This window comes from Streptomyces sp. NPDC006368 (assembly GCF_040612535.1).
Classification (GTDB): Bacteria; Actinomycetota; Actinomycetes; order Streptomycetales; family Streptomycetaceae; genus Streptomyces.
This window is the reverse complement of the sequence record NZ_JBEXQK010000011.1, coordinates 1-56,118: the sequence shown is the minus strand read 5'-3', so window position 1 is coordinate 56,118 and position 56,118 is coordinate 1. Positions and strand designations below refer to the sequence as shown.

Genomic DNA, 56,118 nt, shown 5'->3' with positions numbered 1-56,118 from the left:
GGGGCGCCGGCATGGCCTCCCCCTCCGCGGGCGCGGGGCGACTCGTACCCGGCACCCACGCTCCACCGTTCCAGTACCGGATGTATCCGGGGATGGAGGGATCGGGGTAGTACCCAGCCCGGGGTACGTTCCCGCCGTCACCAGGAGGTGTCACCACTGCCCCCAACTCCGTTCGTTCACGTCACCGCTTGTCCAGGGAGGACATTAACGAAGAACGTCGGAACCGTAAGAAGGAGACGGGCAAAGTCCGTGTTCGACCCACCCGTGGTGTGGTAACGGGCAAGTGGGACAAGGGTTGTTACGCAAAGTAATGAGAAATGCGCGGCGGAAGTCGCGTAATGACGGAAGGGGAAGCGCCTCTCCACCTGCGCGGGGCCGCTCCAGGACCCCGTACGGGAGAAACCGGCGAGAAACCGGACAAGGAGAAGGAGCAGTCCCATGGAGCACACCGCCGTCGAGCGCGAGCTGGAACTCAGTTTGGTGCTGTCGCCCGAGCGCAGCATCCCGGTCCCTGCCCGGCTGACGTACCGCACGGACGACCCGTACGCCGTGCACATCACCTTCCACGTCGGCTCGGCGTACCCCGTGAGCTGGACCTTCGCCCGCGAGCTGCTGGTCGAGGGGGTCTTCCGGCCGTGCGGGCACGGTGACGTACGGGTGTGGCCCAGTACGTACGAGGGGCGGAGCGTCGTCCTGATGGCGCTCACCTCCCCCGACGGGGACGCGCTCCTGGAGGCCCCGGCCGTGGCGGTGTCCGCGTGGCTGGAGCGGACGCTGCGGGCGGTGCCTCCGGGCGAGGAGTCCGAGCAGCTCGGCCTCGACGACGAACTGGCCGAGCTGCTGGCGTGAGGCGCTAGACCTCCATCACGTACGTGTGGGTGAGGAATTCGATCGAGTGGCCGTCCGGGTCGTCGACGTACACGCCGCGGCCCCCGTGGTTGTGGTTGATCCGCTGGGGCTCGTGGTGGTACGGGTCGGCCCAGTACCGGAGGTCGCGCTCCTCGATCCGGGCGAGGATGTCGTCGAACTCGTCCTCCGGGACGAGGAGGGCGAGGTGCTGGGGGACGATACGGCCGGAGTCGTCGTCGAGGTAGTCGAGGGTGACGCCGCCGTCGAGCGGGACACTGGCGAACGGCCCGAACGGCTTGGGGTCCGGCGCGGCGAGCAGTTCGGTGAGGAAGCGGGCGCCGGCGAAACGGTCACGGCTGCGGACTATGGTGTGGTCGAGGCGTGCGGGCACGGCTCCTCCTGATCCATCCTTCTTCGTTTGTCTCTCCTTTGACCTGCCCTTTCACGGTATGCGGGCGGCGCTGTCCGGTGCCATCGGCCATCGGGCCTACGCCCCGGGTCTCAGAAGAGCTTGCCCGGGTTGAGGATGCCCAGCGGGTCGAAGGTGTGCTTGATGCCGCGCTGCAACTCGACCCCCACCGGGCCGAGTTCGCGGGCGAGCCACTCCTTCTTCAGTACGCCGACGCCGTGTTCGCCCGTGATGGTGCCGCCGAGCTCCAGGCCGAGCGCCATGATGGCGTCGAACGACGCGCGGGCGCGCCGCGCTTCGTCGGGGTCGGTGTGGTCGAAGCAGACGACGGGGTGGGTGTTGCCGTCGCCGGCGTGGACGCAGACACCGATGGTGAGGTCGTACGTGGCGGCGATGGCGGCCGTGCCGTCGAGCATCTCGGCGAGCCGGGTGCGGGGCACGCACACGTCGTCGATCATCGTCGCGGACGAGACGGTCTCCAGGGCGGTGAGCGACAGGCGACGGGCCTGGAGGAGCAGGTCGGATTCGGCGGCGTCCTCGGCCGGGACCACCTGGACCGCGCCGGCCGCCGTGCACAGCTCCCCCACCGCCGCCAGGTCGGCGGCCGGGTCCGGGGTGTCGAAGGCGGCCAGCAGCAGCGCCTCGGTGGAGTCCGGCAGCCCCATCCTCGCCAGCTTGTTGACCGCCTGGACGGTCGTGCGGTCCATCAGTTCGAGCAGCGAGGGCGTGTGGCCGCGCTCCATGATGGCGCAGACCGCCGCGCACGCGGCGGCGGCGGAAGGGAACTCGGCGGCCAGCGCGAGCTGTTGGGGCGGCTGCGGCCTGAGCGCGAGCACGGCCCGTACGACGATGCCGAGGGTGCCCTCGGAGCCGACGAAGAGCCGCGTGAGGTCGTAGCCGGCGACGCCCTTGGCGGTGCGACGGCCGGTGGTCAGCAGGCGGCCGTCGGCGAGGACGACGTCCAGGCCGAGGACGTACTCGGCCGTCACCCCGTACTTGACGCAGCACAGCCCGCCGGACGCGGTGCCGATGTTCCCGCCGATGGTGCACGTCTCCCAGCTGGACGGGTCGGGCGGGTAGTACAGGCCGTGTTCGGCCACCTCGCGGGAGAGGGTGGCGTTGATGACGCCCGGCTCGACGACGGCGATGCGGTCGACCGGGTTGATCTCCAGGATCCGGTCCATCCTGATGAGCGAGAGCACGACGCAGCCGTCGGAGGCGTTGGCCGCGCCCGACAGGCCCGTGCGGGCGCCCTGCGGGACGACGGGGACACGGAGCTCGGTGGCGGTGCGCATGACGTGCCGCACGTGCTCGACGGTGCTCGGCAGGGCGACCACGGCCGGCGTGCCCGCCTCGCAGAAGCCGGCCATGTCGTGGGCGTACGAGGCGGTGACGTCCGGGTCGGTGATCAGGGCGTCGGCGGGGAGGCCCGCGCGGAGGCGTGTCAGCAGCTCGTCCATGATCCCAGCCTGACACCGGGGGCCATCGGTGTGAACCCGTCGCCGGTGCGGTTGGCGTACACCGGGCGGCACGTCCGGGTGACGCACAGTGAGCCGCATGAAGAGCCGCATGAAGAGCCGTATGAAGACGGAGCGGGTCACCCTGGCGGTCCTGCTCACGGGCGCCGGCGCGGTGCTCGCCGGCGCGGTGCTGCTGTACGTCCCCGGTGTGCCCGGCGTCCCGGGCGCCCTGCGCGGCGAGGTGGCCGCCCCGCCCGCCCCCGGCCCCCTCGCGCGGGCGCGGGCGGCGGTGAGCGCGGGCGCGCAGGCCACCGTCCCCGAGCTGACCGCGCTCATCGGCGACCGCGAGAAGTGGCTGCGCGCCCACCCGCGCGACGACGCGGCGTGGGCGGTGCTGGGCGCGGCGTACGTCGAACGCGCCGCCCGGAACGGCGACACCGCCTCCTACGTACGCGCCGAGAAGGCGCTGAAGCGGTCGCTGACCGTGCTGCCGGCCGCCCGGGGGAACGTCGACGCGCAGCTCGGCCTGGCCGCGCTGGCCAACGCGCGCGGTGACTTCGCCGCGGCGAAGCGGTGGGGGGAGGCGGTACGGAAGCAGGAGCCGCGGCGCTGGCAGGCGCACGCGGCGCTGGTCGACGCGTACAGCGGGCTCGGCGACCACGCGGCGGCCGACAAGGCGGTCGAGCGGCTGCGGAAGGTCCACTCGGGGGTGCCCGCGCTGTCCCGCGCGTCCCAGGTGTACCGCGACAAGGGGTGGCGGGAGGACGCCGCGGCGCTCGCCGCCGACGCGGTCGCGCTCGCGGTGACACCGGCGGAACGGGCCGCGTGCCTCCAGCGGCTCGGCGACCTGGCGTGGGAGCGCGGCGAGCCCGAGGAGGCCATCGCGTCCTACGAGCCGGCCCTGCGGCTGCTGCCCGGCCACGCGCCGTCGCTGGCCGGGCGCGCGCGGGCGCTGGCGGCGCTGGGCCGGATCGACGAGGCGCTGCGCGACTACGGGGCGGCGATGGACGCGGCCCCGCTGCCGGAGTACGCCTTGGAGGCCGGCGAGCTGTACGAGGCGCACGGGCTGGACGGCGATGCCCGCGCCCAATACCGGCTGTCGCACGAGTGGGCCTCCGAGTCGCTCACCCACGGCGTCAACGCGACGCCGGTCCTGGCGCGGTACGAGGCGGACCACGGCGACCCGGCGACGGCGGTGAGGTGGCTGACCGCCGAGTGGGCGCGCGGTCACCGGTCCGTGCAGGTGGCCGACGCGCTGGGGTGGGCGCTGTACCGGGCGGGCAAGCCGGAGGAGGCGCTGCGGTACGCGAAGCGGGCCACGGAACAGGGGCTGCGCAGCGCCCTGTTCACATACCACCGGGGGCAGATCGAGCGCGCGCTGGGGCAGTACGGACCCGCGCGCCGCAGCCTCACGCAGGCGCTGCGCACCCACCCGGCGTTCTCGCCGCTGCTGGCGCCGAAGGCGCGGCAGGCGCTGGCGGCGCTGGGCGAGCCGCCGACGGGCGGGCCGGCGGACGTGCACGGCTCGAAGCCGGCCCCGAAGCCCGCGCGGTCGCCCGCGGGCGCGTCGCCCTCCGCCACACCGGGCCCGTCCCGATGAGCGGTGGCCGCGCCGCCCTTCGCTACACCGGGCCCGTCCCGATGAGCCCGTTGCGGGACACGAGGGCGGCGAGGGCCGGTTCGTCCAGGTGCTCCGTGCCCTCGGGGCGGCGGGGCAGCACCATGTACCGCGTCTCGGACGTCGAGTCCCACACCGTGATGGTGGTGGTGTCGGGCAACCGCAGGCCGAACTCGGCCAGTACGGCGCGGGGTTCGCGGACCACGCGGGAGCGGTAGGCCTCGCTGCGGTACCAGCTCGGGGACGGGCCGAGGAGGCGCAGGGGGTAGCAGGAGCAGAGCGTGCAGACGATGACGTTGTGGACGTCCGCGGTGTTCTCCACCACGCGCAGCCGCTGCTTCTGTACGCCGCCGGCGGCGTACCCGAGCTCGCCGACGGCAGCCGCGCCGTCGGCGAGGAGCCGGGCGCGGTAGTCGGGATCGGTCCAGGCGCGGGCGACGACGCGGGCGCCGTTGGCGGGGTTCGAGCCGGCCAGATGGGCGTCGATGACCTCGTCGACCGCCTCACCGCCGACGATGCCGCGCTCCTGGAGGAGGTCCTCCAGCCGGCGTACCCGGCGGGAGATCAACGCGTCGGAGTGGGTCACCGTTCCTCCAGGTAACTCTCGAACAGGTCGAGCACGACATGGTGGTCGCCCTCGCCCCACAGCTCGCGGGCGGCGAAGCGTACGGCGTAGACCTGCTCCCGGGGGGCGTCGTCCACGCCCTGCGCCCGCAGGTCCGCGAGCGGCGCGGGCCCCTCCGGCTCGACGACGGTGCCGGTCTTGCCGCGCGCGTACCGGGGCAGCCGGGTGTGGTGCGGCGGATCGTGGTGCACGGTCCGGACGGTCGCCCCGGGCCGGAATCGGTCCTCAGTCATCGAGCTCGCCCTCCTCGATGACACCCTTGCGTACGAGGAGCGTGCGGATGGCGTGGAACCAGCGCTCGTAGTACGAGGCGGCGAGGTACGCGGCGGGCGGCATCGTCTCGATGGCGTCGCGGAACTCGTCCAGGTTGTACACTCCGGCGCCGAGGAGCGCCCGGTTGAGCGCGAAGACCCGCGCCTCCCAGTCGGCGTGGAAGGGCTCCGTGTCGTCGGTGGTGTCGATGGGCCCGAATCCCTGCATCCCGCCCACGTCGTTGATCCTCGCCATGCCGGGCACCCTACCCACTCCCGCGGGGCGCGGGGCAGGGGTTCCGGGTTCGGTTTCCCCGGGGGTGCGCTGGGGGGCGGTACGGCGCCGGGTCCCCGGGGTGCGACCGGGTACGGCGCCGTTCCACGCCCCTGCACGGACCGCCCGACCGGGCCCGCGACGGCCGAGGGGGCCTTGGGGGCGACGCCCCCGAGGCCCCCTTCGGACTCAGAGGTTGCCGCGCTTCGCCTGCTCGCGTTCGATCGCCTCGAACAGGGCCTTGAAGTTGCCCTTGCCGAAGCCCATCGAGCCATGGCGTTCGATCAGTTCGAAGAAGACCGTCGGGCGATCCTGGACCGGCTTGGTGAAGATCTGCAGCAGGTAGCCGTCCTCGTCGCGGTCCGCGAGGATCTTCAGCTCGCGCAGCGTCTCGACCGGGACGCGCGTGTCGCCGACCCACTCGCCGAGCGTGTCGTAGTACGAGTCGGGCGTGTCCAGGAACTGGACGCCCGCCGCGCGCATGGTGCGTACCGTGGCGACGATGTCGTTCGTGGCGAGCGCGATGTGCTGGACACCGGCGCCGCCGTAGAACTCCAGGTACTCGTCGATCTGCGACTTCTTCTTGGCGATGGCCGGTTCGTTGATCGGGAACTTGACCTTGAGGGTGCCGTCGGCGACGACCTTGGACATGAGCGCGGAGTACTCGGTGGCGATGTCGTCGCCCACGAACTCCTTCATGTTGGTGAAGCCCATGACCTTGTTGTAGAAGCCCACCCACTCGTTCATGCGGCCGAGCTCGACGTTGCCGACGCAGTGGTCGATGGCCTGGAAGGTGCGCTTGGCCGGGGGCTCGACGAACGGCGCGGCGGCGGTGAAGCCGGGGAGGTACGGGCCGTCGTAGCCGGAGCGGTCGACGAGGGTGTGGCGGGTCTTGCCGTAGGTGGCGATGGCGGCGAGGACGACGGTGCCGTGCTCGTCCTTCACCTCGTACGGCTCGGTGAGGCCGGTCGCGCCCTGCTCGACGGCGTACGCGTACGCCTTGCGGGCGTCCGGCACCTCGATGGCCAGGTCGATCACGCCGTCGCCGTGCTCGGCGACGTGCTCGGCGAGGAAGCGGCCCCAGTCGGTGGACGCCTTGATGACGGAGGTGAACACGAACCGCGCGGCGCCGTTCGTCAGGACGTAACTGGCGGTCTCGCGGCTGCCGTTCTCCGGTCCGGAGTAGGCGACGAGCTTCATGCCGAAGGCCGTGGAGTAGTAGTGCGCGGCCTGCTTGGCGTTGCCGACGGCGAAGACGACCGCGTCCATCCCCTTCACCGGGAAGGGGTCGGCCTGCCGGGCGGTGTCGGGCGTGTGGGAGATGGTCTCTGTCATGGCGGCAGGCTCTCTCCGTTTGGCAAGGTGCGCAATAGTTCGCGCGAGGGGTGGTCACTCTGCACAGCGGATGGGCAGTATGGGCGGGCGTTCTGTACAGGATGACCACCGGGAGGCCGTCATGGCGATCGATCATCTGGACGGCAGGCTGATCGCCCTGCTGGCGCGCGAGCCGCGCATCGGGGTTCTGGAGGCCTCGCGCCGGCTGGGCGTGGCGCGGGGGACGGTCCAGGCGCGGTTGGACCGGCTCCAGTCGCAGGGGGTCCTCAGGGGCTTCGGCCCGGATGTCGATCCGGCGGCCCTGGGGTATCCGGTGACCGCCTTCGCGACGCTGGAGATCAAGCAGGGTCAGGGTGCGGACGTGCGCGAGCACCTGGCGGGCGTACCGGAGGTGCTGGAGCTGCACACCACGACCGGGCACGGGGACATGCTGTGCCGGCTGGTGGCCCGCTCGAACGCCGACCTCCAGCGGGTGATCGACCGGGTGGTCGGCTTCGACGGCATCGTGCGGGCCTCCACGGCGATCGTCATGGAGAACCCCGTACCCCTGCGGATCATCCCCCTGGTGGAGCAGGCCGCGAAGGAGTAGGGGGGGAGTCGGGCGGGGAGGAACAGGCCGCGGATGAGGGGGCGCGGAGGGCAGGGCGGCCGGGCAGGGCGGCCGGGCAGGGCGGCCGGGGCAAGTCGCAAAGAAGTGGTTGCAAAGAAGTGCTTGCAAGCGGTTCTTTGCACGCCTACGCTGGCGTCATGCCCGAGTCCGAGAAGAACGACGCCGAGGGTCCCCGTATCCCCCTACGGCAGCTCGATCCGCGCTCGCTGCGCGGCCTCGCCCATCCCCTGCGGATCCGGCTGCTCGCCGCCCTGCGCCACCACGGCCCGGCCACCGCCTCCCAACTGGCCGAACGGCTGGGCGAGTCGAGCGGCGCCACCAGCTACCACCTGCGCCAGCTCGCCGCACACGGCTTCGTCGAGGAGGACCCGGCACGCGGCAAGGGACGGGAGCGCTGGTGGCAGGCGGTCCACCAAGGGACCTCCTGGGACCCCTCGCTCGTCGATGACGCGGACCCCGAGACGCGCGGCGCGGTCTATGTCCTCCTGCACGAGATCGCGACGATGCACGGACAGGAACTGTCCACCTGGATCGGCACGATGCGCGACTGGCCCGCCGAGTGGGTCAAGCACGCGGACCTGAGCGACTTCACCCTGCGCCTCGGCCCCAGGCAGCTGCGCGAGCTCGACGAGAAGGTGCACGCGCTCATCAACAGCTACCGCGACGTCGAGCCGGACGAGGACGCCGCCAAGGTACGCCTCCACCTGCACGCCTTCCCGCAGCAGAACGACTGAAGGGACCCCTGACGGTCATGCACCCCGACATCCACCTCCGGCTGCACGTGCTGCGTGCCGCCGAATTACGGCAGGAAGCCGCCCGGCCCGCCGTCCGCCCCGTCCATCGCGCCGACCCGGTCCGCCGCCCTGTTCGGGTACGGGTCGGCTGGGCCCTCGTGGAGGTGGGCCTCCGCCTCGTCTCCTCCCCCGCCGGCACCGCCCGGTGGGCATGACCGGCCCCGGCGGGCGACGTCCGCTCGCCGCCGTGCTGGCGGCCAACGCGATATCGGTCAGCGGCAACGCGCTGACCCTCATCGGCGTCCCGTGGTTCGCGCTCCAGACCACGGGAAGCCCCGGCAAGGCGGGCCTGGTGGCGTTCTGCGCGACCCTGCCCGTCGTCGTCTCCGCGATCGTCGGCGGCCCCGTCATCGACCGGATCGGCCGCCGCCGCGTCAGCGTCGTCTCCGACCTGGTGTGCGCGCTGGCGCTCGCCGCGATCCCCCTGCTGCACCACGCGGGCCGGCTGCCCTTCTGGGCGCTGTGCGCGCTCATGGGCGTCACCGGACTGTTCCACGCGCCCGGCGAGACCGCCCGCCACGTCCTCGTCCCCGACCTCGCCGAGCGCGCCGGGACGACGCTGGCCCGGGCCGCCAGTCTCTTCGACGCGGTGTCGCGCGGGGCCCGCATGGCCGGGGCGGCCCTCGCCGGCGTACTCATCGCCGTCACGGGCGCCGAAACGGTCCTGCTGGTGGACGCGGCGACCTTCGGGGCGTCCGCCCTGCTCGTCGTCGCCGGGGTGCGGGGGATCGCCACCGCCGACCCGCAGCCGAAGACCGCGCCCGTCTCCCTGGCCGGTTACCGCGCACAGCTGCGGGAGGGGTACGCCTTCGTGCTGCGCTCGCGCCTGATGGTGGCGATCGTGCTGATGGTGATGTTCACCAACGGCCTGAGCCAGGGCTGGAGCGCGGTCCTGCTGCCCGTGCACGCGCAGCGGCACCTGGGCGGCGCGAGCGCCATCGGGCTGGTCACCGCCGTCTTCGGCGGCTGCGCGCTGCTCGGGGCGCTGCTGTACGGGGCGGTGGGGCACCGCTTGCGGCGGCGGACGGTGTTCACCGTCGCCTTCCTGATCGGCGGGGCGCCGCTGTACGTGGTGGCGGCGCTGACCGACAGCGTGCTCCCCCTGGTCGTGACGGCGGCGGTCGGCGGCCTGGGCGTCGGGACGCTGAACCCGATCCTCACCACCGTCATGTACGAGCGCGTCCCCGACGAGCTGCGCAGCCGGGTGGCCTCGGCGACGACGGCCGGGGTGCTCCTGGCCGCGCCGCTCGGCGGCCTGGGGGCCGGCCACCTCGTCGAGCGCGCCGGACTGGGGACGGCGCTGCTGACGATCGGCGCCCTGTACTTCGCGGCGACACTGACGCCTGCGCTCTTCCCGTCGTGGCGGGAGATGGACGCGCCGGCCGTCAGCAGGACGGCGCCTTCGCCCCCCGCTCCAGCGCGCGAAGCGACGACACCGCGTCGTTGAGCGTCGTCACGGGGATCAGCCGCATGCCGTCGGGCAGCTCGGACGTCGCCTGGGAGCACTCGTCCTTCGGTACGAGGAAGACGGTGGCGCCGTCGCGTCCGGCCGCCTGCGTCTTGAGGGACACCCCGCCGACGGCGCCCACCTTGCCGTCCGCGGTGATCGTTCCCGTACCGGCGATGGTGCGGCCCCCCGTGAGGTCGCCGCCCGCGCCGTCGCCGTCCAGTTTGTCGACGATGCCGAGCGCGAAGAGCAGCCCGGCGCTGGGCCCTCCGATGTCGGCGAGGCGCAGGGTCACCTTGACGTCCTCGGGACTCTTGCCGAGGTGGTCGAGGGCGGCGGCGACGGCGCTGTTCTGGGACTCCCGCATCTGGGCGAGGTTGCGCTTCTCGATCTCCGCGTCGGTCTTGCCGGGCGGGTAGACGGAGTCGTGCGGCAGGACGGCGCGGTCCGCGCGGAACCAGCCGTCGACGACGTCACCGAGATCGACGTCGACGCGGGGCCCCGTCGCGACGATCGTCGTCATACGCAGCTGCCCCTCCGTCTTGCGCACGGGCGCGCCGGAGATGGTGATCACCTCCTGCCCCTTGTGCTTCCCGAGCACATCCGACGTCGACCCGGGCCGCGCGAGCGTGAACGGCAAGGGGGCGAAGGCGGCCACACCGAGCAACGCGAGCACGGGCAGCCCGGAGAGAAGAAGGGCGCGGGTACGGGTGAGACGGGAGAGCAGCACGGTGCCAATCTATCGACCCCGGACGGGGGTCACCCGTCCCGCTCCCCACCGCACGGTGTGCGGTGACCGGGAGTGTGCGGTGACCGGGGGCGCTCCGGCAGGGGGAAGCCCGGCAGGGGGAACCCGGCAGGGGGAACCCGGCACGGCGGGCGGGGCGGTCTCAGCGTACGGCGGGGCGGTCTCAGCGGAGGGCGTCGGCGACCTCCCGGGCCGCGTCGACCACGCGGGGGCCCACGCGTTCCGGTACGGCGTCCGCGAGCATCACCACGCCCACGCTGCCCTCGATGCCCGTGATGCCCACCAGCGGGGCCGCCGCGCCGCTCGCGCCCGCCTCCAATTCGCCGTGCGTGAGCGTGTAGCCGGGCTCGCCCAGGGCGCCCTGGCGGGCGGCGAGGATCGCCCGGCCGGCCGCGCCCCGGTCCAGCGGGTGGCGGAAACCGGCCCGGTACGCCACGTGGTAGTCCGTCCAGGTCGGCTCGACGACCGCGACGGCGAGCGCCTCCGCACCGTCGACCAGCGTGAGGTGCGCGGTGGCGCCGATGTCCTCGGCCAGCGACCGGAGCGCGGGCAGCGCGGCCTCACGGACCAGGGGGTGGACCTGCCGGCCCAGCCTCAGTACGCCGAGGCCGACGCGGGCCCGGCCGCCGAGGTCGCGGCGTACGAGCGCGTGCTGTTCGAGCGTGGCGAGCAGGCGGTAGACGACGGTGCGGTTGACACCGAGTTTGTTGGACAACTCGGTGACGGTCAGCCCGTGGTCGGTGTCGGCGAGCAGTTTGAGGACGCGCAGTCCCCGGTCGAGCGTCTGGGAGGTTTCCGCGGTCACGACGCCCTCTCCTTCGGAGTGAGTGACGGCGGACACTCTCATCGGCGACTGCGGCACCCGTCCCATCGGCGCCGCGCGGAGAGGCCGCCGGGAGGCCATGGCACACCGGCTGCGTTCCGGGGCGGCTCTGCCACGGAACGTTGCATTGCGATTGCCGGGACAGTAGCGATGGACTCCGCTGAGCGGAAGACCTCGTCCAGAATCCGGGCGCAAGCGCTTGCCGCGCGGGGGCTTCGTCCCCGTAGGTGACGGTTGAGCACCGCGTTCCGGACACCGGACACCGCGCGCGTTGCCCGGTGGGGCGCCGGGAGGGCCTCTGGCGCCGGACGACGCAGGGCGGCGGGGGGCGGCGCGGGAGGCGCGCCGGACGTTCGGCGGGGCGGAGGTTCCGGCACCGGACTGCGGAACGCGAACGGCGGGCGCGGGGCGTGCACGGCGGGGGCGGGCGCCGGACAACGGGGAGCCGGATGTGCCGGCGCCGGACAGCGGGGCTCCGGGAAGGCCCCCGGCACCGGACTGCGGGCGACGGACCGCAGGGCGCCGGAGGGTCCCGGCGCCGGACAGCGACCGGGCCCGGCGGACGGTCGGGGCCACCGACGGAACCACGCCGCGGACACGCCGCGCGCTTCAGCAGGTCAGCCCGTCAGCACATCAGCAGGTCAACGGGTCAGCCCGTCAACGCATCCGCGTGGCCCACTCCTGCACTTTCTTGATCCGCTCCCGGATCTGCCCCGCCGTCGCCTCCGCGCTCGGCGGCCCGCCGCACACCCTGCGCAGCTCGGTGTGGATCACCCCGTGCGGCTTGCCGCTCTGGTGGACGTACGCGCTCACCATCGTGTTCAGCTGCTTGCGCAGCTCCAGCAGCTCCTTGTGCGAGACGACCGGCCGCCGCTCGGCCGGCAGCTCCAGCAGGTCGGCCTCCTCGGCCGGCTTCTGCCTGCTGTGCGCGATCTGCCGCGCCTGCCGCTTGCGCAGCAGCAGCTGCACCTGGTCCGGCTCCAGCAGCCCGGGGATGCCGAGGTAGTCCTGCTCCTCCTCGCTGCCGGGGCGGGCCTGCATGCCGAACTCGGCACCGTCGTACAGCACCCGGTCGAAGACCGCGTCGGACTCCAGCGCCTCGAAGGGCAGCACGTCCTGTTCGCCGGTGTCCTCGTCCTCCTGCTTGTTCGCCTCCTCCATCTCCTTCTCGGACTCGGCGTACGGGTCCTCGTCCCCGTCCTTCTTCGGCTTGTCGAGGGCGTGGTCGCGCTCGACCTCCATCTCGTTCGCGAAGGTGAGGAGGGTCGGGATGGTCGGCAGGAAGACGGACGCGGTCTCGCCGCGCCTGCGGGACCGCACGAAACGGCCCACCGCCTGGGCGAAGAACAGCGGTGTCGAGATCGTCGTCGCGTACACACCCACCGCGAGGCGCGGTACGTCGACGCCTTCCGACACCATGCGGACGGCGACCATCCAACGGTCGTCGCTCTCACTGAACTCATCGATCCGCTTCGACGCGCCCGCGTCGTCGGAGAGGACGACGGTGGCCTTCGTGCCGGTGATCTCCCGGATCAGCTTCGCGTACGCGCGCGCCGAGTCCTGGTCGGACGCGATGACGAGGCCGCCCGCGTCCGGGATGCCCTTGCGGACCTCGGTGAGCCGCTGGTCGGCGGCGCGCAGCACGTTCGGCATCCAGTCGCCACGCGGGTCGAGCGCCGTACGCCACGCCTGCGAGATGGCGTCCTTGGTCATCGGCTCGCCCAGCTTCGCCGCGACCTCGTCGCCCGCCTTGGTGCGCCAGCGCATGTTGCCGCTGTAACTGAGGAAGATCACGGGGCGGACGACGCCGTCGCCGAGGGCGTTGCCGTACCCGTACGTGTAGTCCGCGGACGAGCGGCGAATGCCGTCGTTGCCCTCTTCGTACGTGACGAAGGGGATCGGGTTGGTGTCGGACCGGAAGGGCGTACCGGTGAGCGCGAGCCGCCTCGTGGCCGGCTCGAACGCCTCCAGGCACGCCTCACCCCACGACTTGGAGTCACCGGCGTGGTGGATCTCGTCGAGGATGACGAGCGTCTTGCGCTGCTCGCTGCGGTTGCGGTGCAGCATGGGGCGCACGCCGACACCGGCGTAGGTGACCGCCACCCCGTGGTACTCCTTGCTGAGCGGCCCGGCGCTGTAGTCGGGGTCCAGCTTGATCCCTACCCGCGCCGCCGCGGCCGCCCACTGCTTCTTCAGGTGCTCGGTCGGCGCGACGACGGTGACCTGCTGCACGACATGGTGGTGCAGCAGCCAGGACGCGAGCGTGAGCGCGAAGGTGGTCTTACCGGCGCCCGGGGTCGCGACCGCGAGGAAGTCGCGGGGCTGCTCCTGGATGTACTTCTCCATCGCGGCCTGCTGCCAGGCGCGCAGCTTGTTGGCGGTACCCCAGGGCGCGCGACCGGGAAAGGCGGGTGAGAGGTGATGGGAGGCGGTAGTAGTCACGGTCTCCGATTCGGGCCTCGGTTACGGCGGTACGTACGACAACCGGGCCACCCTACCGGTGGCCCACCGCCGCTCTCGTCCGTACGACACCGTGAGCACGCGGACTGCGACGTGGTTCACACCGGCCGCACGGGCGGAGCCGGGGCCGGCCGCGCGTCCCACTCCGATTCCGCCCACTCCGACTCCGCCCCACAGCAGCTCCGCCCCACCGCGGCTCGGCGGCGGACCCGTCACTCCGTCGTCCGCACCCGGGTCGCCACCCAGGCGCCCGCCAGGGCGACCGCCGCCATCGGCAGGAACACCGCGGCGAAGGCGGCCGGGTGGGAGCCGGCGCCCGTCGCCGCCGCGTGGCCGGCCTCCGTCACCGCGCCACCCATCGCGCCGCCGCCGAGGGCGGCGAAGGCCGCGCCGCCCGCCGCGAGGAGCAGGACGTTCGACAGGCCGTCCGAGATCTGGAGGGCGGCCGAGTTCGCGCCCGCCTCCCCGGGCGCCGACAGCTTCAGCAGCATGACGCTCGTCGAGGCGATCACCATGCCCATGCCGAGGCAGCCGAACGCCCAGGCGACGCCCACGGTCCACACGGGCACGGAGGGGATCAGTACGCTCGGCGCCGTCGCGATGGCCGCCGCGACCAGCACCATGCCGAGCACCATCAGCCGCTCGCGGTACGGTTCCACGCGCGGCCGTGACTGGACGTACGAGCCGAAAGCCCAGGTCGCGCCGCCCACGGCCAGCGACAGGCCGGCCATCGTCGGGCTCAGGCCCCGCTCGGTGACGAGCATCAGCGGCACGAACGACTCCGCCGAGATGAACACCCCGGCCGCCACGCCGCGCAGCAGCACCACCGACGGCAGCCCACGTGCCGCCCGGTAGGTGCCGCGCGGCAGCAGGCCCAGCGCGGCGGGTACGAGGAAGGCGGCACCGGCCACGGCCGGGACGACCGACAGCCAGCGCAGGTCCTGGCCCGCGTACTGGAGCAGCCCCGCGCCCAGCGAGATCCCGAGCGCCAGCCGGATGCGCCGCCGGTCGAACGGCACCGGCGGGGCGTCCGGCTCGGTGGGCCCGGACGCCGTGCGCCGTATCGCGGGCAGCGCGAGCGCCAGTGGCACCACGACGAGGACGGGGATGCCGACGAAGACCCAGCGCCAGCCGAGCCGCTCGGTGACCGTGCCCGCCACCAGCGGCCCGACCACCGAGGGCACCACCCAGCTCGCCGCGAACGCGGCCATGATCGCGGGCCGCAGGTGCTCCGCGTAGGCGCGGCTGACGACGACGTACAGGGCGACGATGACCAGCCCGCCGCCCAGCCCCTGGACCGCGCGGCCGACGATGAACAGCCACATGGTCCCGGCCGTACCGGACACCAGCAGCCCGGCCGCGAAGGCGGCGATGCCGGCGGTGAGCGGGGCGAGCGGCCCGGCCCGGTCGGACCACTGGCCGGACAGGACCATGGCGAAGAGGCTGGTGGTGAAGTACGCGGAGAAGGCGAAGGCGTAGTGCGGGATGCCGTGGAGCTCGCGCGCGGCGACCGGCATGGCCGTGCCGACGGCGGTCGCCTCGAAGGCGATCAGCAGGACGACGGACACGATGCCGATGCTGAGCGCGCGATGGCTCCGGTCGAGGACTCCGCCACCGCTGTCCTTCCGCTGGTCGCCGACGGATATCCCGGTACTGCTCTCCAAGGCGGTCATGCCCTTCAGAGTAAGGGGCAACCGACTACTTGACCCCTGTCCGGAGGCGGGGACGGAGTGGTCCGCTGGTCGTAGGCCCCCAGCCCCGCCACGAACAGTTTGTGTACGGCCATGAACGCGGTATGGCAGTCGTGTTGCGACCCGCCCGCCGCCCTTCCGCGCCCCGTTCCGGGCGGCATACGGTCGTCTCGCAGCAACCGCACGACCGTGTGCCCGAGTGGCTCAGGGGCCGGATTGCAAACCCGGTTACGCGGGTTCGATTCCCGCCACGGTCTCCAGGGACGGGGCGCGATCCAGGCAGGCCGGACCGCGCCCCTTTCGGCGCCCCTGCGCGCCCCGGCGTCCCCGTCCCCCACCCCGCGCCTGCCCGCGCCCCGCCTCGCCGCGCGGCGACCGCGGGCACGGCGGGTGAGGGTGACGACGTATGGCGTCCGGACATGGAAGAGCCGGGACGCACGCGGCGCCTTGGCGACGGAGGACAACGCGGCGGTGCGCCGGGCGTCGCCAGGCGACGGGGTTCGAAGCCACGGCCTGCTCCTTCGGGGCCGGCTTCGGCTCCACGGGAAGGCCCGCAACCCCCCGACTCCACCTCAGGCGTTCGCCGTAGTCGGTCCGCAACCGCCGAACCGCGTCGTCGAACAACCCCGCCCCGCCGCCGAGAACTTCTCGGTGCCCACCAGCCGCTGCACCACGGTCACCGCCGCGCCCATCCCCTCGTCACCCCGTCTCCGGGTCGGCCTTTACCGGGCGGGCAGCCGACTCGGCAGCGTGACCGCGTCCGTGCAGTGCAGCACGTGCCGCATGGTGCCTGCCAAAGACAACACGAGCCGCTCCGGCAGCTTCGGGTCACCACCGGACAGGCCCACCTGGCTGACCTCCACCTCCAGGGGCACGTCCTCCCGCTGGTTCGCCGGTGCTTTCGGGACCTGACACGTCACGAGGAGGGAGACCCGGTCACCGCCGTCAGCGCTGTGGACATGCACGCCCTTGGCGACTTGCCGCCACTCGCGCGCGAGGGCGCCCCGGGAGAGTGATCGCAGGGTCAGGACGGACCACTTCACCTGACCCGACACACGCTGGGCGGTATCACCACGGGAGGCCGCGATACGACACGGTTCGTATGAGGCACGGGACAGGTCCTCGGTGTTCGCCGCCCGGGTCGACGCCTCCTCGGCCATCGCCTCGGCCAACGCGTCCAGCTTCTGCGGCGCCTCCGGCCTCGGCTCGGCGTCTCCCATGGCCTTGCGTACGGCCTCGACGTCGGCCGCCCCGAAGAACTCCTCGCAAATCCCCCACGCTGCGGACGACTCATCCGCCGACCGCTCGCCACCGGAGCAACCCGTCGAGGCGAGCAGCCCGGCGACAACCAGGGCGCTCGCCCTGCGCCACGATGCGGTAACCATCATCACTCACTTGACCTTCACGGCTTCGGCGGCATCCTGATCAACGGACCGGATCGGGTGGCACGCCGCGCGGCTCACACGGCCTGAATACCGCCCGCCTCAGGGCACCCATGTCCCGTGCCAGCGTCCGCGACAGGTTCTGGAGCACCGTGATGTTCCCCTCCCGGGGGTCCTCGTCCGGCGACCGTGGTCCGTAGACCAGGCGTGCGGAGACGACGGGCTTCCCGATGCCCGGCACCGCGCAGGCGAAGTACAGCTGGGCGCCGCCTTCGTCGGCGGACGCGCCCAGGCCGACGGGCCGGGTCAGGGCACCGACCGACTCGTCCTCCATCGGCGGCACCCTCTCGGTCTCCCCGAACAGCACGGTCATCTTCGACACGCTTTCGTCGGCGTCCTTCACCTGTGGCTCGATCACACAGGCCTCCTGCTCGTCACCGCCCCGGCGGGAGGGGTCGTTGAGGAGCTCCTTCAGCACCTTGGTCGTCCACGCGGCCGAGCGGTATGTGAACTCCTTCGTCTCCGCGATCTTTTCGAGGGCTCGTGCGGCCTTCGGCGACAGCCCGCGCACACCTCGGCCGCCGCAACCGTCTTCCCCTCCGACGCCTCCACGCCACCCCCGTCCCCGCTCCCGCCGCACGTGGCGAGCGTCAGGGCGAGGACGGTTCCGGTCGGGCCGAGCGAGCCCCGCGTCCACCGCGTCTGTCCCATGCTCAGCCTTCAGGTCCGGGGTACCCCCGTGACGGCGTCGGTGCCGTCGTTGTACGCGCCCTCCACCCTCCACGGAAGTGACCTGGCGCGCCCACACTCTCCGTGGCGCTTCAGCGGCGCCTTTCACGGACTCAGGGCAGGCACGCCGGTCACCAGCTTGGTGTCGTTCTGGCACGCCAGATCGGCAGCGACCTTGCGGGCGGCAGCGTTGACCACCGTGACCTGGAGCGACCTGAACTTCTGCCGCGGGGCCTTGGGGACGTCCGGGCCTTCGAACCACGCCTGGAGGGTGATCTCATGAGCGGGCGGCTTCATACGGCACTTGAAGAACACGGACGTAAGGCCGTCGGACGACGAGGCCCTTTCTCCCGTGGAGAAGTAGGTCACCTTGCCGGCGAGCCGGGCATCCCGCCCCGGGACGCCCAGGGACTCCCGGAACTGGATACGGATGGCGTCGTCACCGCCCTTCGCCGGGAACAGCCAGCAGAAGTCCTTGCCCTGCATACGCGGCTTGCCCATCTTCGCGCTTTGCTCTATCTCTGCGACCTGGCGAAGGGTTTGCAGCACCTCGTCCGGATCGGACAAGTCATCCCGGAAACGTTCTCCGCCGATCGCCTTGAGTGCGGCGGACGGCTGCGGGTCCTTGGCGAAGGCCCCGCAAACCTCACCGGCAGGCTTGCCGAGATCTTCCTCCGCACCGCCGCTGTCGGACGAACAGCCCGCCGTCACCGCCATGACGACGACGGCGGGCAACATCACCCTGCTCACCGTGGTCCGCATTCCGTGGTCCCCCTCTTGCCCTGTTCCATCCAGCTGCGGGCCGACTCAGGCCGCGGGCCGCGGCGTACCGGTGACGAGCTTGGTGTCGTTCTGACACCCCAGATCGGCGGCGACCTTGCGAGCGGCGGCGTTGACCACCGTTACCTGATCCGACCGGATGTCCCTCTGCGGGACCTGGTTTTCCTCGGCTCGCTCAAGCTCCGCAGCGATGAGGATGTCATGCGCAGGTGACTTCATGCGGCACGTGAAGTAGACCGACGCGCGCAGGTCGGACGCTGAAGCCAGCTCGCCGGAGGCAAAGAAGGTGGCAACCTTTTCGGACGCGGCGTCCCGCCCGGGAAGTGCCAGAGCCTCACGGAAGGTGAGCAGAAAGACATCCTTCCCGTCCCGTGCCGACTTCGGTGAGCAGAACGGAATGGCCTCCATCAGCGTCTTTCCGCTCTGCGGCTTGAGGGCAGCCGCACGCAGGTCTTTGAGGACCCTGTCCGGTTCGGATCGATCCTCGTCGACATTTTCTGTGCCGGCGATCGACTTGAACGCGGTGGAGGCAGGCGGGCTCTTCGCGAAAGCGCCGCAGGTTTCCTCAACCCGCCTACCCTTCGCGGCATCGTCGCCTTCGCCGGAGGAGCACCCCGACACGGCCAGGACGACAGCAACCGAGGCCATGAAATATCTCAGTACGGTTCGCATGTCACTTCTTCGGCTTGTACGGATCCGGCAGTGAATCGTCCCTGACATGCTGACGGCTGTCCTTGACATATTTGGTCAGCTCTTCCTCCAGGTAATTGGCGTCCGCCTGACTCCAGCCAGGGGCTCGCGCGTAGGCCTGGGCCGGAAGCCGGGTATTGTCCACGCCGGTTTGCAGAGCGTCCTTCTTCAGCTCATCGGAGTTCTTCTGGAGGAGCTCGTCCTTCTCGTACTTCTCGGCGATGTCGGCGGCCTCCATGCCGAGGTACGTCGTCACCGCGCCGCCCACGGTCTCGGCGGCCAAGGGCACGAGCGCAGCACCGGCGCCGCCCGTCAGCGCGGCCACACCGCCGGTGATCACCACACCTGTCCCGAACTTGACCCACTCCGTCGTCCTGCCGACGGCCTTCTTGTGCTCCTCGGAGTCCTTCTCGTACTGCGCGTCGATCTGGGCCATGCGGGACTGGTCCAGAATGGACTGCGTCTCGGCACCGATCCTGAGGTTCGTCTTGGCGTCGGTGAGATCCAGCTCTCGAGCCGGACCGGGGCCGGGCTTCGGGCCGACTTCGTCCATGACACTCGTGGTGTAGAGCATCTGGGCCTGCGACATCTGAGCGTGTCCGGTTTCACTCTGGGCCACGATCCCCATGAAGTTGACCGCGTCACCCCGGTTGAACATGAGCTCGGTGTCGAACTTGTCACCGAACTTGGACGAGCCGTCCTTGTTGCTGTTCCCGAAGGGCGAGTTCGGCATCTCCTGCATGGAGGTGTCGTTCTCCTGCTCCAAGGAGCGGTTGAACTCGTCGATGTACGCCGCGCCCATCTTGCCCAGGCTGTCGTCGATGCCCGGCCGCTCGTGCATGTGCTTCGGGTCGCTGCCGTACCGCTCGACGACCTTCTGCATGACTTCGGCGTTCTCGATCGTGCGTACGTCCTTGAGGCCCTCGGTCGGCGCGTCGTACGCGCGGCCCGTCGTCGCCGCCTCCAGAGCGTGGCCCAGGGAGTTGTACCCGGGCTCCTTGCTCATCTTGCCCTTGTCGTCGAGCTCCTCGGGCCAGTCACGGTCCTTGTTGAGGTAGTCGAAGACGTTGAGGTTCTTGTCCTTGCCGTTCTCGGGCGTGACGTCGATGGTGCTGTTGAAGAACTCCGTGGACGCCTTCGGGTTGTGGCCGAGGCTCTCCATGAACCCGGCCATCGGGTCCTGGCCGAGGCCGCCGCCCTGCCAGTTGAGGTGGTTCTGCATGCCGCCCATCCCCATCCAGGCACGGCCGGGCGGCAGGGAGCCGTTGTGCGTCATCTTCTGCTCGGTCGTGACGAGCGCGTTGCCGTAGTTCCGGAGGAACTTGTCGTCGTAGTCGCCGACACGCATCAGGTTGCTCATGACCTGGAAGCCGTACGGTGACGTGCCGCGCGTCTGGATGGGCTCGCTGCCGGCCTTGATGACGTCGGCCTTCCACTGCTCCATCTCGGGGCTGGTGGAGTGCGTCGCGGAGGCGAGCGTGAGGCTCCAGTTCTTCTGGAGTTCCTTCAGCTTGTCGCGGTGGTCGACACCGAGGCGCGAGCCGTCGCTCGGGTCGCCCATGTCGGCCCAGTACTCCATGCTGCCCTTGGGCCCGACTTCCAGGGCGAAGCGCTCGGCGAAGTACCGGTCGTCCTTGTTGTCCTTGAACAGCTTGTTGAGCTTGTCGATCTCCTGCGGGGTCGCGTCGTCGCCCTTCTTGTAGAGGTCGTACGCGATTTTCGCGTCCTCCGCGTCCTGTGCCTTCGAGGCGTCCTTGAGACCGCCGTAGCTGGTGCCGGAGAAGTCGTTCTTGTCCTTCCCGACCAGCGCGCGCAGGGCCCGGGAGGCGATCTCGTCAGCTTCGTTCGCCCTTTCCAGCGCCGCCTTGATGGCGGACCGGGTGGCCTCGAAGTCGGCCTCCGTCGGCTTGGGGCCGTCGTAGTCCTTGCCGCGGCGGTCGGGGTGAATCTGATACGAGATCACACCGTCCGGGTCGATCCGGATTCCCTTGCCGGGCGCTTCCTCGATGACCTTCTCGAGTGCGCTCTTCGCGGCCTTGAACTCGGAGTGGGCGTCCCGCAGAACGTTGCGGATGCTCGTCGCCTCCTTGAGCGCGTCACCGAATTCCTTGGCGGTCTTCTTGACGAACTCCTTGGTCACGCCGGCGTTCTCGCCCGCCCAGTCGGCCTTTTCGGCCTTGTTGCGGAGACCGTTCTCCGCCTTCTCCTGCGCCTTCTCCAGCTTGGTGATCGTTTCCGACCAGTCCGTGACCGCTTCGTTGAGACCGTTCAGCTGGACGTGAAGAACCTGTTGGAACGTAGGCATCTGCTGCGCCCTTACTTGAAGTGCTTGTCGATCTCGGACATGGAGAAGTTGCTGATCAGCACTTCTTCAAGGCTCGAGTCGCTGCGGATCGTGGCCTCAAGGTGGTTGTGGATGTGCGCGCAGGCGCTCAGCAACGTCTCGCACTGTCCGCGCCAGGTGTCCCACGCCGTCCAGAGCGCCGAACCGGTCGCGAACCCGTCGCCGTCCAGGCTGGTCGCGGCGCTGTCCGTCTGCGCACCCGCATGGAACGCGTCACGCTCGAACCAGTGGAAGAGCTCCTGGGCCTCGTTGCCGATGGACCGCAGCTCCGGCGACTTCACCTTGTAGTTGGCCGCACCCCCGCCGGAGCCGCCGTCGGCCTGGTTCAGCCGCATACCCACATTCGTGGTGGCGGTACTGCGGGCTGATGCCCACTCTTCGTCGAACGACATGGTTTCCCCCGCTGTCAGCTCTTCGGATCATGTTTCCAAACCACCATAGGCGGTTTGATCAAGCGACCCAACGAGCGTGGGTGATTGCAGCCAATGCGCCCGGGAATTCCGTTTACGCCGCAGCGTGAGGGTGCGATGAAGCGTTGAAGGAGTGACGGACAACAGTGGCGATGATGTGAAGGTCGGTTCCGCTGTTACCGATACTGCCCGTCGCTGGGCGGGTACTGCTGCTGATACGGGTTCGGCGGGGCCGTGGACACCGCTGCCGCGGCACGGCGACGGGAACGGACGAGCGGGATCGCGATGGCCGCGCCGACAACGGCGGCTGCCGCGATGCCCAAGCCGATCCAGAGGCCGGTGTCGCCGCCCCCGTCCGAGGCCGTCGGCACGGCGGCCGTCGGCTTCTTGCCGTCGTCCTCCCCGGAGCTGCCGCCGGCCCCCTTGGGCGCCGGAGCCGACGGGGTGGGCGACTTGGGCTCGGCGGCGGCGAGATCCGGGAGCGGATACTCGTCGGCGGGCCCCGGGTCCACCTTCTGGGACAGAGCGATCCGGGGACGGACCAGTCCGTAGCCGACGTAGTCGTTCCGCTTGGCTCCGCTGGTCGGGCCACCGGCCGTTTCGATCATGACGCGGAGGACCTGGTTGTTGGTCCACTTCGGGTACTTGGACCAGATGAGTGCGGCGGAGGCGGAGGCGAGAGCGGAGGCGCCACTGGTGCCGTGCGTATTACACAGACCGGTTTTGCCGGTACACGCGGTGAGGGTGTCCATTCCTGGGGCAGCCAAGTCCACGTGCCCACCAGTCTGGGACTCCTTGGTGGCCTTGAGGTCCTTGCCGACCGCACCCACGCCCACCACACCGGGAGTGCCGGCCGGATACTCAGTCTCGGAAAAGTCGTTACCCCCGTTGCCGACTGCGGCAAAAATCAACTTTCCCTTAGACAGCGCGTACTTGACGGCCTTTCGGGTTTCCGCGCCGTCGTACGGTCCACCGTTCGAAATGTTGACGATTTTGGCGTCCGAGTCGGCTGCGTACCGGATTGCCCTGCTGTAATTGATGTCGCTGGCCTTCCCAGCGTTCGTACCGATCCGGATGGGCAGGATCCTTACCCCAGGGGCAAGGCCGAAGGCGCCATCGCCGCTCGGATGTCTCCCTGTGGCCGCAATCATGGCCGCGATGCCTGTCCCGTGGCCATTGGCGTCCTCACGCGCACCGCCGGGCTTTGAGGAGAAGTTCTTGCCTTCCAGCACCTGGCCCTCGAGTTCCGGGACCACCTTCACACCGGTGTCGATCACCGCAACGGTGACGCCCTCCCCCGTGCTGACCTTCCACATCTCATCGGCCTTCATGACGTCGAGATGCCACTGCCGGGACCGAATCGTCTCTGCCTGAGCCGGTGTGGCAGCAATGCCTGCCAGCAGCAACCCAAGAAAGGCCGATGTGACCTTCGTTCGACGGCTGACTTGGGCGCTGCTGGTCTGCATGTACTTCCTTCTTCAAGCGATTCCGGGGGATCAGTCGATCACTGGCGGCACGATGCGACGGCTGCTCTGCTGCCAGGTCTCTTCGTCCTCGGTGAGGTAGTCGGGACGCTCCGTGCCGCGGTCCTCCCGACGGTGGCCCGCACCTTGTCCGCCCGCTGCCATGCCCGCGCGTCCGGCAGCACCGGCACCGGGGCGAGCACCACCTTCTGGCGCGCCTCCGCGAACGAGCCCCGTACCGCCGGGCGTGAACGGGCGGCCCGTAGCGCCGGGCTGCTGCGCCCGGCCGCCGACCACTCCGCCACCCTCGTACGCGAGGCGTCGGCCTGCGGAGGCACCACCCTGTCCACCGGAGGCGGGGCCGTGCATTCCACCGCCCGTGCCACCCATCGGAGGACGGCCGTGCATCGCCTCCCCGCCGACCACCATTCCACGCGGGATTCCGCCCGTGCGGCCCCCGCTCTGAGGAACAGCACGACCACCCTGGATGCCTTCTCGGGGCGCCCGAGCCGCGCCGGGGCCAGTGCCGACCGGGCCCTGGCCCGACATCGGGGGCCGGCTGATGCCGGTGGCCGGACGCCCTCCCGCCACGGCAGGTCCGGTTGGGCCTTTGCCGACCACGGGAGGGGCAATCCCGGGCACCGGCATCCCGAGGTCCGGGCGATTGGTCGGCGGAGTTACGGCAGGTGTTGAAGGTGAGGGGGTCTGGGTGGGCGGCAGCGTGGCCACGCTGTCGATACCCATGCCCACGGGACGGTCCGAGACTGGGGTGCCCACTGCACCGGTCGACGGCACTGTGCCTCCCGACGCAGGGGAGATGTACCGCGCTTCGGTCGAGCCACCCTGAGCGGAGGATGCGTATCCAGCACCGGACGGATACGCGGTTCCGGACGCGCCCCCACCGGCGTAACCGCTCGACCGGCTCGCGTCACCTCCTCCGTAGTACTCGCCGGTAGGCACGAAGTCCTGCGGCGGCGGAGGAAACACCGGCGCCTCCGCCCCGCTCATGAACATCGACGAGAACGTGTACGACTGCGCCAGCTTCCGCATCTGGCGGGCAGCCTCGAGGCGGTCCCCCTCCAGCTTCGCCTGCGCGTCGGTGCTGACCTTGGCGGAGTCCGTGTCCTTCGGGTTTTCCTTCGCCGCCTGCAGATTGTCCTTGGCGGCCGTGTCGATCTCGGGGATGGACTTCTTGACCTCGCTCAAGGTCTGAGAGGCGAGGTTCATCCAGGTGCCACCGGTCTCGCTGTACTCGCTGAGCTTGATGGTGGCCAGAGAGGTCTGGTCGGCCCAGTTCGCGAACGCGGTGCCGGCCTCGCCCTTCCAGTCCACGGCGCGGACGGAGGTCTTGAGGTCGTCACCGATCTTCTTGATCGTCTTGGCTGCGGCGATCAGCTTGTCGGCGTAGTCCGTGAGTGTTTCCGGGTTCGCCGAGGCGACCATCTTGCGCAGTTCCTCGTGGCTGAGCGACTCGAAGTCGGTCTCCACGAACATGGCGCCCATGAACCCCGGAATGTACGGGATCCCTTTGCCCTTCTCAGCCACGACCGCTCCCCCTGACTCCCCATACCTGCGACAACGTCTTCATCAGCCCTGGGCCCCGGTCGAGTCCCCGTCGGCGGGCTTGGTTTCCCCGGACTGCCCGGAAGAGGAGTTCTTCTCCCTCTCCTTCTCCTTCTGCCACCGCTCGTAGTCCGCCTTGGCCTGCCGGCTGATGATCTGCATCCTCAGCTTGACCTCGTCCTCGATGGACTCGTATCCCTCGCGAGAGGCCCGCACGGCGATGCTCAGACCCTCGATCTGACCGGCCAAGTTGGCGGAAAGAGCCTGCAGTTGCCGAACAACGTGCGTGTAGGCCCCGTGCAGCTTCGACGACTCGTTGAAGCCGGTGCCGAGATGCTCGGCCGGGAGCGAATCCTGTGAGGCCAGCTTCGAGGGGTCCGCCGGAGAGCCCTGGAGCTCGAGCAGCAGACCGTCGACGTCGCTCTTGAACTTCCGGAGGATGTCGTCCTTGACGTCCAGGTCCATCGGACCGGACCCGGACCCGGATCCCGACCCGCCCCCCGCGCTCGTCGTAGACGTGGTCGGGTACACCGGCCGGCCCGTCCCGTCGTCTTCAGCCATCGACGCCTCCCCGTTGACACAAAGCTACGGGGATCACTGTAGTCAGCACCGGTGACAGTCCGCACCTCCGGATTGCAACAGCAACGCGGATCACACGGCTAGGACTTGGGCACCGCGACCGCCGCCTGAGGGCGGATCGGGAGGCGGTTGACGGGGCGGCCCGTGGCCGCGCGGACCGCGGAGGCCACCGCGGCCGGGGAGGTGACCACCGGGACCGCGCTGGCGGCCTTGGCGCCGAAGGGGGCCACCACGTCGCGTTCCTCGACCAGTTTCACGATGCGAATGTCCGGGGCGTCCAGAGATGTCGGGAGCGCGTAGCCGGTGAGGTCGGGGTGGCGGACCAGGCCTCGGGGCGTGCGGAGGTTCTCCGTGAGGGCCGCGCCGATGCCCTGGGTGACGCCCGCTTCGATGCGGGTGGCGAGCTGAGCCGGGTTCAGGACGCGGCCGACGTCCTGGGCGACCGCCATTTCGACGACGCGGACCGAGCCGAGTTCGACGTCCACGTCCACGACCGCGCGGATCGCGCAGAAGGCGAGGCCCACGAAGGCGTCGCCCTGGCCGGCGTCGTCGAGGGGTTCGGTGGGGTGGGGGCGGCACTGGGCGGTGGCCCAGAGTTCCTTGCCGTCCATCGCCTCCAAGACGGTGGTGGACAGGACACCGTCGTACGAGGTGATCTTGCCGTCCGTGATCTGGAGCAGCTCCGTGGACATGCCGAACTTGTGGGCCAGTGGCTGCAGGAGCTGGGTGCGCACCATTTTCGCGGCGCGTTCGACGGCGCCGCCCGACACCCAGGTGTGGCGACCGTGCGTGGCCGGTCCCGCGGGGGGCTGGTCCGTGTCGACCGACGCGACGTGGACCTCGTCGATGCCCAGGGTCTCCTGCACGATCTGGCGGGCGAGGGTCGAGAAGCCCTGGCCCGTCTCGACGGCCGCGCAGATGACCGTCGCCACGCCGCCGCTGACCTTGACCGTGGCCGTGGAGACCTCGTCCGTGCCTTCCGCGCCGAGCATGTGGACCATGCCGACCGCGTAGCCGACTCCCCGGCGTACGGCGCCGGGCTCGCCCGCGCCCTCCGGGCCGCCGGGGAGCAGCCAGCCGTCCTCCGGGGAGTCCATGGGGAGGGCGGGGAGGGGGTAGTCGCGGACGGCGCGCAGGAGTTCGGCGACCGGGGCGGGGCAGGTGACCGTCTGGCCGGTGGGGAGGATGTCGCCGGTCGCGAGGACGTTGCGCAGGCGCAGTTCGGCCGGGTCCAGGCCGAGTCTCGCGGCCAGCTTGTCCATCTGGGCCTCGTACGCGGCACAGACCTGCATCGCGCCCTCGCCCCGAACGTGCCCGGACGGCGGGTTGTTGGTGCGTACCGCCCACCCTTCCACGAAGGCGTGCGGTACGACGTACGGGCCGCAGGCGAAGGCGACGGCCGCGGCGAGGGACTCGGAGGAGGCGTCCGCGTAGGCGCCCGCGTCCAGCAGGATCTGCGCCTCGACCTTGACCAGGCGGCCCTCGGCGTCCGCGTGGTGGCGGTAGCGCAGCAGGGTGGGGTGGCGGTGGGCGTGGCCGAGGAAGGACTCCTCGCGGGTGGCGGCCAGTTTGACGGGGCAGCCGGTGCGCAGGGCGAGGAGGCCGAGGGGGATCTGGAAGCCCGGGTCCTCGCGGTCGCCGGTCGCGCCGGGGACGCCCGTGACGACCACCTTGACCTGGTCGGGCGTGAGGCCGAAGCAGGCCGCAGCCAGGTCGCGGTCGGTGTGCGGGTCGGTGGAGGCGGTGTAGATCTCGACGCCCCCGTCCGGGCGGGGGACGGCCAGCCCGGCCTCGGCCCCGATGGGCGCGGGGTCCTGGCGGCCGATGCGGTACAGGCCCTCGACGATCACCTCGCCCGCCGCGTCGGGGTCGCCGTAGCGGAGGGGGATGTGGCGGATGAGGTTGCCGTCGGGGTGGAGGGGTGCGGCCGCGAAGGCCTTCTCCGGGTCGGTGACGGGTTCCAGGAGCTCGTACTCGACGGCGATGGCGGCGGCGGCCAGGCGGGCCGTGTCGGGGTGGTCGGCGGCGACCGCGGCGATGGCCTCGCCGTGGTGGCGTACGAGGTCGGCGGCGAAGACGGGACGGTCGGCGACCGTGCGGCCGTACGTCGCGTTGCCCGGTACGTCCGCGTGGGTCACCACGGCCCGTACGCCCGGCATTTCGGCGGCGGCGGTCGTGTCGACGGAGACCACACGCGCGTGCGCGTGCGGGGAGCGCAGGATGGCCGCCCACAGCAGGCCCTCGGCCCAGAGGTCGGAGGCGTACGGGAAGGTGCCCTCCGTCTTGGCTCGGGCGTCGGCGGACGGGAGCGACGCGCCGAGCCCGTGGGTGGGGAGCTCCTGCTGGGCGCCCTGGGGGTCCTGGGGGCCGTCGACCGCCGGGATGGCGGTGGCCGCGTCGTTGCTCACGCCATGCCTCCGTCGTGCGGGTGGGGAACCTGGTGCGGGATACGGGCCTCTTCGGCCGCCTCGGCCGCGGCGGCGGCGCTCGCGGAGCGCTCGGCGACGACCTCCCGTACGGCGTCGAGGACGCCGCGGTAGCCGGTGCAGCGGCACAGGTTGCCGCAGAGTGCCTGGCGGGTCTCCAGCTCGCTCGGGGCGTGGTTGCCTTCGAGCAGGTCGTGGACGGTCATGGCCATGCCGGGGATGCAGAAGCCGCACTGGACGGCTCCGCACGCGGCGAGGGCGCGCTGGACGTCGGAGGGCTCCCCGTCCACGGCGAGCCCCTCGACCGTGCGGACCTCGCTGCCGGCCGCGGTGGCCGCGGGCACCAGGCAGGAGGCGACGAGACGGCCGTCGACCTGGACGTTGCAGGCGCCGCACTCCCCCTGCGAGCAGCCGTCCTTGGCGCCGGCCAGGCCGAGTCGCTCCCGCAGGACGTAGAGCAGGGATTCGCCGATCCACGCCTCGGTGACGGGGCGGTCGACGCCGTTGACGCGCAGCACGTACGAGACGTGGGGGTGCTCGTCGCTGTCGGTGACGTGCGTGGGTACGGCCGCGGGCACGGGTTCGGGCTCGGGTGTGAGTTCGGGCGGGGGCGGGGCCGGGTCCGTGGGGGCGGGCGCGTGCGCGTGGGCCGGGTCGGCGGGCGCCGGGGCGGCGGCAGTCGCGTCCGTCCCGGTCCCGGTCCCGGCGGCCGGACCGGACCCGGCGGTCGGGTCGGTCCCGGCGCCGTCGGTCCGGGGCGCGTGGCCCGCGGTGTCCGCGTGGTCCACGGCGTCCACGTGGTCCGCCGCGCCGGGCCGGTCCGCGTCCGCGGCGGCGGCCGGTTCCGTCGGGGCCGTGGCGTCCTGCGCGGCCTCGTGCTCCGGAGCCGGCGTCGCCCACGGGGCGGCCGCCCCGCCCGGGAGCGTCGCCGGAGGGTGGCCGCTCGCCCACTGCGAGGTCAGCGCCGACGTCGTGAACTCGCCCGATTCTTCCGGAAGGTCGCCCCGTGCGACGGGAATCGTCCACTGTCCGGTCAACTGCGAGGGTGCCGGTTCCGCGACCGGCGCCTCCGGGAAGTGCCACTGCGCCGTCGCGTTCGGGTCGTGCGCCGTCCACGCCTCCGCCGGTACGTAGCCGTGTCCCGGCGCCGCCAGGGGGGCGCCGTCCGCCGACAGGTCCGGCGGCAGTTGCACGAAGGCGGTGGCGTCGCCGTCGTACTCGCCGTACGGGGTCGGCTGCCAGCCCTGCCCCTGCTCGCCCCCGTGCTCGTTTCCGCGCTCGTTTCCGTGCTCGTCGGTGGTCACGAGAGCGCCCTCCCCAGTGCTCGTCGGGCCAGCGCGGCGACCGTGCGCCGCAGGTGCAGTACGGCGGGCGGCAACGGCTCGCCGTCCGGCGCGTCCGGAACGCAGGCCGCCGCCACGTACTCGCCGAACGCCGTCAGTGCCTCGGGCGCCAGCCCGCGGTCACCGTCCCAGTCGATCAGCGAGGCGATCCAGTGCTCCGCTTCCAGCGGGCGCAGCGGCATCGGCGCGATCGCCCCGATCGCGCAGCGCACACCGCGCCGCGCCGGGTCCAGGACGAGGGCGACGGACGCCGTGGCGCGGCCGGGGCCGGTCCGGCCGGTGGCCTTCAGGAACACCTGCGGGGCGTGCAGCAGGGGTACGCGTACGAAGCCGACCAGCTCGGCGGGGTTGAGGAGCTCACGGCCTGCCAGCAGGTACGAGATGGGGATCTCCCGGGTGCCGCCGGGGCCGGCCACGATGAGGTCGGCCTCCAGGGCGGCCAGTACGGGCAGGGAGTCACCGGTGGGCGCCGCGCTGACGATGTTGCCGCCCAGGGTGCCCGCGTTGCGGATCTGCGGCGGCCCGGCGGCGCGGGCGGCCGCGGCGAGCGCGGGGATGAGCGCGGCGAAGTCGGGGCGGCCCATGCGCGCGTGCGTGAGGCCGGCGCCGAGGAGGGCGTGGCCGTCCTGGTACTGCCAGCCGCGGATCTCGTTGACGCGGCCGAGTCCGACGAGCCCGGCCGGGCGAAGCTGCCCCTTGTTGACGGCGGCCATCAGATCGGTGCCGCCCGCGACGGGCACGGCGGCGGGCATGGCGGTGAGCGCCGCCACGGCTTCGTCGAGCGTGGCCGGCAGCGTCACGGACTGCGCCGCCTGCGGTGCGTGCGTGGTCAACCCAGCTGCCCCTTCCCGGTGTCCCGGCTGTCCCGGCTGTCCCGCGTGTGTTGCCGTACCGTACGTGCTCACAGCCCCGACGTGGCAACTCTGGCACATCTTCCGGACTGCTCGGCGCGAGGGTCCGCGAAGCACACATCCGCCCCGGACATCCCTTGACCTGCGGGATGGGCGGATTTGGCAGAGCATCGGCAACAGGTTCCGAATGCCACTTCCCGGGGACTTCGTACGACTTATTCCTCCTGGGTCCGTCGGGGCTCCACGGTCCCAGGCGGCGGGCGCGGGGCAACCGCCCTTCCCGCCGGGCTCACACGTTCGGGGGCGGTCCCTCGATCGGGCGTCCGAGCACGCCGGGGCGCCGCTGCCAGGGCAGGGGGCCGCCGGGCGGCCGGTAGTCGACGCCGAGTGCGTCGAGGCGCCGGTAGTGGGTGGTCATGCGGCGTTCGAACTCCGCGAAGTCGCGGTCGGCGGGGGCGGGCAGGGCGGACCAGGCGACCTCGGCGAAGGCGGCCAGGCGCGGGAAGACCTGGTAGTCGACGCGGGAGCGGGTCTCCATGACCTCGGTCCAGACGTTGGCCTGGGTGCCGATGATGTGCGCGGCGGCCTCCGGGGACAGCCCCGGGGGTACGGGCTCGAACCGGTGGACGTCCTCCAGGGTGCGTACCCAGCCGATGGGCACCGGCTCGTCCTCGCCGCCGTCCTGACGGTGGTCCAGGTAGACGTGCTGTTCGGGGCACATGACGACGTCGTGGCCCGCTTCGGCGGCGGTGATGCCGCCGGTGTACCCGCGCCAGGAGGAGACGGCCGCGCCGGGCGTGAGGCCGGCTGTCGTCGTCCCGCCCTCCAGGATCTCGTCCCAGCCGATGAGGCGGCGGCCCCGCTCCGCCAGCCAGCGGTCGAAGTGGCGGATGACCCAGGACTGGAGCTCGTCCTCGCCGGCCAGTCCCAGCTCCCCGATGCGGGCTTGGGCCGCCGGGGACTTCTTCCACTGGTCCTTGGGGCACTCGTCGCCGCCGATGTGGACGAAGGGGGACGGGAAGAGGTCGAGGACCTCCTCCAGCACGCCCTCGTAGAAGCGGAGGGTGTTGTCAGTGGGGGCGAGTACGTTCGGGTTGACGCCCCAGGTGTCCCAGACGGGGAGGGTGGTCGTGTCGATGACGTCGGTGTTGCCGAGCTCGGGGTACGCGGCGATGGCGGCCTGCGAATGGCCCGGGATGTCGATCTCCGGTACGACGCGGATATGCCGGTCGGCGGCGTACGCGACGATCTCGCGGATGTCGTCCTGGGTGTAGTAACCGCCGTGCGGGGTCTCGTACCACAGCGGTGAGGCGCGGTGCCCGTGCTTGGTGCGGGCGCGCCAGGCGCCGACCTCGGTGAGCCGGGGATACCGCTTGATCTCGACGCGCCAGCCCTGGTCGTCGGTGAGGTGGAGGTGGAGGACGTTGAGCTTGTGGGCGGCGAGGAGGTCGACGTAGCGCAGGACGTCGTCCTTGGGGAGGAAGTGGCGGGCGACGTCCAGCATGAGGCCGCGCCAGGGGAAGCGGGGCGCGTCCTCGACGACGACCGCGGGCAGGTTCCACTCCCGGCGGGGGTCGACGGGTGCGCGCCGGAAGGCTTCGGGGCCCAGCAGTTGACGGAACGTCTGGGCGCCCCAGAAGACCCCCGCGGCGCTGCCGCCCTCGATTCGGCGGGCGTGTCCGTCGATGACGACGCGGTAGCCCTCGGGCGGCAGCTCGGGGTCGACGCCGAGCACGACGCGGTTGTCGTCGTCCTTGCCCTCCGGGAACGGAAGGTTCGTGGCGGCCCCGATCGTGGCGCGCAGCCATCGCGCGACGCCCTCCGTGCCCGGTCGCGCCTCCAGTCGCGTGTCCCGGTCGAGGCGGGCGTATCCGGGGGACGGTGTCGTGCGGACGGTGCGCGGGGCGGGAATCAGGTCCATCGGGTCGTCAGTCCTTCACCGCGCCGCCGAGCCCGGACACCAGGCGGCGCTGTACGAGTACGAAGAAGACCAGCACCGGGATGGTCATGACGGTCGACGCGGCCATGATGCCGCCCCAGTCGTTCTCGTCCGGCTTGAAGAAGACGAGCAGGGCCATGGGGAGCGTCGACTGGGAGGTGTCGCTGATGAGGAACGACTTCGCGAAGAGGAAGTCGTTCCAGGTCGAGATGAAGGAGAAGACGCTGGTCGCGACGAGCCCCGGGAAGACCAACGGGAAGAGGATCTGCCACAGGAAGCGGCCGCGGCTCGCGCCGTCGATGTACGCCGCCTCCTCCAGCGCCTCGGGGACGGCTTTGACGAAGCCGCGCAGCATCCAGATCGCGAACGGCAGGGAGAACGCGATGTGCGGCAGGATCAGCGAGCCCAGGGTGTTCAGCTGCCCGAGGTCCCGCATCAGGAAGAACAGCGGGATGGCCAGCGCCTCGATCGGCACCATCTGCGCGACCAGGAACATGATCAGCAGCGTCGTGCGGAAGCGGAACCGGAAGCGGGTGACCGCTGTGGCCGCCAGGAAGGCGATCAGGGCGGAGGCGACGACGACCGTGCCCGCGACGAGCAGGCTGTTGAGGAAGTACCGGCCGAACTCCTGCTGTGCGAAGACGCGGCGGAAGGAGTCGAGGGACGGCGACAGCGTCCAGGGGCGGGGGTCGGTGGACTGGATCTCGCCCGCCGGTTTCACGGCGGAGAGCACCATCCAGTACAGGGGGAAGGCGACAGCGGCCGCGATGAGCAGGGCGGCGGCCTCCGCGGCGAGACGGCCGGGCCGGCGGACACGAATGCCCAGAAGGCTCACAGTTCTTCTCCCTGACGGCGCAGCAGGCGGAGGTGGACCAGCGTGACCGCGAGCAGGATCAGCAGCATGACGACGCCGATCGCGGAACCCAGGCTGTACTGCGAGGACGCGAAGGCCTTCTGGTAGGCGTAGACGTTGAGGACGAGGTTCTGGCCGGCGATGCCGCCGCCGTTCGTCATCACGTAGATCTGGGTGAAGACCTTGAAGTCCCAGATGATCGACTGGATGGTGACGACGACCAGGATGGGGCGCAGCATCGGGGCGGTGACGGAGCGCCAGGTGCGCCACTGGGAGGCGCCGTCGAGGGCGGCGGCCTCCAGGACCTCGGCCGGAATGGACTTGATGCCGGCGTACACGGTGACCATCACGAACGGGAACGAGCACCACACGACCTCGAAGAGGACGAGCGCGAAGGCGCTGTAGCGGCCGTACGTCCAGGAGAAGTCGCCGAGGCCCAGGAGTGGGTTGACCGGGCCGAAGTCCGGGTCGAAGAGGAACACCCAGACGGTGGAGCCGGTGATGGCGGGCGTCGCCCAGGCGCCGAGGGCGGCGAGCATGAGCGCGAGACGGGGCAGGGCGCGGACGCGGGTGAGGAGTACGGCGAGGGCGCACCCGACGGCGAGGGTGGCGACCACGCAGGCGGCGGCGAACAGCACGGTGGCGAGGAGCACCTGCCAGAACTGTTCGTCGCGGAAGAGGGCGGCGTAGTTGCCGAACCCCTGGAAGCTCGTGGGCTCGCCGCCGCTGACCTGGGCCTGGGTGTACTCCAGGAAGGAGATGAGCCCGAGCTGGTAGACGGGGTAGACCAGGAGCCCGGCGAGAACGATGAGCGCGGGCGCGAGGTACAGCCACGGGGCCCGGTTCCCGCCGCCCCGCCGCCCCGGCGGTCGGCGCCCGGCGAATGGCCCGTGCCGGGGGGCGGCGGAGCCGGGGCCGCCGCCGGGGGGTCTCGCGACGCCGCGGGGCGCGGAGGGCGCGGGGAGCGCCGCGGCTCCGGGGGGTGGGGGTTCGCCCGGAGGCGCGGGCATTTCGGCGGCCTCGGGGGCGCCTGTGGCACCGGTGCCGGAGGCGCCGGGCGCGGGCCCCGGTGCGGGCGCGGAGGTGCTGCGGGCCGCCTGGGTGGGGCCGTTCGTGCCGTGGGTCATGGCCCGTCAACCCGCCGATGCGAACGCGGCGTTCATCTTCCTCGCCGCGTCGTCCGATGCCGTCGCCACGTCCTTACGGCCGCTCACGATCTCCTGGAACATCGTGGGCAGCACCTGCGACGCGTCGATCCGGCCCCACCCCGGGGACGCCGGGACGAATTTGGTGCCCGCGGAGAGCGTGTCGATGAAGGGCTTCAGGAAGGGCTGCTTCTTCGCGGCCCCCGCGCGCACGTCCATGTACGTCGGCAGGAAGCCCATCGCGTCGAAGAGCCGGCTCTGGGTCTCCTTGCCCGCCAGCGACTTGAGCAGGTCCACCGCCAGCGTGCGGTGCGAACTGCTCCTCAGCACGCCGATGTTGTTCCCGCCCGCGAACGCCGGTGCCACGGAGCCCGGCTGCACGCCCGGCAGCGGCACGACCGCGTACGCGCCCTTGACGGTGCCCGCCTCGACGGCCGCGTGGCTGAAGTCGCCGCCGATCGCCATCGCCGCCTTGCCCGAGGCGAAGGCGGTGACGGTGGCGTTGCCGCCCATCGACGCGCACTTGGCGGCCGGGCAGTTGTCGTCGCCGAAGAGCGAGGTGTACGCGGCGATGCCCCTGCGTGCCGCGTCGCTGTTGACGGCCGCGGTGTACACGCCGTCGCGGGCCACCGCGAGTTCGCCGCCGTTGGCCCAGATGAAGGGGGCCGCGCCGTAGGTGTACGCGCCGCCGACGGCGATCCCGTACAGCTCCGGCTTCGCCTTGCGGATCTTCTTCGCGGTGGTGATGAGTTCGCTCTGCGAGGCGGGCGGCTCGAGCCCCAGTTCCCCGAAGACGTCCGTGCGGTAGTACAGCGCCCGTACACCGACGAAGAGCGGTGCTCCGTACACCTTCCCGTCCACGGTGACCGAGGTCCGCGCCGTGGGGTCGGTGTCCTTCGTCTCGGGCCAGGCCGCGAACTCCGCGCTGATGTCGGCGAGTCCGCCGTCCTTGACGTATCCGGCGGTGTCCGTGTTGCCGTACTCGATGACGTCCGGCGCGCTGGCCGGGTCGTTGAAGGCCGCCTTGATCCGCTGGGCGCGCGTGTCGACCGGGATGTACTCGACCTGGACGTCCGCTCCCGCGTGCCGCTTCTCGAAGGCGGCCACCGCGGCGTCGACGACCTTCTCCTTGGGCTTGTTGTTGACCTCCTGGAAGAGCCAGACGCGCAGCGTGCCGCGCTTCTCGTCGTTCTTCGCGGCGGTGTCGGAGGTCTGTGGGGCGCAGGCGGTGGCCAGCACGAGTGCGACGAGCATCAGGGCGGTTGGTCGGGCAGGAAACTTCACGGCGGGCCCCTCCCAGGCGGCACCGTTGCACCATGTGCAACGGGCGTTTCATGCTGCACAACACGCAGGAGGGTAGAGCGGCCCCGAGCGCCCCACAAGAGGTCTCAACCACTCTGTGATCACCGGAAGCACCCCGTGCAACGCCCGTGCAACGCCCGTGGCGCCCGGTCGGGACCCGCCGCCCGGGCCGCGCCCGGCGTTGCCCGTGGCCAATGACAAAGGCCCCCGGGGGCGTACCAACACGTACGCGCACCTCGGGGGCCTCACCCGCGGGCGGATGCCCTCGACGCCCGGAGAGCCGGGAAGCGGGAAACCGGAAAGCGGGGCCCGGGGAGCCGGAAAGCCGGCGCTCCGGTTACTTCTTGTCCTTGCCGCCCTTGTCCTTGTCGCCGCCGGCGCCCATGGACTCGTAGATCTCCTTGCACATCGGGCAGACCGGGTACTTCTTGGGGTCGCGCCCCGGCACCCAGACCTTCCCGCAGAGTGCCACCACGGGAGTGCCGTCGAGGGCACTCGCCATGATCTTGTCCTTCTGGACGTAATGGGCGTAGCGCTCGTGGTCGCCGTCGCCGTGCGACACCTGCGGCGTCGGCTCTACGAGGGTCCCCGTACCTGCCCCGCGCTCGGGCTCAAGAGTGCTCATGAGCTCCAAGGGTACCCCCGCGCGCGGGCCGGACCGGGGAGTCAGTTCAGCGACGGGTCGTCCGGATACGTCGCGATCATCGCCAGTTCGCTGCGCTGCCGCCGCAGTACCTCGCGCCACAGGCTCCCGGGCCGCGGCGACGAGACGTCACCGGGCTCGGAGTCGACGACGAACCACGCCCCGCTCTCCAACTCGTCCTCCAGCTGGCCGGGGCCCCAGCCCGCGTACCCCGCGAAGATCCTGAGCGAGCCGAGCGCCGCCGCGATCAGCTCGGGCGGGGTTTCCAGGTCCACGAGCCCGATGGCGCCGTACACCCGGCGCCAGCCGAGCGGGCCCTCGTCGCCCGGGATCACGGCGAGTCCGAGCGCCGCGTCCAGCGAGACGGGGCCGCCCTGGAAGACGACACCGGGCTCGCCGGCGAGCGGGGCCCAGGATTCCAGGATGTCGCCGACGTCGACGGGCGTCGGCCGGTTCAGGACCACGCCGAGCGACCCCTCGTCGTCGTGGTCGAGCAGCAGCACCACCGCGCGGTCGAAGTTCGGATCCGCCAGCGCGGGGGTGGCCACGAGCAGCCGTCCTGTGAGCGAGGACACCTCGGTCATGCCAGACATGATCCCGCATCTTGGGCCGTCGCGGGGGGTCGAGGCGGCGACCGGAAAGCGACGTACGGAAGTCGCAGCTCACAGGGGGGCGGGCGACACCCCTGGCCGGAAGCGGACCATAACGCTCCGCAAGGGCGGGAAAACAGAGGGTGTTGTGCCGAATTCATTACATCCGAGTTGGCCCCTCGCCCTACCGGTACAGGGCTGGAAGCCCCTTACCCTTTTCCCTGGCCCCCTGCCCGATCTCCCCCCAGCACCAACGGGGGGAACCCCACCGGAACGCGAGATTCATGACTGGCACAGACGATGTCCTGCTTGTCCACGGCGGAACCCCGCTGGAGGGCGAGATCCGCGTCCGCGGCGCGAAGAACCTCGTGCCCAAGGCGATGGTCGCCGCCCTGCTCGGCAGTGAGCCGAGCCGACTGCGCAACGTGCCAGACATCCGTGACGTCCGCGTGGTCCGCGGACTGCTCCAGCTGCACGGGGTGACGGTCCGTCCCGGCGACGAGCCGGGCGAGCTGGTCCTGGACCCGACGTACGTCGAGTCCGCCAACGTCGCCGACATCGACGCCCACGCGGGATCGTCGCGCATCCCGATCCTCTTCTGCGGCCCGCTGCTGCACCGCCTCGGCCATGCCTTCATCCCGGGCCTGGGCGGCTGCGACATCGGCGGCCGGCCGATCGACTTCCACTTCGACGTGCTGCGCCAGTTCGGCGCGACGATCGAGAAGCGGGCGGACGGCCAGTACCTGGAGGCCCCGCAGCGGCTGCGCGGCACGAAGATCCGTCTGCCCTACCCGTCGGTCGGCTCGACCGAGCAGGTGCTGCTGACCGCCGTGCTGGCGGAGGGCGTCACGGAGCTCTCCAACGCGGCCGTGGAGCCGGAGATCGAGGACCTCATCTGCGTCCTGCAGAAGATGGGCGCCATCATCTCCATGGACACCGACCGTACGATCCGGATCACCGGTGTCGACCGGCTCGGCGGCTACACGCACCGCGCGATCCCGGACCGCCTGGAGGCGGCCTCGTGGGCGTCCGCGGCGCTGGCGACCGAGGGCAACATCTACGTGCGCGGCGCGCAGCAGCGCTCGATGATGACGTTCCTCAACACCTTCCGGAAGGTGGGTGGCGCCTTCGAGATCGACGACGAGGGCATCCGCTTCTGGCACCCGGGCGGCGCGCTCAACGCCATCGCCCTGGAGACGGACGTGCACCCCGGCTTCCAGACCGACTGGCAGCAGCCGCTGGTGGTGGCCCTGACGCAGGCCGCGGGCCTGTCCATCGTCCACGAGACGGTGTACGAGTCGCGGCTCGGCTTCACCTCGGCGCTGAACCAGATGGGCGCGCACATCCAGCTGTACCGCGAGTGCCTGGGCGGTTCGGACTGCCGCTTCGGCCAGCGCAACTTCCTGCACTCCGCCGTGGTGTCGGGCCCGACGAAGCTCCAGGGCGCGGACCTGGTCATCCCGGACCTGCGCGGCGGCTTCTCGTACCTGATCGCGGCGCTCGCGGCGCAGGGCACGTCCCGGGTCCACGGCATCGACCTGATCAACCGCGGCTACGAGAACTTCATGGCGAAGCTGGTGGAGCTGGGCGCGAAGGTGGAACTGCCCGGCAGCGCCATCGTCTGACCTCGCACGCCCGCGCACCGCACACCGACGGCCCCCGGAACACCCGGGGGCCGTCGGCGTTCACCGCGGCAGCCCGTGCCCCCGGGTGCGCAGACGCCGGCCTTCGGGGTGTTGCGGATGTGCAGGGGCGAACTGGCAGGCATGGCGGTCGGCTGACGGGGCGTAAGGCGGGCGCGGGCAGCGCGACGGCCCCCGCGCGGTGCGCGGGGGCCGTCGGGTGGAGTGTGGCCTTCCACGGCCCTGTACGGGGCGTGGGCGGGTGAACGGAAGGGCGGCCACCCCTTGGCCGGGGTGCCGCCCTTTCGTCACGCCAGGGGGACTTACTTGCCCTTGGCGGCTTCCTTGAGCTTGGAGCCCGCGGAGACCTTCACGCTGTAGCCGGCCGGGATGTTGATCGGGTCGCCGGTCTGCGGGTTACGAGCGGTGCGAGCGGCACGGTGGGTGCGCTCGAAGGTCAGGAAGCCGGGGATGGTGACCTTCTCGTCGCCCTTGGCGACGACCTCACCGACGGTCTCGGCGAGCGCGGCCAGCACGGCGTCGGCGTCCTTGCGGGTCACCTCGGCGCGGTCGGCCAGGGCGGCCACCAGCTCACTGCGGTTCATGTTCTTACTCCCGTGTTCTTCTTGCCTGTGAGGCGTGAGATCGAAGCCGATGCTGCCAGGGCCCTTGGACAGTCCCCGGACCCGGGTCTGCTGTCAGACCCTCGCGCCCGAATACGCATCCTGCCCCCACCAGCGGCGGGAAAGCCAATCCGGCACCCTCCGGAGTCACACGAAAAGCGCCACACCCCCGTGACGGTGACGCTGGGTCGACTCACTCGAGACTCCCCGGAGCCGAATCGCCACCCTAAAGGCGGGTTTACGGCCCCGGGCCCCGCGACGCGCCGGAGGTCAGGAGGACGTGGGCGCCGTCACAGTGGCGCCCGCCGCCCTGGCGGCGTCGCGCACGGCGCCCGCCACCGCGCCGGCGACCTTGTCGTTGAAGACCGACGGGACGATGTAGTTCGCGTTCAGCTCGTCCTCGGTGACGACGCCCGCGAGGGCGGTCGCCGCCGCGAGCATCATCTCGGTGTTGACCGTGCGCGACTGCGCGTCCAGCAGACCCCGGAAGACGCCCGGGAACACCAGCACGTTGTTGATCTGGTTGGGGAAGTCGGAGCGGCCGGTGGCGACAACTGCCGCCGTCTGGCGGGCGATTGCCGGGTCCACCTCGGGGTCCGGGTTCGCGAGCGCGAACACGATGGCGTCGTCCGCCATCGCCGCGACGTCATCGCCGCTCAGAACGTTCGGAGCGGAGACGCCGATGAAGACGTCGGCGCCGGCGACCGCCTCCTTCAGCGTGCCGGTGACGCCCTCGGGGTTGGTGTTGTCGGCGATCCAGCGCAGCGCCGAGTCCGGGTCGGCCGAGACGAGGTCCTCGCGACCCGCGTGCACGACGCCGTGGATGTCGGCGGCGACGGCGTGCTTGACGCCCGCCGCGATCAGCAGCTTGAGGATGGCCGTACCGGCGGCGCCGGCGCCGGACATGACGACCCGCACATCGCCGATCGCCTTGCCCACCACGCGCAGGGCGTTGGTGAGGGCGGCCAGGACGACGATCGCGGTGCCGTGCTGGTCGTCGTGGAAGACCGGGATGTCCAGGGCCTCACGCAGCCGCGCCTCGATCTCGAAGCAGCGGGGCGCGGAGATGTCCTCGAGGTTGATGCCGGCGAAGCCGGGGGCGATCGCCTTGACGATCTCGACGATCGCGTCGGAGTCCTGGGTGTCCAGGCAGATCGGCCAGGCGTCGATGCCGGCGAACCGCTTGAAGAGGGCCGCCTTGCCCTCCATGACGGGCAGCGCGGCCATGGGGCCGATGTTGCCCAGGCCGAGGACGGCGGAGCCGTCCGTCACGACGGCGACGGAGTTGCGCTTGATGGTGAGGCGGCGGGCGTCCTCGGGGTTCTCGGCGATCGCCATGCACACGCGGGCGACGCCCGGGGTGTAGACCATGGAGAGGTCGTCACGGTTGCGGATGGGATGCTTGCTCGCCATCTCGATCTTGCCGCCGAGGTGCATCAGGAACGTACGGTCGGAGACCTTGCCGAGCACCACGCCCTCGATACCGCGGAGCTTGCCGACGATCTCGTCGGCGTGCGCGGTCGAGGTGGCGGCGATCGTCACGTCGATCCGCAGCTTCTCGTGGCCGGATGCGGTCACGTCGAGGCCGGTGACGGAGCCGCCGGAGGACTCCACGGCCGTGGTGAGCTGGGAGACCGCGGTTCCGCTCGCGGGCACCTCCAGCCGGACCGTCATCGAGTACGAGACGCTGGGCGCCGTTGCCATGGCCGAGTTCCTCTGCTTTCCCTGGTTTCGTTGCTGCACCGCGCCGGCGGGTGGCCGGGCGGGGCCCTCCGATGGTCGCACCTACCTGCGAGTAGCAGGAAATAGTGGTCGTTTAGTTTTCGGAAACTAACTTCCACCATACGAGAGACAGGGCTCTTGGCGGAACCCCCAACCCGCAAACGCCAACAGGTCCGTGCCATCGTGTGATGACACGGACCTGCTGTGTATGACGATCAGGTGGCACCGACCCGCCATGCTCGCCTCGCGGCAAGTGGTCGCTCTGAGCGACGAAGGTTGGGCCCGGGGGCTTGGATCGAGCCGGTGCCACGTCCAGGCTAACAAACCACCCGGGGAAGTGACTCCCCCATCGCGGGTTGACCCGGAAAACCCGTCTCCTGGGCCCTTTCGCCGGCCCGTCCCGCCGGCCCGTCCCCTCAGGCCTCCCGTCAGTCCCGCAGGAGGTCAGGGACGCCCGACGCGTCCGGGTCGTCGCGGCGGCCCGAGACCACCGTCAGCTGCTGCGTGGCACGGGTCAGCGCCACGTACAGCACCCGCAGGCCCGCCGGGGACTCGTCGGCGATCTCGGCCGGGGAGACGACGACCGTGGCGTCGTACTCCAGCCCCTTCGCCTCCAGGCTGCCCAGCGCGACCACCCGGTCGCCCAGGTCGGCCAGCCACCGCGCCGCCTGCTCGCGCCGGTTCATGGCGACGACCACGCCCACCGTGCCGTCCACCCGGTCCAGCAGCCGCCGCGCCTCCTCCCGTACGACCTCCGCGAGGTCACCGCGGTCCCCGCCCTCCGGCACGGCGACGAAGCGCGGCTCCACGCCCGTCGAACGGACCGCGCGCGGCGACTCCATGCCCGGCATCGCGAGGGCCAGCACCTTGGCGGCGAGGTCGGCGATCTCGGCCGGGTTGCGGTAGTTCACCGTCAGCTCGAAGCGGCGGCGCGGCCGGGTGCCCAGCGCCTCGTCGCGCGCCTCGGCGGCCTCGTCCGGCACCGACCAGGACGACTGGGCCGGGTCGCCGACCACCGTCCAGGTGGCGTGCCGCCCGCGCCGCCCGACCATCCGCCACTGCATGGGCGTGAGGTCCTGCGCCTCGTCGACGATGACGTGGGCGTACTCGGTGCGCTCCTGGGCCAGCCGCTCGGCGCGCTCGCGCTGCGTCTCCTCCCGTACCGGCATGAGCTCCTCCAGCCCCGTCAGCTGGTCCAGCGGGTCGAGCTCCCGCTTCTTGCGGGGGCGCGCCGGGGCGCCGAGGATCGCCTGGAGCTCGTCGAGCAGGGCCACGTCGTGCACGGAGAGCGCCTCGCGCCGCAGGGAGCGGGCCAGGCGGCGCACCTCGCCCTGGTTCAGCACCCGGCGGGCCCAGCGGCCCAGCCGTCTCTCGTCGGCCATGGCGTCGAGGACGCGCCGCGGGGTGAGCTCGGGCCACCAGGCGTCGAGGAAGGCGATGAAGCTGTCCTCGCCGGTCACGTCCTCGTCGAAGGACGAGCGCAGCTCGGCGGCCAGCTCCGGGTCTCCGGGGTGCCGGGATCCGGCGCCGGACTTCGCGTACAGGGCGTCCAGCAGCAGCTTGCGCGCCCGGGGCCGCAGCAGGTTCACCGGCGCCGTGCCGCCGAGGGCGTTGTGGCGGATCCGGTGCAGCTCGTCGGCCTCCAGCTCCAGGCGCCGCCCGAAGGCGACGACCCGCAGCCGTTCGGGCGCGTCGCCGAGCTCCAGGGCGCCGCGCGCGGCCTTGCGGAGCACCGCGCGCATCCGCGAGGAGCCCTTGACGCGGGCGACGGTCGGCTCGTCGTACGCCGTGGCCTCCACCCCGTCCACCAGGCTGCCCAGCGCGCGGATCGCCACCTGGCCCTCCTCGCCCAGCGACGGCAGGACGCCCTCGGTGTAGGCGACGAGGAGCGGGGTGGGCGAGACGATGAGGATGCCGCCCGCGTACCGCCGCCGGTCCTGGTAGAGCAGATAGGCCGCGCGGTGCAGCGCGACCGCCGTCTTCCCGGTGCCGGGGCCGCCCTCGACGTACGTCACGGAGGCGGCGGGCGCGCGGATGACGAGGTCCTGTTCCGCCTGGATGGAGGCGACGATGTCGCGCATGGTGTGGCTGCGCGCCTGGCCGAGGGAGGCCATGAGGGCGCCGTCCCCGATGACGGCGAGCTCGGTGCCGTCGAGGGTCGCGGTGAGCTCGGGGCGCATCAGGTCGTCCTCGACGCCGAGGACGCGGCGGCCCTTGGAGCGGATGACCCGGCGGCGTACCACCCGGCCCGGCTCGACGGGCGTGGAGCGGTAGAAGGGCGCGGCGGCCGGGGCGCGCCAGTCGATGACGAGCGGGGCGTAGTCGGCGTCGAGGACGCCGATGCGGCCGATGTGCAGCGTCTCGCCGATCTCGGCCGTGTTGTCCGGCCGTACGGCGTCGTCGGCCGGGTCGACGGAGGTGTACGCGCCGTCGGGGCCCTTCTTGCCGTCCTTGCCGTGGAGCAGGTCGATGCGGCCGAAGAGGAAGTCCTCGTACTCGTTGTTGAGCCGGTTGAGGTGGATCCCGGCGCGGAACACCTGCGCGTCGCGCTCGGCGAGCGCGCCGGGCGTGCCGACCTGGCCGCGCTGGGCGGCGTCGTTCATCAGGAACTCCGCCTCGTGGATCTTCTCCTCGAGGCGGCGGTACACCTGGTCCAGATGGTTCTGCTCGATAGCGATCTCTCGGTCTCTGACCGTGTCGACCAGCCCGTCGGCTTCCTGCGCGGCCACCGAGGCCCCCTTCTCAACGTGCATTGGGCAGCCGTCGAGCGTACGCCAAGGAAGCCGGAAATGTCAGGCAGGGTTTTTCAGGCGGGGACCTCCACGAGCCGGTCGCCGTCGAACGTCCTCACCTCGAAGTGGTCGATGGCGTCGCGGTCCATGGCCGCGCCGCCGTGCACGTACAGCGGATTGCGGGCCATTTTGTCCGGGCTGTCGGCGATGCCGTACCCCCGTTCCGGGACGGCCCAGGAGGTGACGACCTCCTCCTCGCCGGTCTTGGAGACGGCGATGAGGTTGCACTTGAGCGGGCCCTTGACGTTCTTCAGCTCCAGGACCGTGTGGGTGCCCCAGCCCTTGGGTTCCATGCCGACGGTGGCGCTGACCTTGGTGGTGGCGTCGGTGGCGGACTTCTTCTCCGGCATGTGGTTGAAGAAGGCGTCCTCGGCGGGGCTGGTCGGGTGCGGCTCGATGGCCTGGTTGATCCGCTGCACCTCCTCGCCCGACGTGGCGACGACGGCGGCGGCCGGGCCCGCGATGATCAGCGCGGCGGCGGCGGCGACCAGATAGCGCGTACGGCGACGGCGCTGCGCGCGCTTGACGGCGACCTCGTCGACGAGCCGGTCGAGCAGCGGCGGCCGGGCCGGCGGTCCGCCGGGCAGACGCACCGGATCGGGCATCGGCAGGACGACGGGCTGCGCGGAGGGGCCCGGCCCGTCGGCCAGCAGCGCCAGCATGGGTTCCATCCCGGAGAACTCCTCCAGGTGGTGGGCGCACAGGTCGCAGCCGGCCAGGTGTGCTTCGAAGGCGGTGGCCTCGGCGTCGTCGAGAATGCCGAGCACATAGGCGCCGACGGCGTCGTGCACCGACTCGTTCTCATACGTCGTCATGCCGAGATCCCCCTCTCCTCCAGAGCGAGCTTCATGGAACGCAGTGCGTAGAACACCCGGGACCGCACGGTCCCGCTGGGTATGCCGAGGGTCTCGGCAGCCTCGTTGACCGTACGCCCCTTGAAATAGGTCTCGACCAAGACTTCCCGGTGAGCCGGGCTCAAATCGTCGAGTGCGTCAGAGAGCGTCATCAGCCACAACGCCTTGTCGATCTCGTCCTCCGCGGGCATGACCTCAAGCGGCGACGGATCGACCTCCTGCGGCCGGGCCTGCCGGCTGCGGTGGTTGTCGATGACGATGCGCCGGGCGACCGTCACCAGCCAGGGTCGGACGGAGCCGGTGGCCCGGTTGAGCTGACCGGCGTTCTTCCAGGCACGGATGAGTGTCTCCTGTACGACGTCCTCGGCGCGCTGGCGGTCGCCGGCGACGAGGCGCAGTACATAGGCGAGCAGCGGGCCGGCGTGCTCACGGTAGAGCGCCCGCATCAACTCCTCGTCCGGGACGGCCGTGTTGTTGCTACGTGGCGGCACAGCGCGATGCCGGGCCCGATGCGCTCCCCGACGGTCATCGGCCACGGCGGCATCCTTGCGCACCTGAACCTCCCGGTCGAGACCCTGTTCTGAGTCGTTGTCCCCCATGACTACGGAGACGGGCCCGGTTCGTCTCAACGCGCGTTCGGATTCTTCCGCATATTCTTTCTGACGCGGTGTCGGGCGACGCGCTGCCGGTTGCCGCACACCTCGCTGGAGCACCAGCGCCGGCGCTGCCCGCGGGAGGTGTCGAGGTACACGCGGCGGCAGCCGGCGCCCTCGCACTGGCGCAGCCGGGCGCGGGCGGCGGGGTCGGTGAGCAGCTCGACGGCGTCCCGGGCGACGGCCGCGAGCAGCGCGCCGCAGTCGGGCGGCGCGCTCAACGCCCGTACGAGCCCGCCGCCTTCACCGGGGACGGCGCGGGGGGCCGGGGGCGGGGCGGCGGCGCAGGCGTTGAGGCGCTCCAGGTCGCCGTCGGCGTACCCCCGCCGGCCCTCCAGGTGGCCGCGTACCAACCGGTCGATGGCGGCGCCCAGTTCCCGGAAGCGCGGCGCCCACTCCCCGCCGATGCCGTCGAGGGGTGTCCCGGGCGGTACGAGTCGGGCGGCGACGAGCCACTGTGCGAGCCGCGCGGCGTCGGCCGGCTGCTCGGCCATGAGGTCCAGGCACAGCCGCCCGGGTTCGAACCACCGCACGCGCGCGTCACCGCCTCGGGGTCACCGTGCACTGTCGGAGCCACTGGAGCTGTCGGGGCCGTCGGGTGTCGCCCCTCAGAGTGCCCCTCCGCGGGCGCGACGGGAACCCCGCCTACCGCTCCGGGGGAGGGTCGTCGTGCAGGACGCGCTGGAAGAGGTGGTGATCGCGCCACTCGCCGTCGATGTGCAGATAGCGCGGCGCGGTCCCGATCCGCTCGAAGCCGCTCTTGGCCAGGACGCGCTGGGAGGCGGTGTTCGTCAGGACGGTTCCGGCCTCGACGCGGTGCAGCCCGAGCTCTTCGCGGGCCGCCCGGCACACGTCCCCGACCAGCCGGGTGGCGAGCCCGCGCCCCGTGTACCCGGCGTCCACCCAGTACCCCAGGGACGCGCTCCGGAACGGCCCCAGCGCGATCCCGGACAGCGTGGCCCCCGCCACGACCAGCTCCGCGTCGACCGCGAGCCACAGCCGGTTCCCCGGCGCCGTGATCCGCGCGAGCTGCGCTCCGGCGGTGTAGTACTCCCCGGCGCGCCGAGGCTCCCAGGGGCGCATGGAGGCCCGGTTCCGGGTCAGGGCGGCGGCGAGGGCGGGCGCGTCGGCGGGGACCGCGGGGCGGATGGAGATCGTCACCCCCGTACGGTAATCAGCCCGAGCGGTGGCCGTCCCGGCTCCCCGGGGACGGCCGCTCGTCGCGCCTACCCGTCCGCGTACTTCGCGTCCGCCGCCGGGTCCAGGGCGAGCCGGTAGCCGCGTTTGACGACCGTCTGGATCAGTTTCGGGGCGCCCAGGGCCGAGCGGAGGCGGGCCATCGCCGTTTCGACGGCGTGCTCGTCGCGGCCCGAGCCGGGCAGGGCGCGCAGCAGGTCGGCGCGGGAGACGACCCAGCCGGGGCGGCGGGCCAGGGAGTTGAGGAGGGACATGCCGGCGGGGGGCACCGGGCGCAGCTCGCCGTCGACGAGGACCGCGTGGCCGCGGATCTCGATGCGGCGCCCGGCCACGGGCAGGGTCCGCGCCCGGGTGGGAAGTTCCTGGCACAGCAGCTGTACGAGCGGGCCGAGCCGGAAGCGGGCGGGCTGGACGGTGTCGACGCCGTGGGCCTGGAGCGGCAGGGCGGTGACCGGTCCGACGCACGCGGCCAGCACCCCGTGGCGCAGGGCGTCCAGCAGCTCGGGCAGCAGGCCGCGGCTCTCCGCCCGGGCCAGGAGCGAGGCGCCCGCCGGGGCGCTGGTGAACGTGAGCGCGTCGAGCGTGCGCGCGACGGTCGCGTCGATCAGCCGGTCCAGCGGCGCGAGGTCCTCGGGCGGCATCCACCGGTAGACGGGGACGACCACGACGTCCGCCCCGGCCTCGCGCAGCGCCTCCACGAACCCCGGCAGCGGCTCCCCGTGCAGCTGGAGGGCGATCCGCCGCCCGGACACGTCCTGGGCGAGGAGCCGGTCCAGTACCTCCGCCATGGAGTCGGACGCGGGCGACCAGTCCTCGGTCAGCCCGGCCGCCCGTACGGCGCCCTTGACCTTGGGGCCCCGGGCGAGGACCTGCGCGCCCTGGAGGCGGGTGAGCAGCTCCTCGCCGTCCCCCCAGCCGTCCGCCGCCTCCAGCCAGCCGCGGAACCCGATCGCCGTCGTCGCGACGACGATGTCGGGCGCCTCGCTGATCAGTCCCTTGGTGGCGTCGAGGAGCTCGGCGTCGTCCGCGAGGGGCACGATCCGCAGCGCCGGGGCGTGCTGGACCGCCGCGCCGCGTCGCTCCAGCAGCGCTCCGAGTTCGTCCGCGCGGCGGGCCGCGGTGACGCCGACCGTGAACCCGGCGAGCGGGCCATGCGCACCATCTGCTTGCTCGTGCATGACACCAGAGACTGGCAAGGGTGCGTGACAGCCGGGGTTCACCGAGATTTCTCCCCCGTTACGGACCATTCCGGATCACACCTCGGAGTAGCTGAGCTGCCGCTTGGCGGGGGCTTCCATCGGGCGGCGAAGGTATACCGCCCAGGTGACGGTGACGCACGCGGCGTAGAAGAGGAGGAAGGCGACGAAGGCCGAGGTGCCGGTCCCGGCCGTCTGGAAGGACTGGCGGAAGGCGAGGTTGATCCCGAGGCCGCCGACCGCGCCGACCGCGCCGATCAGGCCCATCGCGGCGCCGGACAGCCGGCGCCCGTACGCGTCGGCCTCCTCGCCCGCCAGGCCGGCCGCGTGCGCCTTCGTCCTGAAGACCGCGGGGATCATCTTGTACGTGGAGCCGTTGCCGAGACCGCTCAGCACGAACAGGGCGGTGAAGCCGGTCAGGAAGACGCCGAGCGACTCGGCGACCGAGGCGTAGACGACGACGCCGGTCGCGGCGGCCATGGCGAGGAACGTGCAGAGGGTGATGCGGGCGCCGCCGTACTTGTCGGCGAGCGCCCCGCCGAAGGGCCGGATGAGCGAGCCGAGCAGCGGTCCGACGAAGGTGAGGGAAGCGGCCTGCAGCGGAGTGCGCCCGAACTGGGTCTGCAGGACGAGCCCGAAGGCGAAGCTGTAGCCGATGAACGACCCGAAGGTGCCGATGTAGAGGAACGCCAGGATCCAGGTGTGACCGTCCTTGACGGCCTCCTTGACGGCTCCGGTGTCGTTCTTCACGGGCGCCAGGTTGTCCATGTACAGCGCGGCGCAGACCGCGGCGACGACGATCAGCGGCATGTACGCGCCGAGCACGATCCGCGGGTGGGCGGCGCCGGCCGTGCCGATGACCAGCAGGCCGACGAGTTGGACGACCGGCACGCCGATGTTGCCGCCGCCCGCGTTCAGGCCGAGCGCCCAGCCCTTCTTGTGGAGCGGGAAGAAGGCGTTGATGTTCGTCATGGAGGAGGCGAAGTTCCCCCCGCCGACGCCGGTCAGGGCGGCGACCAGCAGGAAGGTCGTGTACGAGGTGCCCGGCTCCATCACGGCGTACGCGGCGCCCGTCGGCAGCAGGAGCAGCAGCGCGCTGAGAATCGTCCAGTTCCGGCCGCCGAAGCGGGCGACGGCGAAGGTGTACGGGATGCGGATCACCGCGCCGACCAGCGTCGCCAGGCCGATCAGGAAGAACTTCCCGGCCGGGTCGATCCCGTACTCCGGCCCCATGAAGAGGACCATCACGGACCACAGCGTCCAGATGGAGAACCCGATGTGCTCCGAGAGGACGGAGAAGTACAGGTTGCGCTTGGCGACCCGCTCCCCCTTCTCCCGCCAGAATGTCTCGTCCTCGGGGTCCCACTGCTCGATCCACCGGCCGCCCATCGCGTACCTCCGCTGCTGCTGTCACGTCCTGAATCCCGTCGGACCCGACGTTAGGGACGGCGCGTTTCAGCCCGGTCATAGGACGTGACCGGGCTGAAACCTTGCTCTCACAGGGGGCGGGCGGGCCGGGTGAGGCCGCGCGTCACGGCCGGGTGCCGGGGGCCCGCATCTGGGCCGCGTCCTCCTCCGGCAGCCAGGCGCCGGGCGGCGTCCGCAGCCACCCTTCCCGCGCGGACAGCTCGGCCGCCGCGGCGCGCAGCGCCTCGACCCCCGGATGGTTGAGTCCCTTGCGCCACACCAGCGAGACCGGCGACAGCGGTACGGGGCGCACGAGCGGTCGCAGCACACTGCCCGGCATGCCCGGAAAATCCACCGCGACCAGGACAGGTGTACGAGTTTTCGCCATCACCCGGCGGAATTCCTCCGGCCCGATCGCCACCGGCGCGGGTGGCGCGATGTGTATCCCCCGCCCGGCGAAGAGCCGCTCCGCCAGGTCGGTCCACTCGCGCGTCCCCGGGTTGCCGGCCCCCGCGTAGACGTGCTCCCCCGCGAGCGCGTCCAGCTCCACTTCGGCGCGGTCGGCCAGCGGGTGGTCCTCGGGCAGCAGCACCGCCATCGGCTCGTACCGGACGGGCTGCGCCGACAGGCGGGTACGGGCGGCCTGCTCCAGGCCGGCGAACCGCCCGAACGACACGTCGAGGCGCCCGGCGAGGATCTCGGCGGCGGCGCCGGACAGCCCGCTCTTGTAGCGGGCCATCAGCTCGCACCGCGGGGCGAGTTCGCGGGCGCGGGGCGAGCACCCGGCCGGTGATCAGGCCGTCCGTGTTGAGGTCCACGAGCAACGGCCGCACCTCGTCCGCGAAGGCGGCGTCCAGGTCGTCGTACGCCGCGAGGACGGCGTGCGCGTACGGCAGCAGGCGTTCCCCGTCCGCCGTGAGGGCCACCTGCCGGGTGGTGCGTACGAACAGCTCGGCCCCGACCTCGCGCTCCAGCCGCCGGATGTCCCGGCTGAGCGCCTGCTGCGCGACGTACAGCCGGGCGGCGGCGCGGGTGAAGTGGAGCTCCTCGGCGACGGCGGTGAAGGCGCGCAGGAGCCGCGGTTCGATGTCATGGGCCACCCGCCGAACTTACAACGGGGGTGCGTCAATCGGTCCCGATCAGGTGTTGGACCGCGGCCACCCGCTGCGGCGAGGCTCATGGGCATGCCGCGATCGACGAACACCCCGCTGCTCGCCCTCACCCCCGAGTCCCCCGTCCTGGCCCCGCGCTACGAAGCCCGGGGCCACGAGGACCCGCGCCACGCAGACCGGCGCCACGAGGACCCGCGCCGGATGCCAAGACCCCGGTCCCGGTCCCGGTCGCGGCCCGCGCGCGGGCCCCTGGGGCCGTACCTCAGGCTCTTCGCGCTGCCGGGCACCCGGGCGTTCACCCTCGGCAACCTCATCGGCCGGCTCCCCATGGGGATGTTCAGCGTGAGCGCCGTCATCATGATCGCCGGGGCGTACGGGTCGTACGCCCTCGCCGGGGCCGTCACCGCGACCGGCCTCGCCGCCACCGCCGTCGTCGCGCCCTTCATCGCGCGCCTCGTCGACCGGTACGGGCAGGCGCGGGTGGCCGTCCCCGCGACCCTCGTGGCCGCGCTCGGGTCGCTCGCCCTGCTGCTGTGCGTGCACCTCCACGCGCCCGCCTGGACGCTGTTCGCCGCGTACGCCGCGACCGCGACCACACCCAACACCGGCGGCATGTCGCGGGCCCGCTGGGCGCACCTGTACCGCGACGACCCCGGCGCCGTCCACACCGCGAACGCCTTCGAGCAGGCCGTCGACGAGCTGTGCTTCATGTTCGGGCCGGTCCTGGCGGCGTTCCTGTGCGCCGCGCTGTTCCCGGAGGCGGGGACGCTGACCGGGGCGGTCCTGATGGTGACCGGGGTCCTGGTCTTCGCCGCGCAGCGCGCCACCGAGCCGCCCGTCACCGCGCGCACCGCGCGACGCGCCCGCACTCCGCTGCGTACGCCCGGCATGCCCGCCCTGCTGGCGGTGTTCCTGGCCACCGGCGCGGTCTTCGGGGCGATGGAGGTCGTCACGCTCGCTTTCGTCGGCGGACCGGTGGCCGGCGCGGTGCTGGCGCTCCAGGCGGCCGGGTCGTGCGCGGCGGGCCTGGTGTACGGGTCGGTGCGCCCGGCCGGCGGTGTCCGGCGGCTGGCCGGCTGCCTCGCCGCGATGACGGCGCTGATGGCGCTGCCGCTGCTCGCGGCCGGCACCGGGTCGCTGCTCGCGCTCGCGGGCGCCCTGCTGCTCGCGGGCATGGCGACGGCGCCGACCATGGTGACGGGGATGACGCTGGTCCAGCGGCTGACGCCCCCCGACCAGCTGAACGAGGGCATGACCCTGGCGGTGACCGCCCTGCTGGGCGGTATCGCGGCGGGCTCGGCGAGCGGCGGCTGGACCGTCGAGCACGCGGGAGCCGCCGCCGGGTACGCCGTGCCGGTCGCGGCGGCGGCGCTCGCGCTGGTCCTGGCCGCGGCGGGTACGACGAAGGCCCGGCTCTCCTGAAGAGAACCGGGCCTTCGCCCACATGGGATGACGGGATCCGGGGGCACGCCCCCGGAGATACCGCTGGTGGAGATGGCGGGAATCGAACCCGCGTCCAACGGTGCAGAAACAGGGCTTCTCCGTGTGCAGTCCGCTGCGATTTTCTCGGCCCCGGAGATCACGCGGACAAGTCTCCGACGGGCTCAGTCACTGTTTGATTTCCCTCTACACCCCGTGACCGGGTCTAGAGGTTTAGTTCCCTAGCTGATGCCAGGATCCGGGTCGGGAACAGCCCCGGGCTGACACTTCGCAAGCTCGCTACTTAGGCAGCGAGGGCGAAGGAATCGCGCTTGGTGTTGGCGATTATTTTTTGCGACATATGGTTTACGAGATCATTGCCGCTTCCTCGACACGCTTCCCCTGCTTCGACATCCGCTGTCGAAACCGATCATCCCCATGTTGATTTTTCAAACCGTGCCCCCGGAGGGGCGAGCCCCCGCTGTGAGGGGCAGCTGCCATCGTACGTGACCGACGCCCGACGGTGCCAGCCCATTCCGGGCGGCCGGCCGGACCGGTCAGGCGCGCTCCCGGCGCTTGACGGCCGAGATCACCCGCTCCGCCTCGCGACGGTCCTGCTTCTCCCGCAGCGTCTGCCGCTTGTCGTACTCCTTCTTGCCCTTCGCCAGCGCGATCTCGACCTTGGCCCGGCCGTCCTTGAAGTACAGCGACAGGGGCACGATCGTGTGGCCCGTCTCCTGCGACTTCGACTCCAGCTTGTCGATCTCGACCCGGTGCATCAGCAGCTTCCGCTTGCGGCGCGCGCTGTGGTTGGTCCACGTCCCCTGGGCGTACTCCGGTACGTGCACGTTGTGCAGCCAGGCCTCGTTGCCGTCGATCTGGACGAAGCCGTCCACGAGGGAGGCCCGTCCCTGGCGCAGCGACTTCACCTCGGTGCCGGTCAGCACCAGACCGCACTCGTACGTGTCGACGATGGTGTAGTCGTGCCGCGCCTTCTTGTTCTGCGCGATCAGTTTGCGCCCTGTGTTCTTTTCCTTAGCCATAGTGCGGCCATTTTCGCACTACGACCCGCCTCCGAGGCCACTCAATACCGTCCGGGCCCGCTCCTCCGCACGGTCGCCGACCACCACGTCCGGGGTGATGCCGCGGCCGTCCACGCCGTGCCCGGCGGGTGTGCGGTAGTGACCGACGGTGAGCTCGGCCACCGACCCGTCCGGCAGCCGGTTCGGCATCTGGACCGACCCCTTGCCGAAGGTACGCGTACCCACCGTGACGGCCCGGCCCCGGTCCTTCAGGGCGCCCGCCAGCAGCTCGGCCGCGCTCATGGTGCCGCCGTCCACGAGCGCCACCAGGGGCCGGCCGGTGTCGCCGCCCGGCTCGGCGTACAGCGCCTTCTCCTCGCCGTGGACGTCGTACGTGGCCACGAGGCCGCCGTCCAGGAACGCGGACGCCGCCGCGACCGCCTCGGTGACCAGGCCGCCGCTGTTGCCGCGCAGGTCCAGCAGGACGCCCACCCCCGCGGGCGCGTCGCGCACCGCGGCGCGCACCCGAGCGCCGGTGCCCTTGGTGAACGCGGCGACCCTGATCCGCACCGCTCGTACGGCGTCGTCGTCGAGCCGCTGCACCGTGACGTCCTCCGTGGCGAGCCGCGCCCGGCGCAGCGTCTCGCTCCACGCGCGCGTGGAGCGCTGCAACCCGAGGACGACGGGCGAGCCGGCCGCCCGGCCACCTTCCGCGTCACCCCGCAGCAGGGCGACGACCTCGGAGACGGAGCGGCCCCGCACCGGGCGGCCGTCGACCGCGCGGAGCTGGTCACCGGGGCGGATGCCCGCCCGGCCGGCCGGGCCGCCGGGGTGGACGCGGGTCACCACGACCCGCCCCCGCGCGTCCCGCCGGGCCGACAGCCCGACGCCGGTGTAGGCGCCGTCGAGGGCCTGCTCGAACTCCTCGTACTCGCGCCGGTCGTAGACCGCGCCCCACCGGTCGCCGCTGCGGCTGACGACTTCCTCGGCGGCCTGCGCGCCGGATTTGCCGTCGGCCACGGCCTCGGTCGCTGCGCGGGCGAGCTCCTCGCGGTCGACGGCCCTGCCGGGGCGGTCGGCGGCGGACGCCGCGGGGGGCGTCACCGGCCGCGGGGGGCGCGTCCGCTCCTGGTCGCGCGGGAGGCAGTTGGTCACCGCGGCGGTGGCGAGGACGGTGGCGAAGACGAATGTCAGGGCCGCCCCGCGGCTGCGTGCACCGCGGGGCCGGGTACAGAACTCGGGGCCCAGCATGGCGCCCACTCTAGGACAAACGAAAGGCGCCGCACGGCTGTTGGCCGTACGGCGCCCAGGGGCGATCGTCACACCTTCAGGTACTTGCGCAACGCTATGGCGGCGGCCAGGGACGGCATCAGCAGGCCGATGACCACGACGAAGGGCAGCACCGCGAACACCGCGTCCCAGCCGATGAAGTTGACCAGTGGCATCTTCTCGGCGAGCGCCAGCCCGCCGTCGATCAGGAAGTACCGGCCGACCAGCAGCATGGCGCAGGCGACCACGCCGCCCAGCAGCCCCGCGAACGCGGCCTCCATGATGAACGGCATCTGGATGTAGAAGCTGGACGCGCCGACGAGCCTCATGATGCCGGTCTCACGGCGCCGGCTGAACGCCGAGACGCGCACGGTGTTGACGATCAGCATCAGCGCGATGAGCAGCATGAGACCCATGACGAAGAGGGCGGCGACGTTCATGCCCCTCATCATCTGGAACAGGTTCTCCAGGATGCCGCGTTGGTCCTGTACGGAGTGGACACCGGCCCGCCCCGCGAAGGCCGTGGCGACGACCTTGTACTTCTCCGGGTCCTTGAGCTTGACCCGGAACGACTCCTGCATCTGGTCGGGCGTGATGACACTGGCGATGGCGGTGTCGCCGTACTGCTCCTTGTAGTGCTTGTACGCCTCGTCGGCCGTCTCGTGGTGGACGGTCTCGACGATGTCCTCCATCTTCTTGAGGTCGGTTTCGATCTCCTCCCTCTGCTGGGCGGTGACCGCGCCCTTGGCACACGTGGTGCCGGTCTCCGCGTCGTTCTTGTTGCAGAGGAAGATGGAGACGTTGACCTTGTCGTACCAGAAGTCCTTCATCACGCTGACCTGCTCGCGCATGAGCAGAGCACCGCCGAAGAGCGCGAGCGACAGGGCCACGGAGACGATGACGGCGAACGTCATCGTGAGATTGCGACGGAGGCCGACACCGATCTCCGAGAGTACGAACTGGGCGCGCATCGCGTGCGTTCAGCCTTTCCTTGCTGCTGCTGGTGCTGGCGGAGCCACTGGCTCAGTGCTGGTAGCCGTAGACGCCGCGCGCCTGGTCGCGCACGAGACGGCCCTGTTCGAGCTCGATGACGCGCTTGCGCATCTGGTCGACGATGTTCTGGTCGTGGGTCGCCATGACCACCGTCGTACCGGTGCGGTTGATCCGGTCCAGCAACTTCATGATGCCGACCGAGGTCTGCGGGTCCAGGTTGCCGGTCGGCTCGTCGGCGATCAGCAGCATCGGGCGGTTGACGAACGCGCGGGCGATGGCCACGCGCTGCTGCTCACCACCCGACAGCTCGCCGGGCATCCGGTCCTCCTTGCCGCCCAGGCCGACGAGGTCGAGCACCTGCGGGACGGCCTTGCGGATCTCGCCGCGCGGCTTGCCGATGACCTCCTGCGCGAACGCCACGTTCTCCGCGACGGTCTTGTTGGGCAGGAGGCGGAAGTCCTGGAAGACGGTGCCGAGCTGGCGGCGCATGCTCGGCACCTTCCAGTTGGACAGCCGGGCCAGGTCCTTTCCGAGGACGTGCACCTGGCCGTGGCTGGCGCGCTCCTCGCGCAGGATCAGCCGCAGGAAGGTGGACTTTCCGGAGCCGGAGGACCCCACGAGGAAGACGAACTCGCCCTTCTCGATCTCCAGGGAGACGTCCCTGAGCGCGGGGCGGTTCTGCTTCGGATAGGACTTGGAGACGTTGTCGAATCGGATCACGGGTGCACCACGGTCGGCAGGGAGTAGGTGTGCGTGACCATACGCGACTGGGGATGTCCCGCGCAGTCGCCGTACGGCCTTGCACCTTTTGTCCGGACGGTACGGTGCGGCCGGGCCGGTGAGCGCCCGGAAACCCGGGCGGGAGCCCGGACGGGAACTCCGGCGGGGCGCGCCTAAAGGCGTGAGACCTGGCACAGTGGTAGGGGGAACGGATGCGTTTCCCGGAGCGTTGTGCGGAGAGAACTGTGGGCACAGCCCGCGTGCACAGTCCGCGCCCGCGGCTCCGCCGCGCGGGAGGAGGAGAGCGCATGACCTATGACCGATTGGTGTGCGCCAACTGCGCGGCGCCCGTCAGCGAGGGCCGGTGCCACGTCTGCCGGGCGAACCGGGAGCGCCTCCAGCAGGAGGGCCCCTTCGGTGGCCTCAGCCCGGCGGCTCTGGTGACGCTGCTGCTCGTCCTGGTGGCGATGGTGGCGGTACTGGCCGCGACGGCCCAGCAGACCGCGTAGAGGCCCGGCACAAGCACGCAGAGCCCCGGGAAGGCCGCTGAGAGGCCTTCCCGGGGCTCTTTCGGCTTGCTGTGATCAGACGGCCGCGCGGCCACCGGCGACGAGGCGCGGCAGCATACGGAAGCCGATGCCACCGGCGATCATCGTCGCGGCGCCGACCAGCAGGAACGTGGTCTCGGCGGCGCCGGTCTCGGCCAGCTCCTCCTTGGCCTCGCCCTGCTCGACCGGCTTCGAGCCGGCGGAGTCGGTGTCGGTGTTGTCGGCGCACTCGGCGCCGTCCAGGTCGACGGTGCAGGTGCCGGCGTCACCGGTGGCGGAGCCGCTGGTGCCCGTGCCGCCGGTGGTGGCGGCACCGCCCTGGTCGCCGCCACCCTGGGCACCACCCTGGGCACCGCCCTGGGCACCGCCCTGGGCACCACCCTGGGCACCGCCCTGGGCACCGCCCTGGACGCCACCCTGAGCGCCACCCTGGGCACCACCCTGGTCGCCGCCACCCTGGACGCCACCCTGGGCACCACCCTGGTCGCCGCCACCCTGGACGCCACCCTGGGCACCACCCTGGTCGCCGCCACCCTGGACACC

The 56,118-nt window shown here is 71.6% G+C and carries 51 protein-coding genes, 1 tRNA gene, 1 other RNA gene and 2 pseudogenes (1 of these 55 only partly in view); 10 read left to right on the top strand and 45 right to left on the bottom strand.

What is annotated here, in order from left to right; translation table 11 throughout:
* Positions 1-157, bottom strand: partial view of an RDD family protein gene (locus ABZZ38_RS11665; RefSeq protein WP_356738295.1) — the beginning only. Its footprint begins 1,244 nt before the window's first position; 157 of the gene's 1,401 nt are visible here — the first part of the coding sequence; it begins with the start codon at positions 155-157; its stop codon lies beyond the left edge, outside the window.
* 281 nt (positions 158-438) lie between these two features.
* On the opposite strand from ABZZ38_RS11665, the gene ABZZ38_RS11660 reads away from it, so the two are divergent.
* The gene (locus tag ABZZ38_RS11660; protein WP_356738293.1) at positions 439-849 is read left to right on the top strand and encodes an SsgA family sporulation/cell division regulator; all 411 of its coding nucleotides are present in this window, start codon (positions 439-441) and stop codon (positions 847-849) included.
* A 4-nt stretch (positions 850-853) separates the two neighbouring features.
* Here the strand turns inward: ABZZ38_RS11660 and ABZZ38_RS11655 are convergent, their stop codons facing one another.
* Both ABZZ38_RS11655 and ABZZ38_RS11650 read right to left on the bottom strand, forming a co-directional pair.
* Positions 854-1,240, bottom strand: a complete 387-nt coding sequence (locus ABZZ38_RS11655) for a VOC family protein (protein WP_356738291.1) — start codon at positions 1,238-1,240, stop codon at positions 854-856.
* A gap of 110 nt (positions 1,241-1,350) precedes the next feature.
* A complete protein-coding gene (locus ABZZ38_RS11650; protein ID WP_356738289.1) occupies positions 1,351-2,718 on the bottom strand; it encodes an FAD-linked oxidase C-terminal domain-containing protein in 1,368 nt (455 codons plus the stop codon).
* A 97-nt stretch (positions 2,719-2,815) separates the two neighbouring features.
* Between ABZZ38_RS11650 and ABZZ38_RS11645 the strand changes: the two genes are divergently transcribed.
* On the top strand, positions 2,816-4,318 hold the full coding sequence (locus ABZZ38_RS11645) for a tetratricopeptide repeat protein (RefSeq protein ID WP_356738287.1): 1,503 nt from the start codon (positions 2,816-2,818) through the stop codon (positions 4,316-4,318).
* Between the two features lie 22 nt (positions 4,319-4,340).
* Here ABZZ38_RS11645 and nthA read toward each other — a convergent pair whose 3' ends face one another.
* The 4 genes from nthA to hppD all read right to left on the bottom strand — a co-directional run bounded on the left by nthA (position 4,341) and on the right by hppD (position 6,821).
* Positions 4,341-4,922 (bottom strand): nitrile hydratase subunit alpha, encoded by a 582-nt coding sequence (gene nthA, locus ABZZ38_RS11640; protein WP_356738285.1) that lies wholly within the window; start codon positions 4,920-4,922, stop codon positions 4,341-4,343.
* Positions 4,919-5,194 (bottom strand): SH3-like domain-containing protein, encoded by a 276-nt coding sequence (locus ABZZ38_RS11635; RefSeq protein WP_356738283.1) that lies wholly within the window; start codon positions 5,192-5,194, stop codon positions 4,919-4,921. Before ABZZ38_RS11635 ends, nthA begins: the two co-directional genes overlap by 4 nt.
* A complete protein-coding gene (locus tag ABZZ38_RS11630) occupies positions 5,187-5,468 on the bottom strand; it encodes a hypothetical protein (RefSeq protein ID WP_356738281.1) in 282 nt (93 codons plus the stop codon). Before ABZZ38_RS11630 ends, ABZZ38_RS11635 begins: the two co-directional genes overlap by 8 nt.
* 207 nt (positions 5,469-5,675) lie before the next feature.
* A complete protein-coding gene (hppD, locus tag ABZZ38_RS11625) occupies positions 5,676-6,821 on the bottom strand; it encodes a 4-hydroxyphenylpyruvate dioxygenase (protein ID WP_356738279.1) in 1,146 nt (381 codons plus the stop codon).
* Positions 6,822-6,942: 121 nt separating this feature from the next.
* Between hppD and ABZZ38_RS11620 the strand changes: the two genes are divergently transcribed.
* The 4 genes from ABZZ38_RS11620 to ABZZ38_RS11605 all read left to right on the top strand — a co-directional run bounded on the left by ABZZ38_RS11620 (position 6,943) and on the right by ABZZ38_RS11605 (position 9,672).
* Positions 6,943-7,410 carry an Lrp/AsnC family transcriptional regulator gene (locus ABZZ38_RS11620; protein WP_356738277.1) on the top strand — a complete coding sequence of 156 codons (468 nt, stop codon included), beginning with the start codon at positions 6,943-6,945 and terminating at the stop codon, positions 7,408-7,410.
* A 158-nt stretch (positions 7,411-7,568) separates the two neighbouring features.
* Positions 7,569-8,165 carry a winged helix-turn-helix domain-containing protein gene (locus ABZZ38_RS11615; protein ID WP_356738275.1) on the top strand — a complete coding sequence of 199 codons (597 nt, stop codon included), beginning with the start codon at positions 7,569-7,571 and terminating at the stop codon, positions 8,163-8,165.
* 17 nt (positions 8,166-8,182) lie between these two features.
* On the top strand, positions 8,183-8,380 hold the full coding sequence (locus ABZZ38_RS11610; protein ID WP_356738273.1) for a hypothetical protein: 198 nt from the start codon (positions 8,183-8,185) through the stop codon (positions 8,378-8,380).
* Positions 8,377-9,672: an MFS transporter gene (locus ABZZ38_RS11605; RefSeq protein ID WP_356738271.1), complete on the top strand. Its 1,296-nt coding sequence runs from the start codon at positions 8,377-8,379 to the stop codon at positions 9,670-9,672. The genes ABZZ38_RS11610 and ABZZ38_RS11605 overlap by 4 nt, the downstream gene beginning before the upstream one ends.
* Here the strand turns inward: ABZZ38_RS11605 and ABZZ38_RS11600 are convergent.
* From ABZZ38_RS11600 to ABZZ38_RS11585, 4 genes are all read right to left on the bottom strand, one after another.
* On the bottom strand, positions 9,611-10,399 hold the full coding sequence (locus tag ABZZ38_RS11600; protein WP_356738462.1) for a S16 family serine protease: 789 nt from the start codon (positions 10,397-10,399) through the stop codon (positions 9,611-9,613). The genes ABZZ38_RS11605 and ABZZ38_RS11600 overlap by 62 nt on opposite strands.
* Before the next feature lie 184 nt (positions 10,400-10,583).
* The gene (locus ABZZ38_RS11595) at positions 10,584-11,225 is read right to left on the bottom strand and encodes a helix-turn-helix domain-containing protein (RefSeq protein WP_356738269.1); all 642 of its coding nucleotides are present in this window, start codon (positions 11,223-11,225) and stop codon (positions 10,584-10,586) included.
* A gap of 675 nt (positions 11,226-11,900) precedes the next feature.
* The gene (locus tag ABZZ38_RS11590) at positions 11,901-13,685 is read right to left on the bottom strand and encodes a DEAD/DEAH box helicase (protein ID WP_356738267.1); all 1,785 of its coding nucleotides are present in this window, start codon (positions 13,683-13,685) and stop codon (positions 11,901-11,903) included.
* Between the two features lie 230 nt (positions 13,686-13,915).
* Positions 13,916-15,376, bottom strand: coding sequence for an MFS transporter (locus ABZZ38_RS11585; RefSeq protein ID WP_356738265.1), 1,461 nt, complete (start codon positions 15,374-15,376; stop codon positions 13,916-13,918).
* Positions 15,377-15,579: 203 nt separating this feature from the next.
* Here ABZZ38_RS11585 and ABZZ38_RS11580 point away from each other — a divergent pair.
* Positions 15,580-15,654, top strand: a tRNA-Cys gene (locus ABZZ38_RS11580).
* A 462-nt stretch (positions 15,655-16,116) separates the two neighbouring features.
* Here ABZZ38_RS11580 and ABZZ38_RS11575 read toward each other — a convergent pair.
* The 18 genes from ABZZ38_RS11575 to ABZZ38_RS11490 all read right to left on the bottom strand — a co-directional run bounded on the left by ABZZ38_RS11575 (position 16,117) and on the right by ABZZ38_RS11490 (position 36,420).
* Positions 16,117-16,782, bottom strand: a complete 666-nt coding sequence (locus ABZZ38_RS11575; RefSeq protein ID WP_356738263.1) for a hypothetical protein — start codon at positions 16,780-16,782, stop codon at positions 16,117-16,119.
* A 37-nt stretch (positions 16,783-16,819) separates the two neighbouring features.
* Complete coding sequence (locus ABZZ38_RS11570; protein ID WP_356738261.1) at positions 16,820-17,347, bottom strand: hypothetical protein; 528 nt, start codon at positions 17,345-17,347, stop codon at positions 16,820-16,822.
* Between the two features lie 263 nt (positions 17,348-17,610).
* Complete coding sequence (locus ABZZ38_RS11565) at positions 17,611-18,267, bottom strand: hypothetical protein (RefSeq protein ID WP_356738259.1); 657 nt, start codon at positions 18,265-18,267, stop codon at positions 17,611-17,613.
* A gap of 45 nt (positions 18,268-18,312) precedes the next feature.
* Positions 18,313-18,957 carry a hypothetical protein gene (locus ABZZ38_RS11560; RefSeq protein WP_356738257.1) on the bottom strand — a complete coding sequence of 215 codons (645 nt, stop codon included), beginning with the start codon at positions 18,955-18,957 and terminating at the stop codon, positions 18,313-18,315.
* Position 18,958: 1 nt separating this feature from the next.
* The gene (locus ABZZ38_RS11555; protein ID WP_356738255.1) at positions 18,959-21,280 is read right to left on the bottom strand and encodes a DUF6571 family protein; all 2,322 of its coding nucleotides are present in this window, start codon (positions 21,278-21,280) and stop codon (positions 18,959-18,961) included.
* An 11-nt stretch (positions 21,281-21,291) separates the two neighbouring features.
* A complete protein-coding gene (locus ABZZ38_RS11550; protein WP_356738253.1) occupies positions 21,292-21,654 on the bottom strand; it encodes a hypothetical protein in 363 nt (120 codons plus the stop codon).
* Between the two features lie 251 nt (positions 21,655-21,905).
* Positions 21,906-23,195, bottom strand: coding sequence for a type VII secretion-associated serine protease mycosin (gene mycP, locus ABZZ38_RS11545; RefSeq protein ID WP_356738251.1), 1,290 nt, complete (start codon positions 23,193-23,195; stop codon positions 21,906-21,908).
* A 30-nt stretch (positions 23,196-23,225) separates the two neighbouring features.
* Positions 23,226-24,737: a hypothetical protein gene (locus ABZZ38_RS11540; RefSeq protein WP_356738249.1), complete on the bottom strand. Its 1,512-nt coding sequence runs from the start codon at positions 24,735-24,737 to the stop codon at positions 23,226-23,228.
* A gap of 42 nt (positions 24,738-24,779) precedes the next feature.
* The gene (locus ABZZ38_RS11535) at positions 24,780-25,316 is read right to left on the bottom strand and encodes a hypothetical protein (protein WP_356738247.1); all 537 of its coding nucleotides are present in this window, start codon (positions 25,314-25,316) and stop codon (positions 24,780-24,782) included.
* A gap of 98 nt (positions 25,317-25,414) precedes the next feature.
* A complete protein-coding gene (locus ABZZ38_RS11530) occupies positions 25,415-27,742 on the bottom strand; it encodes a xanthine dehydrogenase family protein molybdopterin-binding subunit (RefSeq protein ID WP_356738245.1) in 2,328 nt (775 codons plus the stop codon).
* On the bottom strand, positions 27,739-29,064 hold the full coding sequence (locus ABZZ38_RS11525; protein WP_356738243.1) for a (2Fe-2S)-binding protein: 1,326 nt from the start codon (positions 29,062-29,064) through the stop codon (positions 27,739-27,741). Before ABZZ38_RS11525 ends, ABZZ38_RS11530 begins: the two co-directional genes overlap by 4 nt.
* Positions 29,061-29,936 carry an FAD binding domain-containing protein gene (locus ABZZ38_RS11520; protein ID WP_356738241.1) on the bottom strand — a complete coding sequence of 292 codons (876 nt, stop codon included), beginning with the start codon at positions 29,934-29,936 and terminating at the stop codon, positions 29,061-29,063. Before ABZZ38_RS11520 ends, ABZZ38_RS11525 begins: the two co-directional genes overlap by 4 nt.
* 307 nt (positions 29,937-30,243) lie before the next feature.
* Positions 30,244-31,875: a beta-N-acetylhexosaminidase gene (locus ABZZ38_RS11515; protein WP_356738239.1), complete on the bottom strand. Its 1,632-nt coding sequence runs from the start codon at positions 31,873-31,875 to the stop codon at positions 30,244-30,246.
* 7 nt (positions 31,876-31,882) lie between these two features.
* On the bottom strand, positions 31,883-32,728 hold the full coding sequence (locus tag ABZZ38_RS11510) for a carbohydrate ABC transporter permease (RefSeq protein ID WP_356738237.1): 846 nt from the start codon (positions 32,726-32,728) through the stop codon (positions 31,883-31,885).
* Positions 32,725-33,873, bottom strand: coding sequence for a sugar ABC transporter permease (locus ABZZ38_RS11505; protein ID WP_356738235.1), 1,149 nt, complete (start codon positions 33,871-33,873; stop codon positions 32,725-32,727). Before ABZZ38_RS11505 ends, ABZZ38_RS11510 begins: the two co-directional genes overlap by 4 nt.
* A gap of 6 nt (positions 33,874-33,879) precedes the next feature.
* The gene (locus ABZZ38_RS11500; RefSeq protein WP_356738233.1) at positions 33,880-35,145 is read right to left on the bottom strand and encodes an extracellular solute-binding protein; all 1,266 of its coding nucleotides are present in this window, start codon (positions 35,143-35,145) and stop codon (positions 33,880-33,882) included.
* Between the two features lie 385 nt (positions 35,146-35,530).
* Positions 35,531-35,818 carry a DUF3039 domain-containing protein gene (locus ABZZ38_RS11495; RefSeq protein ID WP_023588437.1) on the bottom strand — a complete coding sequence of 96 codons (288 nt, stop codon included), beginning with the start codon at positions 35,816-35,818 and terminating at the stop codon, positions 35,531-35,533.
* A gap of 41 nt (positions 35,819-35,859) precedes the next feature.
* Positions 35,860-36,420 (bottom strand): YqgE/AlgH family protein, encoded by a 561-nt coding sequence (locus ABZZ38_RS11490; protein ID WP_356738231.1) that lies wholly within the window; start codon positions 36,418-36,420, stop codon positions 35,860-35,862.
* Between the two features lie 290 nt (positions 36,421-36,710).
* Between ABZZ38_RS11490 and murA the strand changes: the two genes are divergently transcribed.
* Positions 36,711-38,051: a UDP-N-acetylglucosamine 1-carboxyvinyltransferase gene (gene murA, locus ABZZ38_RS11485; protein ID WP_356738229.1), complete on the top strand. Its 1,341-nt coding sequence runs from the start codon at positions 36,711-36,713 to the stop codon at positions 38,049-38,051.
* A gap of 320 nt (positions 38,052-38,371) precedes the next feature.
* Here the strand turns inward: murA and ABZZ38_RS11480 are convergent, their stop codons facing one another.
* From ABZZ38_RS11480 to ABZZ38_RS11435, 10 genes and pseudogenes are all read right to left on the bottom strand, one after another.
* Positions 38,372-38,653, bottom strand: a complete 282-nt coding sequence (locus ABZZ38_RS11480; RefSeq protein WP_017237029.1) for an HU family DNA-binding protein — start codon at positions 38,651-38,653, stop codon at positions 38,372-38,374.
* 288 nt (positions 38,654-38,941) lie between these two features.
* Positions 38,942-40,375, bottom strand: coding sequence for an NAD-dependent malic enzyme (locus ABZZ38_RS11475; protein WP_356738227.1), 1,434 nt, complete (start codon positions 40,373-40,375; stop codon positions 38,942-38,944).
* Between the two features lie 446 nt (positions 40,376-40,821).
* Positions 40,822-43,146 carry a UvrD-helicase domain-containing protein gene (locus ABZZ38_RS11470; protein WP_356738225.1) on the bottom strand — a complete coding sequence of 775 codons (2,325 nt, stop codon included), beginning with the start codon at positions 43,144-43,146 and terminating at the stop codon, positions 40,822-40,824.
* Between the two features lie 53 nt (positions 43,147-43,199).
* Positions 43,200-44,000, bottom strand: a complete 801-nt coding sequence (locus ABZZ38_RS11465) for a zf-HC2 domain-containing protein (RefSeq protein ID WP_356738223.1) — start codon at positions 43,998-44,000, stop codon at positions 43,200-43,202.
* Positions 43,997-44,638 (bottom strand): sigma-70 family RNA polymerase sigma factor, encoded by a 642-nt coding sequence (locus tag ABZZ38_RS11460; RefSeq protein ID WP_356738221.1) that lies wholly within the window; start codon positions 44,636-44,638, stop codon positions 43,997-43,999. Before ABZZ38_RS11460 ends, ABZZ38_RS11465 begins: the two co-directional genes overlap by 4 nt.
* 26 nt (positions 44,639-44,664) lie before the next feature.
* Positions 44,665-45,225, bottom strand: a complete 561-nt coding sequence (locus ABZZ38_RS11455; RefSeq protein ID WP_356738219.1) for an ABATE domain-containing protein — start codon at positions 45,223-45,225, stop codon at positions 44,665-44,667.
* 112 nt (positions 45,226-45,337) lie between these two features.
* Complete coding sequence (locus ABZZ38_RS11450; protein WP_356738217.1) at positions 45,338-45,853, bottom strand: GNAT family protein; 516 nt, start codon at positions 45,851-45,853, stop codon at positions 45,338-45,340.
* A gap of 65 nt (positions 45,854-45,918) precedes the next feature.
* Entirely contained in the window at positions 45,919-47,067 is a 1,149-nt protein-coding gene (locus ABZZ38_RS11445; RefSeq protein ID WP_356738215.1) for a uroporphyrinogen-III synthase, read from the bottom strand.
* 75 nt (positions 47,068-47,142) lie between these two features.
* A complete protein-coding gene (locus ABZZ38_RS11440) occupies positions 47,143-48,474 on the bottom strand; it encodes a nitrate/nitrite transporter (RefSeq protein WP_356738213.1) in 1,332 nt (443 codons plus the stop codon).
* A 142-nt stretch (positions 48,475-48,616) separates the two neighbouring features.
* Positions 48,617-49,592 (bottom strand): annotated as a pseudogene (locus ABZZ38_RS11435) (LysR family transcriptional regulator).
* A 213-nt stretch (positions 49,593-49,805) separates the two neighbouring features.
* Here ABZZ38_RS11435 and ABZZ38_RS11430 point away from each other — a divergent pair.
* Positions 49,806-51,026, top strand: a complete 1,221-nt coding sequence (locus ABZZ38_RS11430) for an MFS transporter (RefSeq protein ID WP_356738460.1) — start codon at positions 49,806-49,808, stop codon at positions 51,024-51,026.
* A gap of 64 nt (positions 51,027-51,090) precedes the next feature.
* On the opposite strand, the gene ssrA is transcribed toward ABZZ38_RS11430, so the two are convergent.
* From ssrA to ftsE, 5 genes are all read right to left on the bottom strand, one after another.
* Positions 51,091-51,461: a transfer-messenger RNA gene (ssrA, locus tag ABZZ38_RS11425) on the bottom strand.
* Between the two features lie 119 nt (positions 51,462-51,580).
* Positions 51,581-52,066 carry an SsrA-binding protein SmpB gene (gene smpB / locus ABZZ38_RS11420; RefSeq protein WP_356738211.1) on the bottom strand — a complete coding sequence of 162 codons (486 nt, stop codon included), beginning with the start codon at positions 52,064-52,066 and terminating at the stop codon, positions 51,581-51,583.
* Positions 52,067-52,084: 18 nt separating this feature from the next.
* Positions 52,085-53,296, bottom strand: coding sequence for a S41 family peptidase (locus ABZZ38_RS11415; RefSeq protein ID WP_356738209.1), 1,212 nt, complete (start codon positions 53,294-53,296; stop codon positions 52,085-52,087).
* A 68-nt stretch (positions 53,297-53,364) separates the two neighbouring features.
* Complete coding sequence (gene ftsX, locus ABZZ38_RS11410; protein WP_356738207.1) at positions 53,365-54,285, bottom strand: permease-like cell division protein FtsX; 921 nt, start codon at positions 54,283-54,285, stop codon at positions 53,365-53,367.
* Positions 54,286-54,337: 52 nt separating this feature from the next.
* A complete protein-coding gene (gene ftsE / locus ABZZ38_RS11405) occupies positions 54,338-55,027 on the bottom strand; it encodes a cell division ATP-binding protein FtsE (protein WP_356738205.1) in 690 nt (229 codons plus the stop codon).
* 308 nt (positions 55,028-55,335) lie between these two features.
* Here ftsE and ABZZ38_RS11400 point away from each other — a divergent pair, with 308 nt between their 5' ends.
* Positions 55,336-55,536: a hypothetical protein gene (locus tag ABZZ38_RS11400; protein ID WP_356738203.1), complete on the top strand. Its 201-nt coding sequence runs from the start codon at positions 55,336-55,338 to the stop codon at positions 55,534-55,536.
* Between the two features lie 75 nt (positions 55,537-55,611).
* Here ABZZ38_RS11400 and ABZZ38_RS11395 read toward each other — a convergent pair.
* A pseudogene (locus tag ABZZ38_RS11395) lies at positions 55,612-56,118 on the bottom strand (hypothetical protein); the annotation flags it as partial.

What these genes read in the sequence shown, in the direction of transcription:
- ABZZ38_RS11615 (WP_356738275.1), top strand. Translation starts at nt 7,569, where the DNA reads ATGCCCGAGTCCGAGAAGAACGACGCCGAGGGTCCCCGTATCCCCCTA.
- ABZZ38_RS11495 (WP_023588437.1), bottom strand. Translation starts at nt 35,818, where the DNA reads ATGAGCACTCTTGAGCCCGAGCGCGGGGCAGGTACGGGGACCCTCGTA.
- murA (WP_356738229.1), top strand. Translation starts at nt 36,711, where the DNA reads ATGACTGGCACAGACGATGTCCTGCTTGTCCACGGCGGAACCCCGCTG.
- ABZZ38_RS11630 (WP_356738281.1), bottom strand. Translation starts at nt 5,468, where the DNA reads ATGGCGAGGATCAACGACGTGGGCGGGATGCAGGGATTCGGGCCCATC.
- ABZZ38_RS11610 (WP_356738273.1), top strand. Translation starts at nt 8,183, where the DNA reads ATGCACCCCGACATCCACCTCCGGCTGCACGTGCTGCGTGCCGCCGAA.
- ABZZ38_RS11585 (WP_356738265.1), bottom strand. Translation starts at nt 15,376, where the DNA reads ATGACCGCCTTGGAGAGCAGTACCGGGATATCCGTCGGCGACCAGCGG.
- ABZZ38_RS11565 (WP_356738259.1), bottom strand. Translation starts at nt 18,267, where the DNA reads ATGCGGACCACGGTGAGCAGGGTGATGTTGCCCGCCGTCGTCGTCATG.
- ABZZ38_RS11560 (WP_356738257.1), bottom strand. Translation starts at nt 18,957, where the DNA reads ATGCGAACCGTACTGAGATATTTCATGGCCTCGGTTGCTGTCGTCCTG.
- ABZZ38_RS11490 (WP_356738231.1), bottom strand. Translation starts at nt 36,420, where the DNA reads ATGACCGAGGTGTCCTCGCTCACAGGACGGCTGCTCGTGGCCACCCCC.
- ABZZ38_RS11415 (WP_356738209.1), bottom strand. Translation starts at nt 53,296, where the DNA reads ATGCTGGGCCCCGAGTTCTGTACCCGGCCCCGCGGTGCACGCAGCCGC.
- ABZZ38_RS11535 (WP_356738247.1), bottom strand. Translation starts at nt 25,316, where the DNA reads ATGGCTGAAGACGACGGGACGGGCCGGCCGGTGTACCCGACCACGTCT.
- mycP (WP_356738251.1), bottom strand. Translation starts at nt 23,195, where the DNA reads ATGCAGACCAGCAGCGCCCAAGTCAGCCGTCGAACGAAGGTCACATCG.
- ABZZ38_RS11650 (WP_356738289.1), bottom strand. Translation starts at nt 2,718, where the DNA reads ATGGACGAGCTGCTGACACGCCTCCGCGCGGGCCTCCCCGCCGACGCC.
- ABZZ38_RS11445 (WP_356738215.1), bottom strand. Translation starts at nt 47,067, where the DNA reads ATGCACGAGCAAGCAGATGGTGCGCATGGCCCGCTCGCCGGGTTCACG.
- ABZZ38_RS11645 (WP_356738287.1), top strand. Translation starts at nt 2,816, where the DNA reads ATGAAGAGCCGCATGAAGAGCCGTATGAAGACGGAGCGGGTCACCCTG.
- ABZZ38_RS11440 (WP_356738213.1), bottom strand. Translation starts at nt 48,474, where the DNA reads ATGGGCGGCCGGTGGATCGAGCAGTGGGACCCCGAGGACGAGACATTC.
- ABZZ38_RS11515 (WP_356738239.1), bottom strand. Translation starts at nt 31,875, where the DNA reads ATGGACCTGATTCCCGCCCCGCGCACCGTCCGCACGACACCGTCCCCC.
- ABZZ38_RS11505 (WP_356738235.1), bottom strand. Translation starts at nt 33,873, where the DNA reads ATGACCCACGGCACGAACGGCCCCACCCAGGCGGCCCGCAGCACCTCC.
- ABZZ38_RS11470 (WP_356738225.1), bottom strand. Translation starts at nt 43,146, where the DNA reads ATGCACGTTGAGAAGGGGGCCTCGGTGGCCGCGCAGGAAGCCGACGGG.
- ABZZ38_RS11550 (WP_356738253.1), bottom strand. Translation starts at nt 21,654, where the DNA reads ATGCGGCTGAACCAGGCCGACGGCGGCTCCGGCGGGGGTGCGGCCAAC.
- ABZZ38_RS11400 (WP_356738203.1), top strand. Translation starts at nt 55,336, where the DNA reads ATGACCTATGACCGATTGGTGTGCGCCAACTGCGCGGCGCCCGTCAGC.
- ABZZ38_RS11620 (WP_356738277.1), top strand. Translation starts at nt 6,943, where the DNA reads ATGGCGATCGATCATCTGGACGGCAGGCTGATCGCCCTGCTGGCGCGC.
- ABZZ38_RS11605 (WP_356738271.1), top strand. Translation starts at nt 8,377, where the DNA reads ATGACCGGCCCCGGCGGGCGACGTCCGCTCGCCGCCGTGCTGGCGGCC.
- hppD (WP_356738279.1), bottom strand. Translation starts at nt 6,821, where the DNA reads ATGACAGAGACCATCTCCCACACGCCCGACACCGCCCGGCAGGCCGAC.
- ftsX (WP_356738207.1), bottom strand. Translation starts at nt 54,285, where the DNA reads ATGCGCGCCCAGTTCGTACTCTCGGAGATCGGTGTCGGCCTCCGTCGC.
- ABZZ38_RS11460 (WP_356738221.1), bottom strand. Translation starts at nt 44,638, where the DNA reads ATGGGGGACAACGACTCAGAACAGGGTCTCGACCGGGAGGTTCAGGTG.
- ABZZ38_RS11575 (WP_356738263.1), bottom strand. Translation starts at nt 16,782, where the DNA reads ATGATGGTTACCGCATCGTGGCGCAGGGCGAGCGCCCTGGTTGTCGCC.
- ABZZ38_RS11430 (WP_356738460.1), top strand. Translation starts at nt 49,806, where the DNA reads ATGCCAAGACCCCGGTCCCGGTCCCGGTCGCGGCCCGCGCGCGGGCCC.
- ABZZ38_RS11635 (WP_356738283.1), bottom strand. Translation starts at nt 5,194, where the DNA reads ATGACTGAGGACCGATTCCGGCCCGGGGCGACCGTCCGGACCGTGCAC.
- ABZZ38_RS11475 (WP_356738227.1), bottom strand. Translation starts at nt 40,375, where the DNA reads ATGGCAACGGCGCCCAGCGTCTCGTACTCGATGACGGTCCGGCTGGAG.
- ABZZ38_RS11500 (WP_356738233.1), bottom strand. Translation starts at nt 35,145, where the DNA reads ATGCTCGTCGCACTCGTGCTGGCCACCGCCTGCGCCCCACAGACCTCC.
- ABZZ38_RS11465 (WP_356738223.1), bottom strand. Translation starts at nt 44,000, where the DNA reads ATGACGACGTATGAGAACGAGTCGGTGCACGACGCCGTCGGCGCCTAT.
- ABZZ38_RS11555 (WP_356738255.1), bottom strand. Translation starts at nt 21,280, where the DNA reads ATGCCTACGTTCCAACAGGTTCTTCACGTCCAGCTGAACGGTCTCAAC.
- ABZZ38_RS11660 (WP_356738293.1), top strand. Translation starts at nt 439, where the DNA reads ATGGAGCACACCGCCGTCGAGCGCGAGCTGGAACTCAGTTTGGTGCTG.
- ABZZ38_RS11480 (WP_017237029.1), bottom strand. Translation starts at nt 38,653, where the DNA reads ATGAACCGCAGTGAGCTGGTGGCCGCCCTGGCCGACCGCGCCGAGGTG.
- smpB (WP_356738211.1), bottom strand. Translation starts at nt 52,066, where the DNA reads ATGGCTAAGGAAAAGAACACAGGGCGCAAACTGATCGCGCAGAACAAG.